Raw genomic sequence first — 42973 nt, 5'->3', positions numbered from 1 at the left:
TGTCCAGTCCTGACATAGGTTTACACCTATTTCAGCCTCAAAACGCCCGATGCACCGCATCGGGCGTTTTGTATTTCAGCGATAGATGTGGCCGCTCACTGTTATAGATATGCACGGATTGATCCACCATTCGCGCGGCTTCAGCCGCATCTTTGGGCCGATGCAAGAGAAACTCGGTTTTCAAAATCCCGTTCACTCGTTCGGCCAAAGCATTTTGGTAGCAGTCGTAACCATCGGTCATAGAACACCGGATACCGTGCTTTACATGCAGCCGCTGATAAAGCTCGGAGCAGTATTGGATGCCTCGATCTGAGTGATGAACAAGGTTTTGCTCTGTTTTTCTGCACTTGAGGGCTTTACTGAATGCCTGAATCACAGACTCCGTGTGCAAGCTTTCGTGAACATGATGCCCCACGATCTTCCGAGAGTAGGCGTCAGTCACCAAGCTCAGATAGGCCACGCCCGTTTGAGTGGGCAAGTAGGTGATATCGGCTACCCAAACTTGTTCTGGCGCCGTAGCAACTACCTGTGATGGCCCTTCTTTGAGCAGGTTGGGGTGCCTGTGAAAGCGATGATGACTGTTTGTCGTTTTGTGATAGGCCCGCTTTCGAGGAACCAACTCTCTGCGATCCCGCAAAATGTCGAAAAGGCAGTCTCGACCAACCTTTACCGGGGCTTCGGGCTCGCTATGCATGAGGTTATGAAGCTTTCGGGTTCCAAGCCTAGGTTGTCTGAGGCGCTTTTCGTGCACGAACCCCATAACCTTCTGAGCCTGGAGGGCTCGAGCATTACATGCTCGAATGCGTTTGTAATATGCCTGGCGGGATATCCCGATGAACTGGCAAGCCCGGCTGATACTCAGGTCTTGGACTTTCCTTTGGGAGAGGGCTTGCCGGATCGCTTTTTTACGACAGAGACACCAAAGTCATTCTTGAGTACATCAACAACGGCTTCGAAAAACTGAGCTTTCTGATTGGCTTGAGCGAGTTGCTCTTCAAGCTCTTTGATTCGCTGTTCGGGCGTCAGCGGCTTGTCGGGCTCATCCATGGAACGGGATCTCTTGGTACGAATGGACGCGCTTTGACTCCAGTTCTGTCGACCATGCCTGCGTAGCCAGTTCAACACCGTAGATTTGCCCTGGATGCCGTAGCGCTCTTGAGCCTCTTTATAACTCAACTCGCCTTTTTCGACCTGATCGACGACTGACAATTTAAAGGTCAGCGAGTAGTCACGCTGACTGCGCCTTTTTCCTGAATTCATTACGCCTTCCTGAGATTGGGTCAGAAGGTGTAAACCTTATTCAGGACGGGACACAGGCACAAAAAAGGGCGACCGAAGTCGCCCTTTTTCTATGGTCTGACAGAACTTAGTTCTGTTTTTCCATTTGTGCACGCAGCAGGTCGCCCAGAGTGGTCGGACCCGAAGCGATGTCAGAGGTAGCTGGCTTGTCGCGCAGGCTCTGGATTGCTTCTTTCTCTTCGATCTCGTCCTTGGACTTGATGGAGAGTTGGATCACGCGGCTCTTGCGGTCAACGCTGATGATCTTGGCTTCTACTTCCTGGCCTTCTTTCAGAACGTTGCGCGCGTCTTCAACGCGGTCACGGCTGATTTCGGAGGCTTTCAGAGTCGCTTCGATATCGTCGGCCAGAACGATGATGGCGCCTTTGGCGTCAACTTCTTTCACAGTGCCTTTAACGATTGCGCCTTTGTCGTTCTCTTGAACGTACTCGGAGAACGGATCGCTTTCCAGTTGCTTGATACCCAGGGAGATGCGCTCGCGCTCTGGGTCAACCGACAGGATAACGGTGTCCAGCTCGTCGCCCTTCTTGAAACGACGAACAGCTTCTTCGCCCACTTCGTTCCAGGAGATGTCGGACAGGTGAACCAGGCCGTCGATGCCGCCGTCCAGACCAATGAAGATACCGAAATCGGTGATCGACTTGATGGTGCCGGAGATTTTATCGCCCTTGTTGAACTGGCCAGAGAAATCTTCCCATGGGTTAGATTTGCACTGCTTGATGCCCAGGGAGATACGACGACGCTCTTCGTCGATGTCCAGAACCATAACTTCCACTTCGTCGCCGACTTGTACGACTTTCGAAGGGTGGATGTTCTTGTTGGTCCAGTCCATTTCGGAAACGTGTACCAGGCCTTCCACGCCTTCTTCCAGCTCTGCGAAGCAGCCGTAGTCGGTCAGGTTGGTAACACGCGCGGTTACGCGAGTGCTTTCCGGGTAACGAGCTTTGATAGCAACCCATGGATCTTCGCCCAGCTGCTTCAAGCCCAGGGAAACGCGGTTACGCTCACGATCGTACTTCAGAACCTTGACATCGATCTCGTCGCCAACGTTGACGATTTCGGAAGGATGCTTGATACGCTTCCAGGCCATGTCGGTAATGTGCAGCAGGCCATCGACGCCACCCAGATCGACGAATGCGCCGTAATCGGTGAGGTTCTTGACGATACCTTTGACTTGTTGGCCTTCCTGCAGGGATTCCAGCAGAGCTTCACGCTCGGCGGAGTTCTCTGCTTCCAGGACGCTGCGACGGGAAACGACAACGTTGTTGCGCTTCTGGTCGAGTTTGATGACCTTGAATTCGAGTTCTTTGCCTTCCAGGTGCGTGGTGTCGCGCACAGGACGAACGTCGACCAAAGAACCTGGCAGGAACGCACGGATGCCGTTAACGTCGACAGTGAAGCCGCCTTTAACCTTACCGTTGATAACGCCCTTGACCACTTCTTCAGCTGCGAAGGCTGCTTCGAGAACAATCCAGCATTCAGCGCGCTTGGCTTTTTCACGGGACAGCTTGGTTTCACCGAAACCGTCTTCAACCGAGTCCAGAGCAACGTGAACTTCGTCACCGACATTGATAGTCAGATCGCCAGCATCGTTGTAGAACTGTTCCAGCGGGATCAGAGCTTCAGACTTCAGACCAGCGTGAACGGTTACCCAGCGAGCTTGGTAATCGATATCAACGATAACACCGGTGATGATGGAGCCTGCCTGAAGGTTCAGGGTTTTTAGGCTTTCTTCAAAGAGTTCCGCAAAGCTTTCGCTCATTTTAATTCCTGTTGATAAGGGCGAAGAATACGCCCATCTCCACACCCCAGACGGTGTGGGTCAGTTTCAGTTAAAAGAAGCCACCGCAGGACTATGACTGGTCCCCTGCGGCCTTCTTGATCACCCGGCGATATCGCGAATGGCGATTTCACTCAAGATGCGTTCCAGCACCTGCTCGATGGACAACTCCGTGGAATCCAGCTGTATGGCGTCAGCCGCCGGCTTTAGCGGGGCTACCGCACGCTGGGTATCACGCTCATCGCGTGCACGGATCTCATCTAGCAGACTCGACAGACTAACACCATCGACTTTGCCCTTCAACTGCAAGTAACGGCGGCGAGCACGCTCCTCGGCGCTGGCGGTCAGGAAAATCTTCAGCGGCGCCTCGGGAAACACCACGGTGCCCATGTCACGGCCATCAGCCACCAGGCCCGGCGGCTCCTGAAACGCCCGCTGGCGCTGCAGCAATGCGTCGCGCACGGCCGGCAGCGCGGCAACCTGGGAGGCCCAGGAGCCGACTTGTTCGTTGCGCAGATCATCGGTCACGTCATCACCTTCGAGGATGATGCGTTGCGGATGACCTTCCGTCGCGCCGACGAACTGCACATCAAGGTGCGCCGCCAGCAGCTTCAGGGATTCTTCATTGGTCAGGTCGACGCCATGGTTGCGTGCGGCAAAGGCCAGCAGGCGGTACAGCGCGCCGGAATCCAGCAGGCACCAGCCCAGGCGCTTGGCCAGAATGCCGGCGATCGTGCCTTTGCCCGAGCCGCTTGGCCCGTCGATGGTAATCACCGGTGCTTTGATATTCACAATTGAGCCTCTTGGGCAACACGGATGCCGACATGGGCACACAGTGTAAGAAAGTTCGGAAAAGACGTAGCTACATTGGCGCAGTCACGGATACGAATCGGCGCCGCCGCCCGCAGGGAAGCCACACTGAACGCCATGGCAATGCGGTGATCACCATGGGATTGCACTTCGCCACCGCCCATTGGGCCACCGTCAATGATAATCCCATCAGGTGTCGGTTCACACTTCACGCCAAGGGCCAACAGACCATCGGCCATGACCTGGATGCGGTCGGACTCCTTGACCCGCAGCTCTTCGGCGCCACGCAGCACGGTGCGCCCCTCGGCGCAGGCCGCCGCCACGAACAACACCGGGAATTCGTCGATCGCCAGCGGCACCAGGGCTTCGGGAATCTCGATGCCTTTTAATGCAGCGGCGCGCACGCGCAGGTCGGCAACCGGTTCGCCACCCACTTCACGCGGGTTTTCCAGGGTGATATCCGCGCCCATCAGCCGCAGGATATCGATCACGCCGGTGCGGGTCGGGTTGACGCCAACGTGCTCCAGCAACAACTCGGAGCCTTCGGCAATCGAAGCCGCCACCAGGAAGAACGCCGAAGAGGAAATATCCCCCGGCACTTCTATCTGTGTAGCGGTCAATGCATGACCCGGTTCGACCGAGGCTGTAGCGCCCTCCACCGCCACCGGGTAACCAAACCCACGCAACATCCGCTCGGTATGGTCACGGGTCGGCGCAGGCTCGGTCACCGAGGTTTTGCCCTCGGCATACAACCCGGCCAGCAACAGGCAGGATTTAACCTGCGCACTGGCCATCGGCATCGAATAATCCAGGCCCTTGAGCGCCTGGCCGCCGCGAATCGTCAGCGGCGGATGCCCGTCCGGCCCGGTCTCGATCACCGCACCCATTTCCCGCAGCGGCTTGGCCACGCGGCTCATTGGGCGCCTGGACAGCGACGCATCACCGGTCAACACACTGTCAAAGCGCTGCGCCGCGAGCAACCCGGACAGCAGCCGCATCGACGTGCCGGAATTCCCCAGGTAGATCGGCCCCGGTGCCGGCTGCAAACCGTGCAAACCCACACCATGAATCGTCACGCGCCCGTGGTGCGGCCCTTCAATGACCACGCCCATGTCACGAAACGCCTGCAAGGTTGCCAAGGCATCTTCGCCTTCGAGGAAACCTTCCACTTCGGTCACGCCGTCGGCCAATGAACCCAGCATGATCGAGCGATGGGAGATCGACTTGTCGCCCGGCACGCGGATCTGCCCGCTCAAGCGGCCGCCCGGGTTGGCGAGAAAGGTCTGCTCATCGGCGTTCACAGCAGTTTCCATGTAGGCCCGGCGCGCCAGGATCTTGCTGAAATGCTCACGCGCCACCCGCGCACGGGTGAACACGCCCAATAATTGGTGGCCATCACCCGCATCCACCGCATCGCGCAAGGCGTCGAGGTCGCTGCGGAAGGTGTCCAGGGTGCGCAACACGGCTTCGCGATTGGCGAGGAAGATGTCGTGCCACATCACCGGGTCACTGCCGGCAATCCGCGTGAAATCGCGAAAGCCGCCGGCGGCGTAACGGAAAATCTCAAGGTTTTCGTTGCGCTTGGCCAACGAATCCACCAAGCCAAAGGCCAGCAAATGCGGCAAATGGCTGGTCGCCGCCAACACTTCGTCGTGGCGCTCAACCTGCATATGCTCGACATCCGCGCCCAACTCGCGCCACAGCCGATCCACCACCGCCAAGGCCGCCGGATCGGTCTGCTCAAGCGGCGTCAGAATCACCTTGTGGCGACGGAACAACTGCGCATTGGATGCCTCGACACCGCTCTGCTCGGAACCGGCAATCGGGTGGCCCGGTACAAAACGCGCCGGCATGCCGCCAAACGCGAGTTTGGCGGCGCGCACCACATTGCCTTTGGCGCTGCCGACGTCCGTAAGGATCGCCTGCCCGAGGTCCATGTCGGCCAGCAAGCCCAGCAACTTCTCCATCGCCAGGATCGGCACGGCGAGCTGGATCACATCCGCGCCCTGGCACGCCAGCGCCAGGTCTGCCTCACAGCGGTCCACCACACCCAGCTCCACCGCCAGCTTGCGCGATTGCGGGTCCAGGTCCACACCGACCACTTCGCCGCACAACCCGCTTTCACGCAGGCCCTTGGCGAAGGAACCACCGATCAACCCCAGGCCGACCACCACCAGGCGACCGATCATAGGCACAGCAGGTTGCAATGCAGTGACATCAACCACGAGCCAGAACCTTGGCCAACGCCTCCAGGAAGCGGCTGTTTTCAGCCGGCAAGCCAATGGTGATACGCAGGTGGTTCGGCATGCCGTAGTTGGCCACCGGGCGCACGATCACGCCCTCACGCAGCAAGCCCTGGAACACCGGCGCAGCGACTTGGCCGAGGTCCACACAAATGAAGTTGCCCTTGGAAGGGATCCAGCCCAGGCCCAGCCCACGGAAACCTTCCTGCAGCTGCTGCATGCCGCTTTCGTTGATGCGACGACCTTCTTCCAGGTACTCGGCATCCTTGACCGCCGCACACGCCGCCGCCAACGCCAGGCTGTTGACGTTGAACGGCTGGCGCACGCGATTGAGCACATCGGCAACCACGGCAGTGGACAAGCCGTAACCCACGCGCAGCGACGCCAGGCCGTAAGCCTTGGAGAAGGTGCGTGACACCAGCAGGTTCGGGTATGCCGCCAGGAAATCCAGGCCATCGGGCAGGTCGCTGCCTTCGGCGTATTCGATGTAGGCCTCATCCAGCACCACCAGCACGTGCTCGGGCACGTCCTGCAGGAAGTCGTTCAGCGCCTGGGCGTCGAACCAGGTGCCGGTCGGGTTGTTCGGGTTGGCGATAAACACCACGCGGGTTTGCGCGTCGATGGCCGCCAGCATGGCCGGCAGGTCGTGGCCCCAATCCTTGGCAGGAATGACGCGGGCATCAGCGCCCACGGCCTGGGTCACGATCGGGTAGACGGCGAACGCGTGCTCACTGAACACCGCATTCAGGCCTGGGGCCAGGTACGCACGGCCGACCAGTTCAAGAATGTCGTTGGAACCATTGCCCAGGGTGACCTGGTTCAGTTCAACGCGGCAGTTCTCGGCCAACAGCGACTTGAGGGCGAAGCCATTGCCGTCCGGGTAGCGGGTCAGCTCAGTCAATTCTTCACGAATCGCCGCCAACACCTTGGGGCTTGGGCCCAGCGGGTTTTCGTTACTGGCCAGCTTTACGATTTTCGACGGGTCCAGGTTCAACTCACGCGCCAGCTCGTCCACAGGCTTGCCTGGAACGTAAGGCGACAGTTGTTGCACGCCCGGCTGAGCCAGGGCGAGGAAGTTGCCACTCATGTTAAAGCCTCACAAAACCGCTTTCGGGTAAGAGCCCAGCACCTTGAGTGCCACGGCTTCCTGACTGATTTTCTCCAGCACACCTTTAACCAGCGGGTCGCGGTGGTGGCCGATGAAGTCGATAAAGAACACATACGTCCATTTACCGCTGCGCGAAGGGCGAGTTTCGATGCGCGTCAGGTCAATCCCGTTATCGTGGAACGGCACCAGCAACTCATGGAGCGCGCCGGGCTTGTTGCTCATGGAGACGATGATCGAGGTCTTGTCGTCGCCGGTGGGCGGCACTTCCTGGCTGCCGATCATCAAAAAGCGCGTAGAGTTATCCGGGCGGTCTTCGATTTTTTCGGCCAGGCGCGTCAGGCCGTACAGCCCCGCAGCCATGTCACCAGCGATAGCCGCCGAGTTCCACTCACCCTTGACCCGCTTGGCCGCTTCGGCGTTGCTGGACACCGCCACGCGCTCGACATTCGGGTAATGCGCGTCCAGCCACTTGCGGCACTGGGCCAGGGATTGGGCGTGGGAGTAGATGCGGCTGATGCTGTCGGTCTTGGTGCTCTCGCCTACCAGCAGATGGTGGTGAATGCGCAGTTCGACTTCGCCGCAGATCACCATGTCGTGCTCAAGGAAGCTGTCCAGCGTGTGGTTGACCGCGCCTTCGGTGGAGTTTTCCACCGGCACCACGCCAAAGTTCACCGCACCGGCCGCCACTTCGCGGAACACTTCGTCGATGGCCGCCATCGGCTTGCTGATCACCGCGTGGCCGAAATGCTTCATGGCCGCGGCTTGGGTAAAGGTGCCTTCCGGGCCGAGGTACGCCACTTTCAGCGGCTGCTCCAGCGCCAGGCACGACGACATGATTTCACGGAACAACCGCGCCATCTCTTCGTTGCCCAACGGGCCCTTGTTGCGTTCCATCACGCGCTTGAGCACCTGGGCTTCGCGCTCAGGCCGGTAGAACACCGGCACTTCGCCTTCAGCCAGGGACGCCATTTTCACGCGGGCGACTTCCTGGGCGCAGCGCGCACGCTCACTGATCAGCTCCAGGACTTTCTCGTCCAGGCTGTCGATGCGTACACGCAGGGCCTTGAGTTCTTGCTCAGACATTAGCCGTGTTCCTTTTCGAACTCTGCCATGTAGGCAACCAGCGCGTTGATCGCGTGGATGTCGACAGCGTTGTAGATGGAGGCGCGCATGCCACCGACCGAACGGTGGCCCTTGAGGTTCAGCAGGCCACGTGCGTCGGCACCGGCCAGGAATGGCTTGTCCAGGCGGTCGTCAGCCAGGCGGAACGGTACGTTCATCCACGAGCGGTCGGTGAGGTTGATCGGGTTGCTGTACAGGCCGCTGGCGTCGATGAAGTCGTACAGGGTGCGCTTCTTCTCTTCGTTGAGCTTGCCCATGGCGGCGACACCGCCCTGCTCTTTGAGCCACTCGAACACCAGGCCGGAAAGGTACCAGGCGAACGCCGGCGGGGTGTTGTACATCGAGCCGTTATCGGCCGCGACCTTGTAGTTGAGCATGGTCGGGCACAGCGAACGCGCGCGGCCCAGCAGGTCTTCGCGGATGATGTTGACCAGGATGCCGCTCGGGCCGATGTTCTTCTGCGCACCGGCGTAGATCATGCCGTACTTGGACACATCGATCGGGCGCGACAGGATGTCCGAAGACATGTCACACACCAACGGCACGTCACCCACTTGCGGCACCCAGTCAAACTCCAGGCCGCCGATGGTTTCGTTGGCGACGTAGTGCACGTAGGCCGCGTCTTTGGACAGCTTCCACTCGTTCTGACCGGGAATGGCAAAGTAGTCGTAAGGCTTGGCGGTGCCTGCCACGTTGACGTGACCGTAGCGCGAAGCCTCTTCAATCGCCTTCTGGCCCCAGATACCGGTGTCGATATAGTCGGCAGTGCCGTCTTCGGGCAACAGGTTCAGCGGAATCTGCGCGAACTGCTGGCTCGCGCCACCTTGCAGGAACAGCACTTTGTAGTTGGATGGGATGCCCAGCAAGTCGCGCAGATCCTGCTCGGCCTTGGTGGCGATGGACACGAACTCATCGCTGCGATGGCTCATTTCCATCACGGAGAGGCCTTTTCCATGCCAGTCGAGGAGTTCACCCTGCGCACGCTGCAGGACTGCTTCAGGAAGCGCCGCGGGACCGGCACAGAAGTTATAGGCTCTCTTGCTCACATCCAATCTCACTCTGATCTGGTGGTAGTCACGCAAACATATCAGCCGACACCCGATCCCATGTGGGAGCGGGCTTGCTCGCGAAAGCGATCCAACAGGCGACATCTCGGGTGAATGTCAGTCCGCTTTCGCGAGCAAGCCCGCTCCCACACTAGATCTCCATGGCTGTCGATATTTCCATACGGACAAACAACAAGGGGGCGAATCTTCATCCGCCCCCTGTGTGTCCGCTTATTCCTGCGGTTCTTCTTCGTCTGCGGCTGCATCGAGGGTTGGCTCGTCGACGCTGTCATCGCCGGTTGCGATCACCTCGCCATCGAATACCGCACCGTCTTCGCCTTCCAGCTCTTCGCCTTCGACTTCCGATGGTTCCTGAACGCGCTCCAGGCCTACCAGCGTTTCGTCGCTGGCCAGCTTGATCAGCGTCACACCCTGGGTGTTACGGCCCAGGCTCGAGACTTCGGCCACACGGGTACGCACCAGGGTGCCCTGGTCGGAAATCAGCATGATTTCCTCGCCATCGAGCACCTGCACCGCGCCGACCAGACGGCCGTTGCGGTCGTTGCTGACCATGGCGATCACGCCCTGGCCGCCACGCTTGTACTCCGGGAACTCGCTGATGGCGGTGCGCTTGCCATAACCACGCGCCGAAGCGGTGAGGATCTGGCTGCCTTCTTCCGGGATCAGCATCGAAATCAGCTTCTGCCCTTCCGGCAGACGCATGCCGCGCACACCGCGGGCGGTACGGCCCATGGCGCGAACGTCGGACTCCTTGAAGCGTGTCACTTTGCCGCCGTCGGAGAACAGCATGACTTCACGCTCGCCGTCGGTGATGGCCGCGGAGATCAGTACGTCGCCTTCGTCCAGCTCCAGAGCGATCAGGCCCACGCTGCGCTGGCGGCTGAAGGATTCCAGCGGAGTCTTCTTCACGGTGCCTTTGGCGGTGGCCATGAAGATGAAGTGACCTTCGGTGTATTCCTCGACCGGCAACATGGTGGTGATGTATTCATCACTGTCCAGCGGCAGCAGGTTGACCAGCGGACGACCACGGGCAGCGCGGGACGCTTCCGGGATTTCGTAGGTTTTGAGCCAGTACACCTTGCCTTTGCTGGAGAACAGCAACAGCGTGGTGTGGCTGTTGGCAACCAGCAGGTGAGCGATGTAGTCCTCATCCTTCACGCCGGTAGCCGATTTGCCTTTACCGCCACGACGCTGAGCCTGGTACGCAGCCAATGGCTGGGTCTTGGCGTAGCCACCGTGGGAGATGGTCACCACACGCTCTTCTTCCGGGATCATGTCACCCAGGGTCAGGTCGAGACGCGCATCGAGGATTTCGGTGCGGCGCACGTCGCCGTATTCGGCGCGGATCACTTCCAGTTCTTCGCGGATCACTTCCATCAGGCGCACGGCGCTGTTGAGGATGCGGATCAGCTCGCCGATCTGGTTGAGAATCTCCTGGTACTCGGCCAAAAGTTTCTCGTGCTCCAGGCCGGTCAGGCGGTGCAAACGCAGCTCCAGAATGGCCTGGGCCTGTTCCGGCGACAGGAAGTACTTGCCGTCGCGCAGGCCGTATTGCGGGTCCAGGGTTTCCGGACGGCACGAATCGGCACCGGCACGTTCAACCATCGCCACAACGGCGCTGGATTCCCACGGCATCTTGATCAGGGCTTCCTTGGCTTCCGACGGCGTCGGCGAAGCCTTGATCAGCGCGATCACCGGGTCGATGTTCGACAGCGCTACCGCCTGGCCTTCCAGGATGTGGCCGCGCTCGCGGGCCTTGCGCAGTTCGAACACGGTGCGGCGGGTGACCACTTCGCGGCGGTGACGCACGAAGGCTTCGAGCAGGTCCTTGAGGTTCAGGATGCGCGGGCGGCCGTCGATCAAAGCCACTACGTTGATACCAAACACGCTTTGCAGCTGGGTCTGGGCGTAGAGGTTGTTGAGGATCACCTCAGGCACTTCACCACGACGCAGCTCGATCACCACGCGCATACCGTCTTTGTCAGACTCGTCGCGCAGTTCGGTGATGCCTTCGAGCTTCTTCTCTTTAACCAGCTCGGCGATCTTCTCGATCAGACGCGCCTTGTTCAACTGGTAAGGCAGTTCGGTGATAACGATCTGCTGGCGGCCACCAACCTTGTCGATGTCTTCGATCATCGAGCGGGCGCGCATATAAATGCGGCCACGGCCGGTGCGATAGGCTTCGATGATGCCGGCACGACCGTTGATGATCGCGGCGGTCGGGAAGTCCGGACCAGGGATGTATTGCATCAGCTCATCGACGGTCAGCTCAGGGTTGTCGATGAGGGCCAGGCAACCGTCGATGACTTCACCGAGGTTGTGCGGCGGAATGTTGGTGGCCATGCCCACGGCGATACCGCTGGAGCCGTTGACCAGCAGGTTGGGAATACGGGTTGGCATGACGGCCGGGATCATTTCGGTGCCGTCGTAGTTCGGCACCCAGTCCACGGTTTCTTTGTGCAGGTCGGCCAGCAGCTCGTGCGCCAGCTTGGTCATGCGCACTTCGGTGTATCGCATGGCCGCAGCGTTGTCGCCGTCGACCGAACCGAAGTTGCCCTGGCCGTCTACCAGCAGGTAGCGCAGGGAAAACGGCTGGGCCATCCGAACGATGGTGTCGTACACCGCAGTGTCGCCGTGAGGGTGATACTTACCGATCACGTCACCGACAACACGGGCAGATTTCTTGTACGGCTTGTTCCAGTCGTTACCCAGCTCGCTCATCGCGAACAGCACACGCCGGTGCACGGGCTTCAAGCCATCGCGCGCATCAGGCAGTGCCCGCCCGACAATTACGCTCATCGCGTAGTCGAGGTAGGACTGTTTCAGCTCGTCTTCGATATTGACCGGGAGGATTTCTTTGGCCAGTTCGCCCATGAGAAGCCTGATTCCTTTTTCGGGTGAAACCTCGTCACATCCATATGGGACGAACGAAGCTCGCCGTTGCTGGCAGAGTGCCTGACAACGACTTACGACAAATCAACGAGTTATGACACGGATCTGCACGTTATGGGCAACCCCTCGGGGCGGCCCTGGAAACCGCCGGATGTTATCACAATCGCCGCCACGCACCTATCCCCCTGATGCGCATGGAGGCTAGTAATTTGACGGATGACAGGCTTGAGGGGGACGAGAGAGGCTCAGAAGTGCGTTGATGCTATTTTCAAGGTACAGATCCAAGGATTTTATTGACTTTGAAGGCCCATTCGCGAGCAAGCCCGCTCCCACACTTGAATGCGTTCACAATTCAAGTGTGGGAGCGGGCTTGCTCGCGAATGCAATCTTGCAAGCGCCACCGTCCTCAATGCAGGCGCTTACGACACATCAACTTGGCCAGCTTGGCGGTATCAGGCCGTTCGACGATGCCTTTTTCGGTCACGATCACATCAATCAGGTCCGCCGGCGTCACATCGAACACCGGATTAAACGCCGCAACCTCCAGCCGCTGACCGTTAACCGCCAGCAACTCCGCCGCATCACGCTCTTCCAGGCTGACATCATCACCGGTGGCCATCATCAAATCGAGGGTCGAACTGGGCGCCACCACCATAAAACGCACGCCGTGGTGCATGGCACACACCGCCAACTGATAAGTGCCGATCGGGCCGATCACATCACCATTGGCCGCAATGCAGTCGGCGCCGACCACGACCCAGGTCACGCCTTTGGTCTTGAGGATATGCGCACCCGCCGAGTCGGCATTCACCGTGGCCGGAATACCCTCGCCCGCCAACTCCCAGGCCGTCAGCCGCGAACCTTGCAGCCACGGGCGGGTTTCATTGACATAGACATGCTCGACCAAACCCTCCAGGAACGCGGCGCGGATCACCCCAAGGGCGGTGCCCACACCGCCGGTGGCCAGAGCGCCCGCATTGCCATGGGTAAGGATCGCCTGGGCGTTGCCCTGGTGCTTGCGAATGCGCTCCAGGCCCAACTGGGCCATGACCAGGTTGGCTTCGCGGTCGCTTTCGTGGATCGCAATGGCTTCGGCTTCCAGCACCGCCAAGGGGTCTGCGTGCTTTTTGACCCGATCCAGGCGGTCACGCATGCGCTTCAAGGCCCAGAACAGGTTCGCGGCGGTCGGACGGCTATCGGCCAGCAGCGCGTAGTCTTCTTCCCACGCTGCCTGCCAGTCACCGCCCTCGGCGATCCGCTCGCGGGCGGCCAGCACCAGGCCGTAGGCGGCACTGATGCCGATGGCCGGCGCGCCGCGCACCGTCATGTTGCGGATGGCCTGGGCGACGTCAGCCACCGTGGTGCAGGCCACCCAGGTTTCCCGCGAGGGCAAGGCACGCTGATCGAGCAGGTGCAGTGCGCCATCACGCCAATCGATGGCCTTCACTTTCTCTGCAGCTAACAGTCGGTCGCGCATCCCTTACCCCGCACTCATGAACAAAAGCCGCCGATTATAGCGATCCGCCAGCCAAGACGCTCGGGTATACTTCGCCCTTCTTTTATAGCTGCCTGGGAAGAAGCCTGCGATGACCTCCACTGCCGCCCCGCTCGACTTATTGCTGCTGCCAACCTGGCTGGTACCTGTCGAACCCGCTGGCGTGGTGCTCAAGGAGCACGGCCTGGGCATCCGTGACGGGCGCATTGCGTTTATCGGGTCACGGGCGGCGGCCTTGAAGCTGGCGGCCAGCGAGGTTCGCGAGCTGCCGGGCATGCTGCTCAGCCCCGGCTTGATCAACGCCCACGGCCACGCGGCGATGAGCCTGTTTCGCGGCCTGGCCGACGACCTGCCGCTGATGACCTGGCTGGAAAAACACATCTGGCCCGCCGAAGCCAAATGGGTCGATGAAGCCTTCGTGCGCGACGGCACCGACCTGGCCATCGCCGAGCAGCTCAAGGGCGGTATCACCTGCTTCTCGGACATGTACTTCTACCCCAAGGTCGCCAGCGACTGCGTACACAACAGCGGCATGCGCGCGCAGATCGCGCTGCCGATCCTCGACTTCCCGATTCCCGGCGCCGGCAGCGCCGATGAGGCGATTCGCCAAGGCGTGGAGCTGTTCGGCGACCTCAAGCACCACCCGCGCATCAAGATCACCTTCGGCCCCCACGCGCCCTACACCGTGAGCGACGCCAACCTGGAAAAAATCCGGGTGATCGCCGAAGAGCTGGACGCCGCCATCCATATGCATGTGCACGAAACCGCCTTCGAAGTGCAACAAGCCGTGGACAAGACCGGCGAACGCCCGCTGGCGCGCCTGGGCCGTCTGGGTCTGCTCGGCCCACGCTTCCAGGCCGTTCATATGACCCAAATCAGCGAGGATGACCTGGCTTTGCTGGTAGAAAGCAACACCAGCGTCATCCATTGCCCGGAATCGAACCTCAAACTGGCCAGCGGCTTTTGCCCGGTGGAGCGTCTGTGGCAGGCTGGTGTGAACGTGGCCATCGGCACCGACGGCGCGGCCAGCAACAATGACCTCGACCTGCTGGGCGAAACACGCACGGCGGCGATGCTGGCCAAGGCCGTCGCCGGCTCGGCCACCGCCCTGGACGCCCATCGCGCCCTGCGCATGGCTACGCTCAATGGGGCACGTGCCATGGGCCTGGACAGCGAGATTGGCTCACTGGAAGTCGGCAAGGCGGCGGATATCGTCGCCTTTGATCTGTCGGGGCTGGCGCAACAACCGATCTTTGACCCGGTCTCAACGCTTATATATGCCACCGGGCGCGAGTGCGTGAAACACCTTTGGGTCGCCGGCAAGCAGTTGCTCGACGACCGGCGATTGACCCGCATGGATGAACAACAGTTGACCGCCACGGCCATCGCCTGGGGCCAACGGATCAGCGGGCACAGCGAATAACGAAGGTCTTGAACCCAGCGTTCAGGGCTGAATAACCGATTTATCAGATTTAGAGGATTCACCATGAGCAACGTCGACCACGCCGAAATCGCCAAGTTTGAAGCCCTGGCCCACCGCTGGTGGGACCGCGAAAGCGAGTTCAAACCGCTGCACGACATCAACCCGTTGCGCGTCAACTGGATTGACGAGCGCGTCAACCTGGCCGGCAAGAAGGTGCTGGACGTCGGTTGCGGCGGCGGCATCCTCAGCGAAGCCATGGCCCAGCGCGGCGCTACCGTGATGGGCATCGACATGGGCGAAGCGCCGCTGGCCGTGGCCCAACTGCACCAGTTGGAATCCGGCGTGAGCGTCGAATACCGCCAGATCACCGCCGAAGCCCTGGCCGAAGAGATGCCTGAGCAGTTCGACGTGGTCACTTGCCTGGAGATGCTCGAGCACGTGCCAGACCCGTCTTCGGTGATCCGCGCGTGCTTCCGTATGGTCAAGCCCGGCGGCCAGGTGTTCTTCTCCACCATCAACCGCAACCCCAAGGCTTATCTGTTCGCGATCATCGGCGCCGAATACATCATGAAGTTGCTGCCGCGCGGCACCCACGACTTCAAGAAATTTATCCGCCCAAGCGAGCTGGGCGCCTGGAGCCGTCAGGCCGGGCTGACCGTCAAGGACATCATCGGCCTGACCTACAACCCGCTGACCAAGCACTACAAGCTGGCCAGCGACGTTGACGTCAACTACATGATCCAGACCCTGCGCGAGGAGTAAGCCTGTGAAGTTGCGAGCAGTTCTCTTCGACATGGACGGCACCTTGCTGGACACCGCGCCGGACTTTATTGCGATCTGCCAGGCCATGCGCGCCGATCGAGGCCTGGCGCCGATCAACCCACAGCATATCCGCGATGAAATTTCCGGCGGTGCGCGGGCGATGGTCGCCGTGACCTTCTCGATGGACCCGGAATCCCCTGGCTTTGAAGCGCTGCGCCTGGAATTCCTGGAGCGTTACCTCAAAGGCTGCGCGATCCACAGCAAGCTGTTCGACGGCATGGAAGAACTGCTGCAGGACATCGAGAAGTCCCACCTGGTGTGGGGCGTGGTCACCAACAAGCCGCTGCGTTTTGCCGAGCCGATCATGCAGCAACTGGGCCTGGCCGAACGTTCGGCGCTGCTGATCTGCCCGGACCATGTGAAGAACAGCAAGCCCGACCCCGAGCCGCTGATCCTGGCGTGCAAGATGCTCGACCTGGACCCGGCCAGCGTGCTGTTCGTGGGCGATGACCTGCGCGATATCGAGTCTGGCCGCGACGCCGGCACCCGCACCGCAGCGGTCACCTTCGGCTACATCCACCCGGACGACAACCCACGCAACTGGGGCGCCGACGTGGTGGTGGACCACCCGCTGGAACTGCGCAAAGTGCTGGATAACGCGCTGTGCAGTTGCTAAAACCGATGGAGGTCTAAATGTGGGAGCGGGCTTGCTCGCGAATGCGGTGTGTCAGTCAATGAACCAGCAACTGACACACAGCATTCGCGAGCAAGCCCGCTCCCACAGGGGATCTTTGTAGGGTTCAAATTCAGCGTTTGCAACCTACTGAATTTTTAGAGGTTTTTTATGTTTGATTACTCCGCACGTCCAGAACTGCTCAAAGACCGGGTGATCCTGGTGACCGGTGCCGGTCGCGGGATCGGCGCGGCCGCGGCAAAAACCTATGCCGCCCATGGCGCCACCGTGCTGTTGCTGGGCAAGACCGAAGCCAACCTGGCTCAGGTGTATGACGAGATCGAAGCGGCCGGCCAGCCGCAGCCGGTGGTGATTCCGTTCAACCTGGAAACCGCCCTGCCCCATCAATACGATGAGCTGGCAGCGATGATCGAAAAAGCATTCGGTCGTCTCGACGGCCTGCTGCACAACGCCTCGATCATCGGCCCACGCACGCCGATCGAGCAGTTGTCCGGTGAGAACTTCATGCGCGTGATGCACGTGAACGTCAACGCGATGTTCATGCTCACCAGCACACTCTTGCCACTGCTCAAGCTGTCCCAGGATGCGTCGGTGGTGTTCACCTCCAGCAGCGTCGGGCGCAAGGGCCGGGCGTATTGGGGTGCCTATGGTGTGTCGAAGTTTGCCACCGAAGGTTTGATGCAAACCCTGGCCGATGAGCTGGAAGACGTGGCATCGGTACGCGCCAACAGCATCAACCCAGGCGGTACGCGCACCAGCATGCGCGCCCAGGCGTATCCGGGGGAAAACCCGATGGAAAGGCCTGCACCGGAAGACATCATGCCGGTGTACCTGTACCTGATGGGGCCGGACAGTGCCGGGATCAATGGGCAGGCGTTTGATGCGCAGTAACACTTAAGCAGATCCAACTGACACAGCAGGGAACGAACTGTGGGAGCGGGCTTGCTCGCGAAGGCGGCGGATCAGTCGACATCTCTATTGACTGACACTCCGTCTTCGCGAGCAAGCCCGCTCCCACATTTGATTGTTGGCGTATTGGAAATATTAGTTCTTCACCACTTCCTCAAGGGTAAAACGCCCCAGCGGGTTTTGCAGGAAGTTGCTCACGTTCTTGCGTGAGATGTTGATGTACGGGCTGTAGTACAGGTCGATCCAGTTCACATCCTGCTTCGCCAGCTTCTGCAACGCCACATACATCTGCTCACGCTTGACCGGGTCGGCCTCGATCCGCGCCTGCGCCACCAGCTCTTTAACCTTATCGTTCTTGTAGCGGGTCATGTAGTTCTGGTTGGTGTCGTGGCCCAGCACGAAAGTGGTCTTCTGGTCCGGGTCGAGGATGTCGTTGGTCCAGTACATCACCGAAATATCGTATTCACCGTCCACCAGCATCTGCCAGCTTTGGGTCGGGTCGACCTTTTGCAGGTTGGCGGTCACGCCGACCTTGGCCAACTGGTCCTTGATGATCACCGCGATCTGCTCGTCAGCTTCATTGCCGGCGTTGACCACGTAGTTGAGTTTCAAGTCCTTGGCGCCGGCTTCTTCCAGCAGTTTCTTGGCGGCCGTCGGGTCATAGGGGCGTTGCAGGTTGTTGGCGTAGTGGTACAGCGAGCCTTTGGGGATGTAGGAATAGGCCACGGTGCCCTGGCCGTAAGTGGCGGTCTTGACCAGCGACGGCTTGTCGATGGCCATGTCCAGCGCCTCGCGCACCTGCGGCTTGGCCAGCAGACCGTGGGCGTGGTTGATCAGCAGGTGATCTTCGCGGGTCGACGGGTCGGCGTGGATCACCACGTTGTTGTCTTTCTTCAGCTCTTCCACGCGGGAGAACGGTACGAAGATCGCCGTGTCCAGCTCGTTGTTCTGCACCATGCGCATGCGCGTGTTGTCGTCGGTCACCGAGACCCACTCCACGCCATCCAGGCTCACGTTGTTGGCCTGCCAGAAGTTCGGGTTCTTCTTGAGGATCACACGGTCGCCTTTACGCCACTCCTCCACGGTAAACGCGCCGGAGGTCACCGGGTTTTCCGAGTAGGCGTCTTCGCCCATCGTGGTCATGGCTTTTTCCGACAGGATCGACACCGTCGGCGAGGCCAGTTGCGAGAGGAAGGCCACGGCCGGGGTTTTCAGGGTGACCACCAGGGTCTGCGGGTCGCTGGCCTTGGCCGTGTTGATCAGGTTGAACGGATCCGCCCACAGCGACGCCTTGTTGTCGCGGATGCGCAACAGGCTGAACGCGGCGTCAGCGGCGGTGATCGCCGAGCCATCGGAGAACTTGGCGTCACGCAGCTTGAAGGTGTAGGTCAGGCCGTCCTTGGAAATTTCCCAGCTTTCGGCCAGGCCCGGCTCCATCTTGGTGCCCAGGTTATCCACGCGCACCAGGGTGTCGTAGACGTTGGCGAACACCCAGGTATCGCGGTTCTGTGCGCTTTTGATCGGGTCGAACGTGGTGCTGTCTTCACGGCAGCCGATGGTCAGCACACCGGCGGCATGAGCCAGCCCGGCGGTGAGGGACCAGGCGGTCAATGTCGCGGCGGCGAGTAACTTCAAGTGACGGGTTTGCATGTCATAACTCCTTGTTCATGAATGGCAGAAGTGGGTCAAAACAGAGGTTCTTCAAGCACGCAACTGTACCGATGCTCGTGCAGGTAATGGGTCGGCGGCAACACCACGGAACACATCGTCCGGGCGTGCCGGCAGCGCGGGTGAAAGGCGCAGCCGGTGGGCAACTTCAGCGGGCTTGGCGGCTCACCGGGCAACGGTTCTGCAGGCAACGGCCGGTGCGGATCGATCTCGGGAATCGCCTCGATCAACGCCGCCGTATACGGATGGCGCGGCGCCGTAAACACCGCCTCCACCGGCCCTTCTTCGACGATCTTGCCCAGGTACATCACCGCCACGCGGTCGCACAGGCGCCGCACAATGGCCAGGTCATGGGCGATAAACAGAATCGCCAGGTTCATGCGCTGTTGCAGTTCCAGCAACAGGTTGATGATCTGGCCCTGAATCGACACATCCAGGGCCGCCACGCACTCATCGGCAATGATCAGGCGCGGCTCCACCGCCAGGGCGCGGGCGATGCCGACGCGCTGGCACTGGCCACCACTGAGGGAGCCGGGCTTGCGGCTGGCGAGTTCAGGGCGCAGGCCCACCAGGTCAAGCAGCTCGACCACGCGAGCCGGTATCTGCTGCGGGGCGACCTTGCGCTGCACCCTTAACACTTCGACAAGGGTTTCGCCAATGCTGTGGCGCGGGTTCAAGGCGGCGTAAGGGTCCTGGAAAATCATCGCGGTTTCATGCCGCAGGCGGGCGATGTCGATCGCACTGCCCTGGGCCATGTCGACGCCATCGAACAACACCTGCCCGGCGCTGATCGGGTTGAGGTGCAAAATGGCTCGCCCCAGCGTGCTTTTGCCACTGCCGGACTCGCCCACCAACCCCAGGGTTTCGCCTGCGGCCAGGTTCAGCGACACACCATTGACCGCCCTCACCCACTGTTTATTGAGGCCCAACATACCCGTGCCGGACGCGGCAAACCGCACCTCCAGGTCCTTGATCTGCAACAGACTCATGGGCGCTCTCCGAGCGGATAGTGGCAAGCCACGCGCGCACCTTCGGGCAACACCTCAGTGCACAACGCCGCCACTTGCGGGCAGCGCGGGTTGAAGCGGCAACCGACGGGCAAGGCATCCAGTAACGGCGGCTGGCCGGGGATGGTGCGCAACAAGGCGTGGCCGCTGCTGTGGGCGGGTTGGCAATCGATAAGGCCGGCGGTGTACGGGTGTTGCGGATGGGCCAGCACGTCGTATTTGCTCGCGTGTTCGCACAGGCGCCCGGCGTACATCACCGCGATGGAATCACAGGTCTGCGCCACCACGCCGAGGTCATGGGTGATCATGATGATCGCCAGGCCGCGCTGGTCGCGCAGCTCCAGTAGCAGGCGCAGGATCTGCGCCTGCACCGTCACATCCAGCGCCGTGGTCGGCTCATCGGCAATCAGCACCTGCGGGTTGCAACCCAGGGCCACGGCGATCATCGCGCGCTGGCGCATGCCGCCGGAGAACTCATGGGGGTAGTTGTCGACCCGCGCCTTGGGATCGGGAATACCGACCTGGCGCAGCACCTCGATGGCTTGTTGGCGTGCGTCTTTTTTCGACGCGCCCTGATGCAAACGGATGCCTTCGGCGATCTGCTCGCCGATGCGCATCAACGGGTCCAGGTGACTGCTGGGGTTCTGGAAAATCATGCCCAGTTGCCCACCGCGCACGGCGCGCATGCCAGCCTCATCGAGTTGCAACAGGTCGCGACCGGCCAGGCGCACCGCGCCGCCTTGCACCCGCAGGTTGGGCGACGGCAACAGGCGCATCAGGGCGCGACAGGCCAGGGTCTTGCCCGAGCCGCTTTCACCTACCAGGCCGAGGATTTCTCCTTCGGCCAAATCAAAGGACACACGATCAACCAGCGTGACCTCACGCCCGCCATTGTTGGCGATCACACTGAGGTCCTGCACCTGAAGCAGGCTCATGAACGATCCCCCAACACTTGCGCCACACCATCGGCGAGCAGGCTGAAACCCATGGCCAGGGTCACAATGGCCAGGCCCGGGAAGGTGCAAAGCCACCAGGCGGTGGTGATAAACGCCTGCCCTTCGGCGACCATCGTGCCCCACTCCGCCGTCGGCGGTTGCACGCCCAGGCCCAGGTAGCTCACGGCAGCGCCGTTGAGCAGCACCAGCACGGCGTCGGACATGGAAAACACAATCGAGCCAAACATCGCATTGGGCAGCAAATGCCGAAACAGAATGCGCCCATGGCCAAAGCCCAGGCTCTTGGCGGCCAGGGCGAAGTCGCTTTCCTTGAGCACCAGGATCTGCGAGCGGATCAACCGCGCATACGACACCCAGCCCACCAGCGCCATGGCGATATAAAAGCTCTGCAAGCCCGGCCCGAGAATGGCCATGATCGCCAGCATCAGCACCAGGAACGGGAACGCCAGCACCACGTCGATCACACGCATGCACAGGCTGTCGAAGCGCCCGCCGATGTAGCCGGAAACAGCGCCGATAAAAGTGCCGATCAGGAACGGGAAGATCACGCCGATGACAGCCAGTTGCAGGTCAATCCGCGCGCCCCAGATCACCCTCGAAAGGATATCTCTACCATAGTTATCCGTGCCAAATGGATGGGCAAGGCTGGGCGCCAACAAGCTCAGATCGGTGTTCTGCGCAATCGGGTCATACGGCGCGATCCACGGCGCGAACAACGCCAGGGCCAACCACATAAACAGGATCAGCAAGCCCCATGCGGCGGTCAGCCGGCCATTGCGAAAACCAAAGCGCAGGCGCAAACGCCACGGCGCAATCAGTGGGCGACTGCTCATTGCATCTTCACCCTTGGGTCGAGGGCCACGGTCGCCACGTCCGCGACGAAGTTGACCACCACCGTCGCACACGCCAGCACCATCGCCACGCCCTGCACCACCATGTAGTCGCGGGTAAAAATGCCGCGCACCAGCAATTGGCCGATGCCGGGAATCGCGAACAGGCTTTCGATCACCACCGTGCCGCTGATCAGCCAGCCGATATTCACCGCCAGCAGGTTGACCGCCGGCACCAGCGAATTGGGCAATACATGCCGACGAAACACCGCCGCCTCCGATAACCCGCGGGCGCGGGCGGCGGTGACATGGTCGGCCTGCAACTCCATCAGCATGCTCGCCCGCAGGTTGCGCACCAGCACCGCTGCCAGCGCCAGCGCAATGGTCAAACACGGCAGGACCATGTGGTGGGCTTTATCTGTAAACGTGCGACCGTAGCCCGATACCGGGAACAAGCCCCACTTCACACTCAGCAACAGAATCAGCATCAAGCCCAGCCAGAAGGCCGGCATGCCCAGGCCGACCGTGGTGAACACGCGAATCAGGTTATCCGCCCAGCCGCCTTTGTTGCGCGCCGCCACGGTGGCCAGCGGCACCGCGATCAACAGCGCCAGCAGCACACTGCCGAGCACCAGCACCAGCGTCGGCTCGATACGGGTGACGATCAGCTTCAAGGCGTCGACCTTATAGAGCAGCGACTGGCCCAGATCGCCCTTGAGCAGGTTCTTGAGAAAGTAGAAATACTGCAGCCACAAGGGCTGGTCCAGGCCGTACTGGGCGCGGATTTTAAGCAAGGCGTCCGGCGTGCTGCGCGAGCCCAGCAAGGCGCGCGCCGGGTCGCCGGGGATCGAGCGCACCAGCACAAAGGTGATCAGGCTGATGCCAAACAACACCGGCAGCAATTGCAGCGGCCGGGACAGCACAAAACGGTAACGCGCAAGATTCATCCGTCAGCCTCGGTGGCGAGCGAGAAAGTCCAGCAGCACCGGAAAGTACGCCTGGGGCTCTTCATAAAACGGCATATGGCTGCTGTTGGGGAATACATGCAGTTCGGCGTGTGTGGCCGCAAGTTTCATGCGGTGAGCACAGGCGGGAGTGAGTTCGTCGTGCTGGCCGGTGGTGATCAGGATCGGCATCTTGAATTCGGCCATCTCCGGGATGCGGTTCCAGTCCTTGAGGTTGCCGATATAGAGAAACTCGTTGGGGCCTTGCATGGTTTCGTAAGGGCCCATGTTCCAGTCGCCCAAGGAGCGCTTGACCGGCTCCGGCCATTCGTCCAGGCGGCAGACGTGGCGGTAGTTGAGCAAGGTAATGGCGGCCTGGTATTGCGGATGATCGAGGGTGCCCATGGCCTCATGGCGCTGCATCATGGCCACGGTTTCGCTGCCGAGGGCGCCGCGCAGGCGTTCCAGCTCCTGGGACAGGTGCGGAATATCGCCGACAGTGTTTTCCAGGATCAGGCTTTTCAGGGCGTCAGGATAGTGAATGGCGTACTCGATGCCCAACCAGCCGCCCCACGAATGCCCAAGCAGATGCACGCGGCCCAGGCCCAGTGCCTGGCGCACGGTTTCGACTTCTTCGACATAACGGCCAATTTCCCACAGGGAAACATCTGATGGTCTGGCTGATGCGCCCGTGCCAAGCTGATCGAATGCAACCACTCGCAGGTTATGGTCTTTGAGCCAGCCATGGGCGTCGCGCAAGTAATCACACGGCAGGCCTGGGCCGCCGTTGAGACACAAAAGCACCTCATCGCCGTCGCCAAAGCTGTAGGCCACGAGGTTATGGCCATCGACTTGCACGTTGTACTGCTGGTCGGGGGCAATTTCACGCCACATGCATACATTCCTTGTGTTGTATCGGCCTGGCAGGTAGCGGCCGTTGATCTGGCCAACACTACCGAGGATGCCGCGCGTCCATAACCTAGTAGTTCTTATAGGTTTGGCCTGGCAGTCCTTCGCCGGGGCGTGGCATTCTACTTGCCGCAAGTCGAGATTCAAATGAATTCGGGAGCAGAACGGATGCTGTCCAAACTTACCGCCTTCAACAACCGCCTCATGCCCGGCAGGAGCCTGGATGAACAGATCGACAACACGTTTATCCTCGCCCAGCAGTTGGGCTTTGATGCGTTGGTGTATGACTACACCCCGGTGCCCATCGACCAGGACGGTTCGCTGATCACGCCTTCGGTGCTGGAATCGCGCAACACACCGTCGGACTGGCACGCGTTATGGTGCAGCGAAGGGTTTTACCAGATCGACCCGGTGCAGCATCTGGCCCTGAGCACGGTGTCGCCGTTTGTGTGGTCCTATGAGGCCAAAGCCGACACCGCGCTGCAAAAGATCATCGACCCGTGCCATGCGCCCGTGTCCTCTTACCTGCATGAACGCCAACTGACCTGCGGCGTCACCGTGCCGATCCACCTGCCGCGCGGCGGCTTCGCGTCGCTGACCGGCCTGCGCACCGGCAAGGCCGGCACGGTGCTGGAAGATGCCCAGCAGACCCTGGCGGACTTCAGCCTGATCACCCACGCGTTGCAGGAAGCGGCCTACCCGTTGCTCAGCAAAGAGCTGCGCACCTACCCGCATATCCATCTGACCAAGCGCGAGCGCGAGTGCCTGAAATGGGCCGCCGAGGGCCTGACCGCCGCCGAGATCGCCACGCAGTTAAGCCGCTCACTGGCGGTGGTCACCCTGCACCTGGCCTCGGCCATGCACAAACTGGGCGCCAAGAACCGCGTACAGGCGGTGGTGCGCGCGACCCATTACCGCCTGTTGGAAGATTGAACCGTCGGAAAAACCTAGCTGTTTTGCTAGTTACTTAAACGCCGCGTGCCGACTATCGTAGCCCTGATCCTTTTTTCAGAGCAGGGTACGAAATGGAATTCATCGAGAAAGTCCGCGAAGGCTACGCGGCCTTCGGCGCCTACCAGACCTGGTACCGCGTCACCGGCGACCTGGGCACCGGCCGCACGCCCTTGGTGATCCTCCATGGCGGCCCCGGTTGCACCCATGACTATGTAGACGCGTTCAAGGACGTCGCCGCCAGCGGCCATGCGGTGATTCACTACGACCAGATCGGCAATGGCCGCTCCACGCACTTGCCGGACAAAGACCCGTCTTTCTGGACCATCGGCCTGTTCCTCGACGAACTGAACAACCTGCTGGACCACCTGCAAATCAGTGACAACTACGCGATCCTCGGTCAATCCTGGGGCGGCATGCTCGGCAGCGAACACGCGATTTTGCAACCCAAGGGCCTGCGTGCGTTTATCCCGGCGAACTCGCCCACCTGCATGCGCACCTGGGTCAGCGAAGCCAACCGCCTGCGCCAACTGTTGCCCGAAGGCGTGCACCAAACCCTGCTCAAACACGAACAGGCCGGCACCTACCAAGACCCGGAATACCTGGCGGCGGCGCGGATGTTCTATGACCAGCACGTGTGCCGAGTAAACCCGTGGCCGGAAGAAGTGGCGCGCACCTTTGCAGCCGTGGACGCCGACCCGACGGTGTACCACGCCATGAGCGGCCCGACCGAATTTCACATCATCGGCAGCTTGAAGGACTGGAGCGTGATGGGGCGCCTGTCGGCGATCAATGTGCCGACGCTGGTGATATCCGGGCGCCACGACGAGGCCACGCCCTTGGTGGTCAAGCCGTTCCTGGATGAAATCACCGACGTGCGCTGGGCGCTGTTTGAAGACTCCAGCCACATGCCCCACGTGGAAGAACGCCAGGCATGCATGGGGACGGTGGTGAAGTTTCTGGACGAGGCGTGTTCAATGCCGAACAAAGTCCTCAAGGCTGGCTGAGTGTGATCGTTCCCACGCTGCGCGTGGGAATGCTTCCTGTGACGCTCCGCGTCACGATCTTAAGAGCGACGCAGAGCGTCTAGGGCGGCATTCCCACGCGGAGCGTGGGAACGATCATTTAAACGGTCTCGGCTTTTTGGGCCTTCCTTGGCACCTCAGCCACCACTGGAATCTCCTGCCCTTCAGCATCAAACAACTTACCGCCACTGAAGTAATCGCCATCGCGCAACGCCGCCACGTCGTGGAAGCACAAACTGCGCTCAGTGCCGGCCACAAACACCGACTGTTGGTCCGAGTTACCGGCGGTGAAGTGGTTGAACGCCAGGTTGAGCAGAATCGCCATGATTGCCGACGAGCTGATGCCCGAATGGAAAATGGTCGCGAACCAGGTGGGGAAGTGATCGTAGAAGTTTGGCGCGGCGATCGGGATCATGCCGAAACCGATGCTCGTCGCCACGATGATCAGGTTCATGTTGTTGCGGTAATCCACCTTGGACAGCGTGCGAATCCCACTGGCCGCCACGGTGCCGAACAACACAATACCAGCGCCGCCCAGCACGGACGTCGGCACGGCCGCAATCACCCGGCCCATAAACGGCAACAAGCCCAACACCACCAGAAACACGCCGCCGGTGGCCACCACAAACCGGCTTTTCACGCCAGTGACCGCCACAAGGCCGACGTTCTGGGCGAAGGCGCTTTGGGTGAAGGAACCGAAGATCGGCGCAAACATGCTCGACAGCATGTCGGCACGCAGGCCATTACCCAGGCGCTTGGAGTCGACTTTGGTGTCGATAATCTCGCCGACCGCGAGGATGTCCGCCGAGGTCTCCACCAACGTCACCATCACCACGATGCACATGGAAATGATCGCCGCCACATGGAAGGTCGGCATGCCGAAATGGAACGGGGTGGGAAAGCCGAACATCGGCCCTTGGGCGACGCCGGAGAAATCCGCCATGCCGAGGAACACCGCGATCACGGTGCCGATCACCATGGCCAGCAGAATCGACAGGCGCGAGATGGTCGCGCTGCCGATCTTGCTCAGTAGCAACACCAGCACCAGGGTCAATGCCGCCAGGCCGATATTCGCCATGCTGCCGAAATCCGCCGCGCGGCTATTGCCGCCCATGGCCCAGCGCGCCGCCACCGGCATCAGCGTCAAGCCGATGGTGGTGATCACGATACCGGTGACCAGCGGCGGGAAAAACTGGGTGATCCGTGAGAACACCGGCGTGATCAATAAGCCGATAAACGACGCCGCCATCACCGCCCCGAGAATCGCCGGCACCCCGCCCGCGCCATCACTGCCGACAATCGCCACCATGGTTGCCACACCGGCAAACGACACGCCCTGCACCAGCGGCAACTGGCAGCCAAAAAACGGCAGACCGAGGGTTTGCAGCAACGTGGCCAGGCCACCGGCAAACAGCGAAGCGGCGATCAATAGGCCGATATCCGCCGGCGACAACCCGGCCGCCTGGCCGACGATCAACGGTACGGCAACGATGCCGCCGTACATGGTGAGCACATGCTGCAGGCCGTAAGCCATGTTGGCCGCGACGCCGAGATTCTCATCTTCTGGCCGCTGCGGTGACGCCTTCGGGATAGTCATGGTGAGGGGTTCTCTGTTTTTGTTGTGCGAACACTGTATGCAATGTTTGGACTGGATGTCCATAGAGTTGTATACAATCAATCGAACAAGATACCCTCCATCGGCGTTACAAAAACAATCCGGCCGTCATGAGCCAGAACGCCAAAGGACCTAGAACAATGAAAAAGGCATTACAGGGCGCTACCGTTGCATTGACCCTTCTCGGCGGTGGGGAGGCCGTCGCGCTGGAATGGATGAACAACAGCGCAGGGTTTCGTTACGGTCAGCACTTCACCAACCCCAACAACCCCGAAGACTTCAGCAAACGCATCTACAGCTTTACCCACGCCAGCGGCTACCGGTACGGCAGCAACTACCTGAACCTTGATGTGTTTTTGTCCGACAGCAGCGACCCACGCAAGGGCACCGACCACGGTGGCAGTGAGGTCTACGCCGTGTACCGGCACCAGCTGTACGCCTCACGGGTATTGGATGTGCCGTTGGGTACCGGGTTGATAAAGGATTACGCCCTGACCCTGGGCTTCGACGCCAACCGCAACAACAACTTCGCCTCAGCCAAAAAGCGCGCGCTGGTGATCGGCCCGACGTTGAAGTTCAACACCGTCGGCGTGCTGGATTTGAGCCTGATGTACTACAAGGAAAAGAACCACACCGGCATCCCCGGTGCGAAAGAGTCGAACCACACCTTCGACGACACCTACATGCTCAACCTGACCTGGATGCGCCCGTTCGACATCGCCAACCACGCGGCGAAGTTTCAGGGGTTTATCAATTACGTCGGCGAAAAGGGCGAGGATTATCACGGCCGCGACACCGCGCCGGAAACCCTGATGCGCACCGCGCTGATGGTAGCCGTGCGGCCCGGTAAAAGCGTGAAGCCGAACCTGTATCTGGGGGTGGGTTACGAGTACTGGCATAACAAGTTCGGGGTGGATGGAGGTATGGGTACCCGGACCTCCACGCCTACGCTGAATATGGAAGTGACGTTCTAACTGAAGAAACCGGCTCCCACATTTTTGATCGTATTTCAGCTTTAAGCGTTTGCCAGTTCCGACTTATCGGCTTTCGGCCGCGCCAGCCAGTAACCCAACACCGCCAACGGCGCAGTCGCCAGCATCACAATTACGGTGATCAACAGCGGCTGGTCGATCATCGACGACACCAGCAGGCTGCTCAGAAAACAAAGACCCAATTGCAGGGTGTTCTGCAACGCCGCCGCCTTGCCGGAATTTTCCGCAAAGGGCATCAGCGCATTCGCCACCACGATCGGGTAACTCGCGCCGTTGACCAACGCCATCAGGCAGAACGGAATCAACAAGGTGGTCAGCGTCGGCACCGTCAAGGTCGCAACCAGGTACAACGCGACCATGCTGATGCAATAAGCCACCAGCAGCCACGGCAGCAGGGTTTTGCCCTGGTAATGCTGCAAGGCACTGCGACAGCTGTAACCGCCGACCAGAAAGGACAAGGTCGGCAACACGTAACTCAAGCCGATGTCATTCGGGCTGTAACCCATGTCGCCAAGGATGAACGGCGACGCGGTGAGCCAGGCGAAAAAACTGGCCGAACAGGCGGCGAAGATCATCACATTGCCGGTAAATACGCGGGAGGTCAGCAACTGCCCATAACCCAGGCGCGAAGGTTCGCCCTTCTCGGCCAGACGTTTCGGCATTTTGCGCAGGAACAACGTCGGCAACAGCAACAGCACTGACACCACCAGCAACACCGCGAAAATCGCCTGCCAGCCAAAGTGGTTCAGTACCATCGCGCCCAACAGCGGCGCCAACGCCGGTGACAGCGACATCAGCGGCATGATGCTGGCGAACACGCGGTGGGCCTTGTCGGCCGGGTAACGGTCAATCACCAGCGCCTGCCAACTCACGGCGGCGGAACACACACCAATCGCCTGCATAAACCGTAACGCCAACAACTGCGGCGCCGTCTCGACCCAAAACATCCCGGCGCAGCCCAGCACAAACAGGCTCAGCCCGGCGAGCAGCACCGGCTTGCGCCCCAGGCCATCGGACAACGGCCCCCACAACAACTGCCCGAGCGCAAAGCCCGCGAGGAAAATACTCAAGCTGGCGCCGACCGCGCCCGCACTGATCTGCAACTGCTCGCCCATGGCGCCAAACGCCGGCAAGTACATGTCCATGGCCAGATAACCGAGCATGCTCAGCCCCGCCAGATACCAGGTGAAACCAAAAGAATTTTTCATTGAAGCCTTGTAAGTGCTGCCATCAAACTATTTGCTGACTGGCGCCCATTATGAAGCTGACAGGCTGTGTGTGAAGCGATAATAATTGGACACATGAATCAAATATTTTGAAGGCAGCCGCTATGTGGTCCGAATACTCACTGGATGTGGTCGATGCCGTGGCGCGCCATGGCAGCTTCAGCGCCGCCGCCCAGGAATTGCACCGCGTGCCGTCAGCCATCAGCTATACGGTGCGCCAGCTGGAGGAGTGGCTGGCGGTGCCGCTGTTTGTGCGCCGCCACCGCGATGTGGAACTGACGCCCGCCGGCCGTCTATTTATAGACGAAGCCCGCGGGGTGATGAAAAAAATGCTTGGCACCCGGCGCTTGTGCCAGCAGGTGGCGAATGGCTGGAGCGGCCAGTTGAAGGTGGCAGTGGACTCCATCGTCAAACCCCAGCGCTGCCGGCAACTGGTGCTGGATTTTTATCGGCAGTTCCCCGAGGTGGAGTTGCTGCTCGAATACGAGGTGTACAACGGCGTGTGGGACGCCCTGGCCGACGAGCGCACCGATATTGTGATCGGCGCCACCAGCGCGGTGCCGGTGGCCAGCCGTTTCACGTTTCGGGACATGGGCCTGCTCAACTGGCTGTGTGTGGTCAGCGCCCAGCACCCGCTGGCGAGCGTCAACGGCTTGCTCAGTGACGACCAACTGCGCCCGTTCGCCTCGCTGTGCATGACCGACACCTCGCGCAACCTGCCCAAGCGTGACACCTGGACCCTGGATAACCAGCGCCGTTTGGTCGTGCCCAACTGGGCCTCGGCACTCGACTGCCTGCGCGATGGGCTGTGCGTGGGCATGGCGCCGGCCCATCAGGTACTGCCGTGGGTCGAGCGTGGCGAGCTGGTGGCGCTGCAACTGAGCCGACCGTTTCCGGCCAGCCCGTCATGTGTGGCGTGGGCGCAGGATAAATTGTCGCCGGCGATGAGTTGGTTGCTGGAGTACCTGGGCGATACCGAGACCCTGAACCAGGAATGGCTCAATGGAAATGACCTCTGAAGGTGATGCAGATCCCCTGTGGGAGCGGGCTTGCTCGCGAAAGCGGCCTTTCAGTTAGCCCATCGTTGACTGACACTGCGCTTTCGCGAGCAAGCCCGCTCCCACAGTTTGATTCATTTCAATCCAGGAGACGGGTGATGGCCCGTACGATCATCTCAACCTCTTTGCCATCCAGCGTCAGCGGCGGCAACAGGCGGATGATCTTGCCCCGCGTCACATTGATCAGCAGCCCCTGCTCCTGGGCCGCACGCTGGGCCAGGTCACGGTAAGGCCTGGCCAGCTCGATGCCAACCATCAAGCCTTGCCCGCGAATCGCCAGCACCTGCGGGTGCTCGCTCAACTCCACCCGCAACCGCGCCAGCAGGCGCTCGCCCTGTCGCGCGGCGTTGCGCAGCAAACCTTGTTCTTCAATGATGTCCAACACCGTGCAACCCACGCGACAAGCCAGCGGGTTACCGCCAAACGTGCTGCCATGGCTGCCTGGCGTGAACAACTGGGCCACGGCGTCTCGGGCCAGGCACGCGCCGATGGGCACGCCATTGCCGAGGCCTTTGGCCAGGGTTATCACGTCGGGCACGATGCCTTCATGCTGGAACGCAAACCAGGCGCCGGTGCGGCCGATACCGGTCTGAATTTCATCGAGCATCATCAACCAGCCGTGGCGCGTGCAGTGATCGCGCAGCGCCTTCAGGTAACCGGGCGGCGCGGGCAACACGCCGCTTTCACCCTGGATCGGCTCGAGCAAGACCGCCGCGATGCGCGTGCCGAATTGTTCAGTAATGGCCGCCAATGCGGCCAAGTCACCAAAGCGCACCTTGAGAAAATCCCCCGGCAGGCGCTGGAAACCCAAGCGCACCGATGGCCCGTCACTGGCGGCCATGGTGCCGAGGGTGCGCCCGTGAAATGCGTTTTCCATCACCACCACCAGTGGCTCTTCGATGCCTTTTTTCCAACCGTGCAGCCGCGCCAGTTTCAGCGCGGTCTCGTTGGCTTCGGCGCCGGAGTTATTGAAAAACGCACGGTCCAGGCCGGATAACTGCGCCAGCCGCTCGGCCAGGCGCTGCTGCCAGTCGATGCTGTAGAGGTTCGACGTGTGCAGCAACAGGCCCGCCTGCTCGCTGATCGCCGTGACCAATTTGGGGTGGGAGTGCCCGACATTGGTTACCGCCACGCCGGCCACGGCGTCGAGGTATTCACGGCCCTGCTGGTCCCACAGGCGCGTGCCCAGGCCACGGGTAAAGCTCAGGGCCATGGGTTGATAGGTGGTCATCAGGCAGGCGGCGGTCATGGTGGCAGGCTCCAGTGCATCGTTGTGAGGCTGCCAGTATCGTTAGCCACCTGAGCTGGATAAACTGCGCATTCCTGCAATGACTTTAAACCAGGGCTTGATAATGGATCTGTTCCAATCGATGTCGGTGTACGTGAAAGTGGTCGAAGCCGGCAGCATGACCGCCGCCGCGCAGGAATGCGGGCTGTCGACCACCATGGTCGGCAACCACTTGCGAGCGCTGGAGCAACGGCTGGGGGTCAGCTTGCTGAAGCGCACCACGCGCAAACAGAGCCTCACCGAATTTGGCGGGCAGTATTACCAGCGTTGCCTGGAGGTGCTGGGGCTGGTGGCCGACTCTGAACTATTGGCGGAGCAGATCCACAGCGAAACGCCCAAAGGCAGCCTGCGCATCACCGCGCCACCGGTGTTCGGCACCGAACGCCTCACACCAGCCTTGAGCGAATTTGCCCAGCGCTACCCGCAGATCAATCTGTATGTCGAACTCAGCAATGAGCGCATGGACCTGATCGACAGCGGCTTCGACGTTGCGATCCGCCTGGGTGAGCTGGAAACCTCAAGCCTGATCGCCCGGCCCATGCAGGCCTACACCCTGACGCTCTGCGCGTCACCGGCGTACCTGGCGCGACGTGGCATTCCGCAGACGCCCGACGACTTGCGCCAGCACGACTGCCTGGCGTTTGCCTACCCGGCGAACGACAACTGGCGCGACACCAGCAAACTGTGGCGCATGACCGGCGATGAAGGCGAAGTGGAGGTGCCGGTGGCCGGAGCATTGACCATCAACAGCTCCCAAGGCTTGCGCCAGGCGGCCGTGAACGGCATGGGCATCATCATGCTGGCCGATGCCCTGGTGCAACCGGACCTGGAGAGCGGCAAGCTGGTGGCGTTGCTGACCAAATATCAACTGCCCAGCCGCCCCATGCACCTGCTCTACCGACAGGACCGCTACCGCCTGCCCAAACTGCGCGCCTTCGTGGATTTCGCCATGGAAAAGTGGGCGCGCTAAAAGCTCACGCCCAACTCACGCAAACGCGCCGCAGTGCGCTCGGCCGACACATGGTGAATGCCCTGCCAGCCGAGGGCTTCAGCGGCCTCGATATTGCCGGCAACGTCGTCGATAAACACCACTTCACTGGCCTGGATATCCGGCAAGTGACCACGTACCTGGGCAAGGCTGGCGTGATAGATCGCGGGTCGGGCTTGATCAACTTCAACTCGCCGGACACGACGATATCCCGCAAGTGCTGCAGAAACGGATAGTTGGCCCGTGCGTAAGGAAAGGTTTCAGCCGACCAGTTGGTGAGCCCGAACAGCGGCATATCCGCCTTGTGCAATGCCTCAAGAATCGCCACGCCTTCGGGCAGCGTGCCCCGCAGCATTTCGTGCCAGCGCTCGTAATAGGCCTGGATCAAGGGTTCGTGTTGCGGGTGTTGCTCGATAAGATGGCGAGTGCCTTCGGCCAGGCTGCGGCCGGCGTCCTGTTCGGTGTTCCAGGCTTGGGTGCAGATGTTATCGAGGAACCATTGCCGCTCTTGCTCGTCGGCAATCAGCTGGCGGTAAAGGTGCTGCGGGTTCCAATCGAAGAGGACACCGCCAAAATCAAAAACTACTGCACGAATCGTCATCAGATCCTCCGTTAGCGTGGCTTGATAGCCGGGGGAGTCTGGCAGATTTTGGAAAGGAAGAGTTGCGCGCCGAAGCGTGGGAAGGTTCCCAAAAGGGAGGCTTACAAAGATCAAATGTGGGAGCAAGCCCGCTCCCACATTTTTTTTGAGCGTGTTTAGGCTTGGATCAGGCCCTTGATCTTCACAGTCGGGTTCACATCCGCTTCATAGTCCACGCCGTCGATTTCAAACCCGAACAAGCGCAGGAACTCCGCCTTGTAGCCGGCAAAATCGCTGATCTCGTTGACGTTGTCGTCGGTCACCTGGTTCCACAGTGCAGCCACGGCGTCCTGAACCTTCGGCTCCAGCTCAGCCAGGTCGGCGCGCAGGCGGCCGTCGGCGTCCAGCTTCGGCTCGCTCCCGTACAGGCTGTCTTTGAACAAGCCGTAAACCTGTTCGATGCAACCTTCGTGGGTGCCCTGCTCTTTCATCACTTTAAACAGCAGCGACAGGTACAGCGGCATGATCGGGATAGCCGAGCTGGCCTGGGTAACCACGGCCTTTAGCACCGACACACGGGCGTCGCCCTTCAGCGCAGCGAGGTTGTCGCGCAGGGTCAGGACTTTTTTGTCGAGGTCTTTCTTGGCTTCGCCGATGGAACCGTTCCAGTAGATATCCTGGGTCAGCTTCTCGCCGAGGTAGGTGAACGCGGTGGTCTTGGCGCCTTCGGCCAGCACATCGGCGTCACGCAGGGCGTCGATCCACAGCTGCCAGTCTTCGCCGCCCATGACTTTGACGGTGCCGTCGATTTCTTCCTGGGTTGCAGGCTCAAGGGTGGTGTCGACCACCACGCCTTTGTCGGTGTTGATACCGCGCAGGGTCACGGCCTTGCCGATCGGCTTGAGGGTGGAGGTGTGCACCACGCCTTGCGGGTCGGTACGGCGTGGCGCGGCCAGGCTATAAACCACCAGGTCGATCTTGCCCAGGTCTTTCTTGATGGTTTCGATGGTCAGGCGCTTGATCTCGTCAGAGAATGCGTCGCCGTTGATGCTCTTGGCGTACAGGCCTTTTTCCACGGCAAACTTCTCGAACGCCGCGCTGTTGTACCAGCCGGCGGAGCTCAGCTTGCCTTCTTCGCCTTCTTTCTCAAAAAACACGCCCAGGGTGTCGGCGCCGCAGCCAAACGCAGCACTGATGCGCGCGGCCAGGCCGTAACCGGTGGAAGCACCGAGGACCAGCACCTTCTTGGGGCCGCCTTCGATGGCGCCATGCTGAGTTACGTAGTCGATCTGCTCTTTGACGTTCGCTTCACAGCCAACAGGGTGAGCGGTCACACAGATAAAGCCACGAACCCGCGGTTTGATGATCATAAAATTTCTGCCTCTTCCAAGGGGTCGACGGCCAGTGTTGGCCATTCAACTTCAATCGTACCGGTCTATGACGCGCGAAAAACCGAAGCGTCACGATAGACGTAAATCTTCTGTTTACAAAATTCAATCGGCAAAACCGCGGGCGCAGCGCACCGCCTGGTTAAAAACTGTGTCCGGCTTTCACAAATTCGCAATATTTAAAACGCCCGGCACCTTGATAACCCACTATCATGGCGGGATTGTTTCGCTTTGTTTCAGGTCCGGAGCCTCGCTTCATGAGTAAAAGTGCTGTGCAAAAAAAATTGGTCTCAGTCGCCTGGGTGCTCGGCGTACTGCTGTTCATCTATTGCTTTCCGCTCACCAGCCTGGTGTTTCTGCTGCTGGTGCTGTTCTGCGGCATTTATGACTTCCTGCGCAACGGCCTGTACGACCGCGACACCATCAAGAAATACTTCGTTGGTAACGGCCGCAACACCTGGATATTGGCGCCGTTCAATACCCTGTTCGACCTGTTGAGCCTGCGCAACCGCCACGTCTACACCATGGGCGACCTGCCGCCGGCCTGGCGCGAAGACCTGCAACAGGTCATCGACGACGCCATGGCCAACAAGGACGAAATCATCAGCTACCTCGACGAGCGCATGGCCGAGAAAAAGCGCGGCATGCTGTTCTTCCAATGGTACGGCCGCCCGATCGAAACCACGCTGGACATCCCGCAACTGCGCAAGAAACTGCCGTTTGTGAAGACCATCGGCGTGTCGGTGTTCAACGAAAACCGCTCCACGTCCTTCCACTTCGGCCCGCTGCGCATGATGTTCCGCGTGCTCTACAACATGGCGCCGGCGCCCCATCATGACGGTGTCTACATCCAGGTGGGCAAGCATAAGCACTACTGGCACGATGACCCGCTGTTCATCTTCGATGACACGCTGATGCATGCCTCCTTCAACAAAAACGACGCAAAGCGTTACTGCCTGTTCATTGACATCGTGCGGCCGACCTTGCTGCCCTCGGTGCTGAATGCCGTGATTTCGGGCTTTGCCGGGCTGGTGTTTACCCTGCGTCGGGTTTTCTACAAAAACTGGAAGCTGATTCAGTAAGTTCTGCGGCATGATGGTGTTGACGGTATTTGCGCCCTGCCCTTGCGGCGGCCAAACTAACCGTCCAGTGCGACCGAGTTCGGCGCTCACCATTCTCCAGCCATCGCCTCCCCTGGCGGCTGCGATGGCTGTGCTTTCAAGGAATCAGAATGCTCCAACGTCAAGTCATCAATGCCTCCGTCAGCCCCAAGGGTAGCCTCGAAACCCTGTCCCAACGTGAAGTCCAGCAACTGAGTGAAGCCGGTACCGGCAGCATCTACACGTTGTTCCGCCAGTGCGCCCTGGCCATCCTCAACACCGGCGCGCATATCGACAACGCCAAGACCATCCTCGACGCCTACAAAGACTTTGAAGTGCGTATCCACCAGCAAGACCGTGGCGTGCGCCTGGAACTGTTGAATGCGCCCGCCGATGCCTTCGTCGATGGCGAAATGATCGCCAGCACCCGCGAAATGCTCTTCAGCGCCCTGCGCGATATCGTCTACACCGAGAACGAGCTGGACAGCCAGCGCATCGACCTGAGCAACTCCCAGGGCATCACCGACTACGTGTTCCACCTGCTGCGCAACGCCCGTACCTTGCGCCCCGGTGTCGAGCCGAAAATCGTGGTGTGCTGGGGCGGGCACTCGATCAATACCGAAGAATACAAATACACCAAGAAGGTCGGCCACGAACTGGGCCTGCGCAGCCTCGACGTGTGCACCGGCTGCGGCCCCGGCGTGATGAAAGGCCCGATGAAAGGCGCGACCATTTCCCACGCCAAGCAACGCATCACCGGCGGCCGTTACCTGGGCCTGACCGAGCCGGGCATCATCGCCGCCGAAGCGCCAAACCCTATCGTTAACGAGCTGGTGATTCTGCCGGACATCGAAAAACGCCTGGAAGCCTTTGTGCGCGTGGGCCACGGCATCATCATCTTCCCGGGCGGCGCCGGCACGGCCGAAGAGTTCCTGTACCTGCTGGGCATCCTGATGCACCCGGACAACCGCGACGTGCCGTTCCCGGTCATCCTCACCGGGCCGAAACAGGCCGCGCCGTACCTGCAACAGTTGCACGCGTTTGTGGGCGCCACCCTTGGTGAAGCGGCCCAGGCGCACTACCAGATCATCATCGACGACCCGGCCGAAGTGGCGCGCCAGATGACTGCCGGGCTCAAGGCCGTGAAGCAGTTCCGTCGTGAGCGCAATGACGCGTTCCACTTCAACTGGCTGCTGAAGATCGACGAAGGCTTCCAGCGCCCGTTCGACCCCACCCACGAAAACATGGCCAGCCTGCAACTGAGCCACGCGCTGCCGCCCCATGAACTGGCGGCCAACCTGCGCCGTGCGTTCTCGGGGATTGTGGCCGGTAACGTCAAGGACAAGGGCATTCGCCTGATCGAGCAGCACGGCCCGTATGAGATCCACGGCGACCCGGCGATCATGAAGCCGTTGGACGAGCTGTTGCAGGCGTTCGTCGCCCAGCACCGCATGAAGTTGCCGGGCGGCGCAGCCTATGTGCCGTGCTATCGCGTGGTGCAGTAACTGGCGCTGCACCGCCACACATTTGATTTCCACCAATAGGCCGGGGTGTGCCCGTTCGGACACCCGATTGTGGTCCAGGCGCGTAGCCGGCGCGTTCGACAATGGGCTGCATGGCGGCGGGGATAATGAGCTGACGTTCGGTCATAGCTTGTATCTCTTTGGGTCGCAGGCGGGCGTGTGAGCGCGCAACGTTCGAGCTAGGGTTTTACTTGTTACCCACTCACTCACACCAGCCGAGCACCCTATGGACCAACGGATCTTGTCCTTCATCAATCCTTACCCTAACGTAAGGAATATCACGATGGAGATCTTCGCTATGGCCACCGCCACACTCACCTCAAAAGGGCAAATCACTATCCCCGTGCAAGTGCGCACCGCGCTTGGCCTGGAAACAGGCGACCGGGTTGAATTTGTCGAAACGGAAGACGGCAGGTTTTCCATTATCGCCGCGAGCAAAACCGTGCAGGACCTCAAGGGGCTGATCCGCAAGCCCGCACAGGCCGTGTCGATCGAAGACATGAACCGCGCCATCGCCGCGCAAGGAGCAAACGCCGGATGATCGGGCTCGATACCAATGTGCTGGTGCGCTACGTCACCCAGGATGACCCTGTGCAATCCCCCAAGGCCTCGGTGCTGATCGAGTCGCTCACCAGCGTGTCGCCGGGCTTTGTCAGCCTGGTGTCGGTGGTGGAATTGGTCTGGGTGCTGCAAAGCTGCTATCAATCGGCCAAAAGCGACGTGGTGACCGTGCTGGAAACGCTGCTGCGCACCCGTGAGCTGACCGTCGAGCACGCCGAGATCATCTGGCAGGCGCTGCGACGATTCACGGCCGGCAAAGCCGATTTCGCCGACTACCTGATCGAACGCTGCGCCCACGCAGCCGGCTGTGAATACACCGCCACCTTTGACCTCAACGCGGCCAAGGCCACGGGGATGAAACGCCTGGCCTGAGCCGCAGCATTGCGACGAATGCCGGGCTTTGGTAAAAAACGCCATCGCCCTTGATCAAGAGAACTCACCACGTGCGCACGTTGCTGCTTGTTGCCATGGCCATGGCGCCCACCCTCGCTTTGGCCGACACCATCACTTGGCCCGACCTGCCGACAACCTGCTTCGTCAGCGGCCGCTCCGCGACCAGCGTGGACATCGACAGCGGCTGCGCGGCATTTACGATGAATGTACAAGGCAAGCCGGCGGGTTCACCGATCAACGTGGATGTGCCGCAGTACGCCCTGCATGTAGATGAAGCCACCGGCAAGGAAACACCGGTGATCATCATCCAGGCCGAAGAACAAGGCGAGACCCAGATAGTTGGCTATCAGGAACTGGGCAGCGATCAACTCGGTGCCGCGTTGCTGCGTGAGGTCAAGCTGTTAGGTACCCAAAAGCCGAGCTAGCCGTTTTGTGAGGTGCCAGGTTCAGCGAACCCAGCCACCGCGCTGCCAGTGGTAACCGTCATTGCGCTGCACCCAGTGCGGATGCACATAACGATAACCTTCGCGCACCTGCTCCCAATGGCCGTGCACCGCTACATAGCGCCCGCCTTCCCAGCGCCAGTAACCGCGCGACCACACATAGCCATAGCGTGCCGCCGGCTCGACTTCGATCACTTGCACCGGCGGCGGCTGTGGCGCCACCACCTCGACATACTCACGTTGCACCGGCCCGCGCTCATGCACCACGCGCTCTTGTACACACCCGGACGCCGCGACGACAAACGCCGCCAATGCCGCATAACGTAGCAACATACACACCCCTCGGGCGCCAGCGCCCAACGAATACACCAGAAAAAAAATGCCCCCTTGCTGCAGCCTTGCTCCTGCTTGGCACTGGGTTATTTGTAACAGGTGGTGTCTGTCAGGTTGCTGAACCTGAGGTATTCGCACCCCAGGGCCGGTATTTAAGCGCTCAAGCAGGTCCGAATCGCCCCAGCACCGTCTCGACAAAGCGCCGCAACTTGGCCGTGCGCTGGCGGTTCGCCGTGTAGACCAGGTGCATCGAGCGGCTCGGCGCCTCAAAGCCTGGCAGCACCCGCACCAACTCGCCCTTGGCCAGTGCCGTGCGCAAGAAGTCTTCAGGGCCGAGCACGATGCCGAAACCATCCAGGGCAGCCATCATCAACGCCCGGCTTTCGTTGACCTGCAAACGGCTGGCAACCTGCACCTTGTGCACAGTGGTGCCTTGGTAAAAGACCCATTCACGCTCTGCCGGGCGTGACCAGAACGCATAGCCCAGACATTCGTGATGCTCTAGGTCTGACGGAAGCAAAGGCACGCCCCGTGCGGCCAGGTAGGCAGGCGCGGCGCAGGCCACCAGGCGATAAGGTGCCAGCGGCCGCGCCGTAAGGCCCGTCGTGGCCAGGGGACCGATGCGAAAAGCCGCTTCATAACCCTCCTCCACCAGGTCGACAAAACGGTCGGTCAGGTGCAAGTCGATTTCCACATCCGGGTTGTCACGCAAAAACCCGGTAATCAGCGGCATCAGGCTGTAGGAGCCGAAGGTCACCGGGGCGGTGACCTTCAACTTGCCGCGCGGGGTGTCATTCATGATCTGCGCCAGCGAATCGGCCGCTTCGGCTTCGGTCAGGATATGTTTGCAGCGCTCGTAGTACGCGCTACCCAACTCCGTCAGGCTTTGCCGGCGTGTGGTGCGGTTAAGCAAGCGGGCACCCAGGTGTTACTCCAGCGCAGTGACATGCTTGGCCACCATTTGCGGCGAGAGGTTCAAGCGCTCGGCGGCGCGGGCATAAGAGCCCAACTCGGCGGCCGTGACAAACGCACTCATGCTGGTTAGACGATCCACGATTGACTACTCCCAGTAACAACACCGACTCCAAACCACCCATTTATCACCCAATGGTTGCCAATCATCATAGTCACTTCCCCACTTCGCAGGAGCAAGACCATGAAGATCGGCGTGATTGGAGCAGGTTTTATCGGGCGTGCCGTGGCCCAACTGGCCCTGACGGCCGGGCACGCGGTGATGCTGAGCAACTCCCGTGGCCCGCAGACCATGAGCAGCGTGCGCAGCGGCATACCCGGCGTGCAAGTGGGCAGCGCGCAGGAAGCCGCGCAGTTTGGCGACGTGGTGCTGGTGGCGATTCCACTTGAACACTACCGCAGCGTGCCCGCGCAGTGGCTGGAAGGCAAAACGGTGCTGGACGCCAACAATTACTACCCTGAGCGCGATGGGCATATCCCGGTGCTGGACCGTTTTGAAACCACCACCAGCCGCCTGTTGGCCGAGCACTTTGCCCATTCACAGGTGGTCAAAGTGTTTAATGCAATCTTTGACTCAGACATCAACCGCGATGCCCGCCCACACGGCGCACCTGACCGCCGCGCCCTGCCGGTGGCCGCCGATGATGCGACGGCGAAGGCGCACGTGATTGCGCTGCTCGACGAGTTGGGGTTCGACGCCGTGGACGCGGGCACGCTGGATGACAGCTGGCGCTTTGAGCGGGCCAAGCCTGCGTACTGCGTGCCGCTGGATAAAGCCGGTTTAAAGGCCGCATTGGCCGCTGCCGAGCGCACGGTTGAACTGCCGCCAGCCGAACGCTCTCGCACCTGAACATACGCCCACAAAAAAGCCCGCTGACCGTTACCGGTTCAGCGGGCTTTTTAACATCAGGCTTGGCTTACAGCGCCAGGTCAGATGCCGGCTTGCTCGGCTCAGCCGCAGGCTTGGCAGCCTCGGTGGCTTCGGTTGCCTTTGGAGCGTTCAACTGCGGAATGGCAGGCGGTGGGGTCAGTTGCAGGACGCCGGCCGTGTAGGCCCACTCCTTCGCAACAGCCTCAGGGCTGTCGTTCAGCTTGGTGCCATAGCTCGGCACGATCTGGTGCAGCTTGGCTTGCCACTCAGGGGTCGCCACCTTGTCCTTGAACACTTTTTGCAGCACGGTCAGCATGATCGGAGCCGCGGTGGACGCGCCTGGCGATGCACCCAACAGGCCGGCGATGGTGTTGTCGGCGGAGCTGACCACTTCGGTGCCGAGTTTCAGGACGCCGCCCTGCTCTTCGTCACGCTTGATGATCTGCACGCGCTGGCCGGCCTGCCACAGGCGCCAGTCGGACTGCTTGGCGTTCGGGAAGTACTCTTGCAGCGCCTTGAAGCGGTCGTCATCGGACAGCATCAGTTGGCCGGCGAGGTACTCGACCAGTGGGTATTCACGAATACCGACTTTGGTCATTGGCCAGATGTTGTGGGTAGTGGTGCTGGTCAGCAGGTCCAGGTACGAGCCTTCTTTGAGGAACTTGGTCGAGAAGGTTGCGAATGGGCCAAACAGAATCACGCGCTTGCCATCCAGCACGCGGGTGTCCAGGTGCGGAACCGACATCGGTGGCGCGCCAACCGAAGCCTTACCGTAGGCCTTGGCCATGTGCTGCTCGGCGATGGCCGGGTTATCGGTCACCAGGAACGAACCGCCAACCGGGAAGCCGGCGTATTCCTTGGCTTCAGGAATGCCCGACTTTTGCAGCAGGTGCAGTGCACCGCCGCCCGCGCCGATGAACACGAACTTGGCGTCGGTTTCGGTCTTGGTGCCGTCTTTCAGGTTTTTGTAGCTTACACGCCAGGAACCGTCGGCGTTCTTGGTGATGTCCTGCACTTCGCTCGACAGTTTCAGGTCAAACTTCGGCGTGGTTTGCAGGTGCGCGACGAACTGGCGGGTGATCTCGCCGAAGTTCACGTCGGTGCCGATCGGGGTCCAGGTGGCGGCGATCTTCTGCTTCGGATCACGGCCTTCCATCATCAACGGAACCCATTTGGCGATCTGCGCCGGGTCTTCGGAGTACTGCATACCGGCGAACAGCGGGCTGGCTTGCAGGGCTTCGTAGCGCTTTTTCAGGAACTTGATGTTGTCATCGCCCCACACAAAGCTCATGTGCGGTGTGGAGTTGATGAACGAACGCGGGTTCTTCAGAACGCCCTGCTGAACCTGCCAGGACCAGAACTGACGGGAAATCTGGAACGCTTCGTTGATCTCGACCGCTTTCGGGATCTCAACGGTGCCGTCCTTGTTTTCCGGGGTGTAGTTCAGCTCGGCCAGGGCCGAGTGACCGGTACCGGCGTTGTTCCAGCCGTTGGAGCTTTCTTCGGCCACGCCATCAAGACGCTCGACCATCTCCATCGACCAGTCCGGCTGCAGCTCGTTGAGCCAAACACCCAGGGTCGCACTCATGATGCCGCCGCCGATCAGCAGCACATCGACTTTCTTTGCCTCTTCCGCCTGAACGGACGTGATCCCCATCGACAAAGCCAGCCCCAGCAGGGCAGTGTTTACTTTCTTAAACATCAGTAGCACCTATGATAAAACGCCATCCGCCCTACCGCCCCTGACT

General features: G+C 60.7%; 36 protein-coding genes and 2 pseudogenes. 15 read left to right on the top strand and 23 right to left on the bottom strand.

Annotated elements, in window-relative coordinates; translation table 11 throughout:
- Positions 1–37: 37 nt before the first annotated feature.
- From BFP92_RS09460 to mtnA, 9 genes are all read right to left on the bottom strand, one after another.
- A protein-coding gene (locus tag BFP92_RS09460) for an IS3 family transposase (RefSeq protein WP_122527355.1) occupies positions 38–1260 on the bottom strand; the annotation gives its coding sequence in 2 pieces (ribosomal slippage) (positions 38–909 and positions 909–1260; 1224 coding nt in all).
- A gap of 106 nt (positions 1261–1366) precedes the next feature.
- A complete protein-coding gene (rpsA, locus tag BFP92_RS09450) occupies positions 1367–3061 on the bottom strand; it encodes a 30S ribosomal protein S1 (protein ID WP_017136102.1) in 1695 nt (564 codons plus the stop codon).
- Positions 3062–3181: 120 nt separating this feature from the next.
- Positions 3182–3871, bottom strand: coding sequence for a (d)CMP kinase (gene cmk / locus BFP92_RS09445; protein WP_003172653.1), 690 nt, complete (start codon positions 3869–3871; stop codon positions 3182–3184).
- Positions 3868–6078 (bottom strand): bifunctional prephenate dehydrogenase/3-phosphoshikimate 1-carboxyvinyltransferase, encoded by a 2211-nt coding sequence (locus BFP92_RS09440; protein WP_065929273.1) that lies wholly within the window; start codon positions 6076–6078, stop codon positions 3868–3870. The genes cmk and BFP92_RS09440 overlap by 4 nt, the downstream gene beginning before the upstream one ends.
- A gap of 28 nt (positions 6079–6106) precedes the next feature.
- On the bottom strand, positions 6107–7219 hold the full coding sequence (hisC, locus tag BFP92_RS09435) for a histidinol-phosphate transaminase (protein ID WP_065929272.1): 1113 nt from the start codon (positions 7217–7219) through the stop codon (positions 6107–6109).
- A gap of 9 nt (positions 7220–7228) precedes the next feature.
- The gene (pheA, locus tag BFP92_RS09430; RefSeq protein WP_053132458.1) at positions 7229–8323 is read right to left on the bottom strand and encodes a prephenate dehydratase; all 1095 of its coding nucleotides are present in this window, start codon (positions 8321–8323) and stop codon (positions 7229–7231) included.
- A complete protein-coding gene (gene serC / locus BFP92_RS09425; RefSeq protein WP_065929271.1) occupies positions 8323–9408 on the bottom strand; it encodes a 3-phosphoserine/phosphohydroxythreonine transaminase in 1086 nt (361 codons plus the stop codon). The genes pheA and serC overlap by 1 nt, the downstream gene beginning before the upstream one ends.
- Positions 9409–9639: 231 nt before the next feature.
- Positions 9640–12303 (bottom strand): DNA gyrase subunit A, encoded by a 2664-nt coding sequence (gyrA, locus tag BFP92_RS09420; protein WP_065929270.1) that lies wholly within the window; start codon positions 12301–12303, stop codon positions 9640–9642.
- Positions 12304–12727: 424 nt separating this feature from the next.
- On the bottom strand, positions 12728–13798 hold the full coding sequence (mtnA, locus tag BFP92_RS09415; RefSeq protein ID WP_065929269.1) for an S-methyl-5-thioribose-1-phosphate isomerase: 1071 nt from the start codon (positions 13796–13798) through the stop codon (positions 12728–12730).
- A gap of 109 nt (positions 13799–13907) precedes the next feature.
- On the opposite strand from mtnA, the gene BFP92_RS09410 reads away from it, so the two are divergent.
- The 4 genes from BFP92_RS09410 (at position 13908) to BFP92_RS09395 (ending at position 17586) form a co-directional block, all read left to right on the top strand.
- Entirely contained in the window at positions 13908–15239 is a 1332-nt protein-coding gene (locus tag BFP92_RS09410; RefSeq protein ID WP_065929268.1) for a TRZ/ATZ family hydrolase, read from the top strand.
- A gap of 63 nt (positions 15240–15302) precedes the next feature.
- A complete protein-coding gene (gene ubiG / locus BFP92_RS09405; RefSeq protein ID WP_003172645.1) occupies positions 15303–16001 on the top strand; it encodes a bifunctional 2-polyprenyl-6-hydroxyphenol methylase/3-demethylubiquinol 3-O-methyltransferase UbiG in 699 nt (232 codons plus the stop codon).
- Between the two features lie 4 nt (positions 16002–16005).
- Entirely contained in the window at positions 16006–16677 is a 672-nt protein-coding gene (gene mupP, locus BFP92_RS09400) for an N-acetylmuramic acid 6-phosphate phosphatase MupP (RefSeq protein WP_065929267.1), read from the top strand.
- 168 nt (positions 16678–16845) lie between these two features.
- Complete coding sequence (locus BFP92_RS09395) at positions 16846–17586, top strand: YciK family oxidoreductase (protein WP_056857233.1); 741 nt, start codon at positions 16846–16848, stop codon at positions 17584–17586.
- Positions 17587–17739: 153 nt separating this feature from the next.
- Here BFP92_RS09395 and BFP92_RS09390 read toward each other — a convergent pair whose 3' ends face one another.
- Genes BFP92_RS09390 through BFP92_RS09365 form a run of 6 tightly spaced genes read right to left on the bottom strand, consistent with a single transcriptional unit; the run spans position 17740 to position 23903 of the window.
- Complete coding sequence (locus BFP92_RS09390) at positions 17740–19254, bottom strand: ABC transporter substrate-binding protein (protein ID WP_065929266.1); 1515 nt, start codon at positions 19252–19254, stop codon at positions 17740–17742.
- Between the two features lie 35 nt (positions 19255–19289).
- Positions 19290–20261 carry an ABC transporter ATP-binding protein gene (locus tag BFP92_RS09385; protein ID WP_065929265.1) on the bottom strand — a complete coding sequence of 324 codons (972 nt, stop codon included), beginning with the start codon at positions 20259–20261 and terminating at the stop codon, positions 19290–19292.
- Positions 20258–21214 carry an ABC transporter ATP-binding protein gene (locus BFP92_RS09380; RefSeq protein WP_065929264.1) on the bottom strand — a complete coding sequence of 319 codons (957 nt, stop codon included), beginning with the start codon at positions 21212–21214 and terminating at the stop codon, positions 20258–20260. Before BFP92_RS09380 ends, BFP92_RS09385 begins: the two co-directional genes overlap by 4 nt.
- Positions 21211–22068 carry an ABC transporter permease gene (locus BFP92_RS09375; RefSeq protein ID WP_065929263.1) on the bottom strand — a complete coding sequence of 286 codons (858 nt, stop codon included), beginning with the start codon at positions 22066–22068 and terminating at the stop codon, positions 21211–21213. The genes BFP92_RS09380 and BFP92_RS09375 overlap by 4 nt, the downstream gene beginning before the upstream one ends.
- A complete protein-coding gene (locus BFP92_RS09370; RefSeq protein ID WP_017136113.1) occupies positions 22065–23012 on the bottom strand; it encodes an ABC transporter permease in 948 nt (315 codons plus the stop codon). The genes BFP92_RS09375 and BFP92_RS09370 overlap by 4 nt, the downstream gene beginning before the upstream one ends.
- Positions 23013–23015: 3 nt before the next feature.
- Positions 23016–23903: a proline iminopeptidase-family hydrolase gene (locus tag BFP92_RS09365; protein ID WP_056857239.1), complete on the bottom strand. Its 888-nt coding sequence runs from the start codon at positions 23901–23903 to the stop codon at positions 23016–23018.
- A 183-nt stretch (positions 23904–24086) separates the two neighbouring features.
- Between BFP92_RS09365 and BFP92_RS09360 the strand changes: the two genes are divergently transcribed.
- The gene (locus BFP92_RS09360) at positions 24087–24851 is read left to right on the top strand and encodes a LuxR family transcriptional regulator (RefSeq protein ID WP_056857240.1); all 765 of its coding nucleotides are present in this window, start codon (positions 24087–24089) and stop codon (positions 24849–24851) included.
- A gap of 92 nt (positions 24852–24943) precedes the next feature.
- Complete coding sequence (locus BFP92_RS09355; RefSeq protein ID WP_065929262.1) at positions 24944–25876, top strand: proline iminopeptidase-family hydrolase; 933 nt, start codon at positions 24944–24946, stop codon at positions 25874–25876.
- A 118-nt stretch (positions 25877–25994) separates the two neighbouring features.
- On the opposite strand, the gene BFP92_RS09350 is transcribed toward BFP92_RS09355, so the two are convergent.
- Positions 25995–27491: a nucleobase:cation symporter-2 family protein gene (locus BFP92_RS09350; protein WP_065929299.1), complete on the bottom strand. Its 1497-nt coding sequence runs from the start codon at positions 27489–27491 to the stop codon at positions 25995–25997.
- Positions 27492–27649: 158 nt separating this feature from the next.
- Here BFP92_RS09350 and BFP92_RS09345 point away from each other — a divergent pair, with 158 nt between their 5' ends.
- Positions 27650–28483 carry a nucleoside-binding protein gene (locus tag BFP92_RS09345; protein WP_065929261.1) on the top strand — a complete coding sequence of 278 codons (834 nt, stop codon included), beginning with the start codon at positions 27650–27652 and terminating at the stop codon, positions 28481–28483.
- Positions 28484–28524: 41 nt separating this feature from the next.
- On the opposite strand, the gene punC is transcribed toward BFP92_RS09345, so the two are convergent.
- On the bottom strand, positions 28525–29709 hold the full coding sequence (punC, locus tag BFP92_RS09340; protein WP_065929260.1) for a purine nucleoside transporter PunC: 1185 nt from the start codon (positions 29707–29709) through the stop codon (positions 28525–28527).
- Positions 29710–29831: 122 nt separating this feature from the next.
- Between punC and punR the strand changes: the two genes are divergently transcribed.
- Positions 29832–30746, top strand: a complete 915-nt coding sequence (punR, locus tag BFP92_RS09335) for a DNA-binding transcriptional activator PunR (protein ID WP_065929259.1) — start codon at positions 29832–29834, stop codon at positions 30744–30746.
- Positions 30747–30864: 118 nt separating this feature from the next.
- Here punR and BFP92_RS09330 read toward each other — a convergent pair whose 3' ends face one another.
- The gene (locus tag BFP92_RS09330) at positions 30865–32034 is read right to left on the bottom strand and encodes an aspartate aminotransferase family protein (protein ID WP_065929258.1); all 1170 of its coding nucleotides are present in this window, start codon (positions 32032–32034) and stop codon (positions 30865–30867) included.
- A gap of 103 nt (positions 32035–32137) precedes the next feature.
- On the opposite strand from BFP92_RS09330, the gene BFP92_RS09325 reads away from it, so the two are divergent.
- Positions 32138–33043, top strand: a complete 906-nt coding sequence (locus BFP92_RS09325) for a LysR family transcriptional regulator (RefSeq protein ID WP_065929257.1) — start codon at positions 32138–32140, stop codon at positions 33041–33043.
- On the opposite strand, the pseudogene BFP92_RS09320 reads toward BFP92_RS09325, so the two are convergent.
- Both BFP92_RS09320 and fabV read right to left on the bottom strand, forming a co-directional pair.
- Positions 33040–33662: pseudogene (locus BFP92_RS09320) on the bottom strand (HAD family phosphatase). The gene BFP92_RS09325 and the pseudogene BFP92_RS09320 sit on opposite strands and share 4 nt — an antisense overlap.
- Before the next feature lie 155 nt (positions 33663–33817).
- Positions 33818–35011 carry an enoyl-ACP reductase FabV gene (gene fabV / locus BFP92_RS09315; protein ID WP_065929256.1) on the bottom strand — a complete coding sequence of 398 codons (1194 nt, stop codon included), beginning with the start codon at positions 35009–35011 and terminating at the stop codon, positions 33818–33820.
- 275 nt (positions 35012–35286) lie between these two features.
- On the opposite strand from fabV, the gene BFP92_RS09310 reads away from it, so the two are divergent.
- From BFP92_RS09310 to BFP92_RS09290, 5 genes are all read left to right on the top strand, one after another.
- Complete coding sequence (locus BFP92_RS09310; protein ID WP_065929255.1) at positions 35287–36111, top strand: aspartyl/asparaginyl beta-hydroxylase domain-containing protein; 825 nt, start codon at positions 35287–35289, stop codon at positions 36109–36111.
- A 149-nt stretch (positions 36112–36260) separates the two neighbouring features.
- A complete protein-coding gene (gene ppnN, locus BFP92_RS09305) occupies positions 36261–37634 on the top strand; it encodes a nucleotide 5'-monophosphate nucleosidase PpnN (protein WP_065929254.1) in 1374 nt (457 codons plus the stop codon).
- A gap of 301 nt (positions 37635–37935) precedes the next feature.
- Positions 37936–38193 (top strand): AbrB/MazE/SpoVT family DNA-binding domain-containing protein, encoded by a 258-nt coding sequence (locus BFP92_RS09300; protein WP_065929253.1) that lies wholly within the window; start codon positions 37936–37938, stop codon positions 38191–38193.
- A complete protein-coding gene (locus BFP92_RS09295) occupies positions 38190–38585 on the top strand; it encodes a PIN domain-containing protein (RefSeq protein ID WP_065929252.1) in 396 nt (131 codons plus the stop codon). Before BFP92_RS09300 ends, BFP92_RS09295 begins: the two co-directional genes overlap by 4 nt.
- Before the next feature lie 71 nt (positions 38586–38656).
- Positions 38657–39031, top strand: coding sequence for a hypothetical protein (locus tag BFP92_RS09290; protein WP_239694247.1), 375 nt, complete (start codon positions 38657–38659; stop codon positions 39029–39031).
- Positions 39032–39052: 21 nt separating this feature from the next.
- Here the strand turns inward: BFP92_RS09290 and BFP92_RS09285 are convergent, their stop codons facing one another.
- Positions 39053–39382, bottom strand: a complete 330-nt coding sequence (locus BFP92_RS09285) for a YXWGXW repeat-containing protein (protein WP_065929251.1) — start codon at positions 39380–39382, stop codon at positions 39053–39055.
- Positions 39383–39542: 160 nt separating this feature from the next.
- Positions 39543–40418: pseudogene (locus BFP92_RS09280) on the bottom strand (LysR family transcriptional regulator).
- 120 nt (positions 40419–40538) lie between these two features.
- Between BFP92_RS09280 and BFP92_RS09275 the strand changes: the two are divergent.
- The gene (locus BFP92_RS09275) at positions 40539–41204 is read left to right on the top strand and encodes an NADPH-dependent F420 reductase (RefSeq protein WP_065929250.1); all 666 of its coding nucleotides are present in this window, start codon (positions 40539–40541) and stop codon (positions 41202–41204) included.
- 67 nt (positions 41205–41271) lie between these two features.
- On the opposite strand, the gene mqo is transcribed toward BFP92_RS09275, so the two are convergent.
- Entirely contained in the window at positions 41272–42927 is a 1656-nt protein-coding gene (mqo, locus tag BFP92_RS09270) for a malate dehydrogenase (quinone) (protein ID WP_056857258.1), read from the bottom strand.
- Positions 42928–42973 lie beyond the last annotated feature (46 nt).

The sequence above is a fragment of the Pseudomonas sp. 58 R 3 genome (genome assembly GCF_900006605.1).
Classification (GTDB): Bacteria; Pseudomonadota; Gammaproteobacteria; order Pseudomonadales; family Pseudomonadaceae; genus Aquipseudomonas; species Aquipseudomonas salomonii.
This window is presented reverse-complemented; position numbering and strand designations above follow the sequence as displayed.

Coding starts and splice junctions, on each gene's coding strand:
- rpsA (WP_017136102.1), bottom strand. CDS start 3,061: ATGAGCGAAAGCTTTGCGGAACTCTTTGAAGAAAGCCTAAAAACCCTG.
- BFP92_RS09440 (WP_065929273.1), bottom strand. CDS start 6,078: ATGATCGGTCGCCTGGTGGTGGTCGGCCTGGGGTTGATCGGTGGTTCC.
- hisC (WP_065929272.1), bottom strand. CDS start 7,219: ATGAGTGGCAACTTCCTCGCCCTGGCTCAGCCGGGCGTGCAACAACTG.
- pheA (WP_053132458.1), bottom strand. CDS start 8,323: ATGTCTGAGCAAGAACTCAAGGCCCTGCGTGTACGCATCGACAGCCTG.
- gyrA (WP_065929270.1), bottom strand. CDS start 12,303: ATGGGCGAACTGGCCAAAGAAATCCTCCCGGTCAATATCGAAGACGAG.
- mtnA (WP_065929269.1), bottom strand. CDS start 13,798: ATGCGCGACCGACTGTTAGCTGCAGAGAAAGTGAAGGCCATCGATTGG.
- BFP92_RS09410 (WP_065929268.1), top strand. CDS start 13,908: ATGACCTCCACTGCCGCCCCGCTCGACTTATTGCTGCTGCCAACCTGG.
- ubiG (WP_003172645.1), top strand. CDS start 15,303: ATGAGCAACGTCGACCACGCCGAAATCGCCAAGTTTGAAGCCCTGGCC.
- BFP92_RS09395 (WP_056857233.1), top strand. CDS start 16,846: ATGTTTGATTACTCCGCACGTCCAGAACTGCTCAAAGACCGGGTGATC.
- BFP92_RS09390 (WP_065929266.1), bottom strand. CDS start 19,254: ATGCAAACCCGTCACTTGAAGTTACTCGCCGCCGCGACATTGACCGCC.
- BFP92_RS09385 (WP_065929265.1), bottom strand. CDS start 20,261: ATGAGTCTGTTGCAGATCAAGGACCTGGAGGTGCGGTTTGCCGCGTCC.
- BFP92_RS09380 (WP_065929264.1), bottom strand. CDS start 21,214: ATGAGCCTGCTTCAGGTGCAGGACCTCAGTGTGATCGCCAACAATGGC.
- BFP92_RS09375 (WP_065929263.1), bottom strand. CDS start 22,068: ATGAGCAGTCGCCCACTGATTGCGCCGTGGCGTTTGCGCCTGCGCTTT.
- BFP92_RS09370 (WP_017136113.1), bottom strand. CDS start 23,012: ATGAATCTTGCGCGTTACCGTTTTGTGCTGTCCCGGCCGCTGCAATTG.
- BFP92_RS09365 (WP_056857239.1), bottom strand. CDS start 23,903: ATGTGGCGTGAAATTGCCCCCGACCAGCAGTACAACGTGCAAGTCGAT.
- BFP92_RS09360 (WP_056857240.1), top strand. CDS start 24,087: ATGCTGTCCAAACTTACCGCCTTCAACAACCGCCTCATGCCCGGCAGG.
- BFP92_RS09355 (WP_065929262.1), top strand. CDS start 24,944: ATGGAATTCATCGAGAAAGTCCGCGAAGGCTACGCGGCCTTCGGCGCC.
- BFP92_RS09350 (WP_065929299.1), bottom strand. CDS start 27,491: ATGACTATCCCGAAGGCGTCACCGCAGCGGCCAGAAGATGAGAATCTC.
- BFP92_RS09345 (WP_065929261.1), top strand. CDS start 27,650: ATGAAAAAGGCATTACAGGGCGCTACCGTTGCATTGACCCTTCTCGGC.
- punC (WP_065929260.1), bottom strand. CDS start 29,709: ATGAAAAATTCTTTTGGTTTCACCTGGTATCTGGCGGGGCTGAGCATG.
- punR (WP_065929259.1), top strand. CDS start 29,832: ATGTGGTCCGAATACTCACTGGATGTGGTCGATGCCGTGGCGCGCCAT.
- BFP92_RS09330 (WP_065929258.1), bottom strand. CDS start 32,034: ATGACCGCCGCCTGCCTGATGACCACCTATCAACCCATGGCCCTGAGC.
- BFP92_RS09325 (WP_065929257.1), top strand. CDS start 32,138: ATGGATCTGTTCCAATCGATGTCGGTGTACGTGAAAGTGGTCGAAGCC.
- fabV (WP_065929256.1), bottom strand. CDS start 35,011: ATGATCATCAAACCGCGGGTTCGTGGCTTTATCTGTGTGACCGCTCAC.
- BFP92_RS09310 (WP_065929255.1), top strand. CDS start 35,287: ATGAGTAAAAGTGCTGTGCAAAAAAAATTGGTCTCAGTCGCCTGGGTG.
- ppnN (WP_065929254.1), top strand. CDS start 36,261: ATGCTCCAACGTCAAGTCATCAATGCCTCCGTCAGCCCCAAGGGTAGC.
- BFP92_RS09300 (WP_065929253.1), top strand. CDS start 37,936: ATGGAGATCTTCGCTATGGCCACCGCCACACTCACCTCAAAAGGGCAA.
- BFP92_RS09295 (WP_065929252.1), top strand. CDS start 38,190: ATGATCGGGCTCGATACCAATGTGCTGGTGCGCTACGTCACCCAGGAT.
- BFP92_RS09285 (WP_065929251.1), bottom strand. CDS start 39,382: ATGTTGCTACGTTATGCGGCATTGGCGGCGTTTGTCGTCGCGGCGTCC.
- BFP92_RS09275 (WP_065929250.1), top strand. CDS start 40,539: ATGAAGATCGGCGTGATTGGAGCAGGTTTTATCGGGCGTGCCGTGGCC.
- mqo (WP_056857258.1), bottom strand. CDS start 42,927: ATGTTTAAGAAAGTAAACACTGCCCTGCTGGGGCTGGCTTTGTCGATG.